This window comes from Streptomyces sp. NPDC001514 (assembly GCF_053597075.1).
Map to the genome: position 1 here is coordinate 56,432 of NZ_JBSFHO010000018.1, position 54,531 is coordinate 110,962.

General features: G+C 71.2%; 55 protein-coding genes, 2 pseudogenes and 1 riboswitch (2 of these 58 only partly in view). Of the genes and pseudogenes, 25 read left to right on the forward strand and 32 right to left on the reverse strand.

The genetic code is table 11. The features are described 5' to 3' along the window. The 7 genes from ACWCXB_RS20160 to ACWCXB_RS20190 form a co-directional block, all read right to left on the reverse strand. On the reverse strand, positions 1–2,516 hold the 5' portion of the coding sequence (locus ACWCXB_RS20160) for a hypothetical protein (RefSeq protein ID WP_450724681.1). The gene continues 547 nt to the left of window position 1, outside the view; 2,516 of the gene's 3,063 nt are visible here — the first part of the coding sequence; it begins with the start codon at positions 2,514–2,516; its stop codon lies off the left edge, out of view. Between the two features lie 47 nt (positions 2,517–2,563). After that, entirely contained in the window at positions 2,564–3,220 is a 657-nt protein-coding gene (locus ACWCXB_RS20165; protein WP_450724683.1) for a hypothetical protein, read from the reverse strand. Then, complete coding sequence (locus tag ACWCXB_RS20170) at positions 3,213–3,803, reverse strand: hypothetical protein (RefSeq protein WP_450724685.1); 591 nt, start codon at positions 3,801–3,803, stop codon at positions 3,213–3,215. The genes ACWCXB_RS20165 and ACWCXB_RS20170 overlap by 8 nt, the downstream gene beginning before the upstream one ends. Next, the gene (locus ACWCXB_RS20175) at positions 3,790–5,094 is read right to left on the reverse strand and encodes a hypothetical protein (protein ID WP_450724687.1); all 1,305 of its coding nucleotides are present in this window, start codon (positions 5,092–5,094) and stop codon (positions 3,790–3,792) included. The genes ACWCXB_RS20170 and ACWCXB_RS20175 overlap by 14 nt, the downstream gene beginning before the upstream one ends. A 415-nt stretch (positions 5,095–5,509) precedes the next feature. Further along, on the reverse strand, positions 5,510–5,929 hold the full coding sequence (locus tag ACWCXB_RS20180; protein ID WP_450724689.1) for a GNAT family N-acetyltransferase: 420 nt from the start codon (positions 5,927–5,929) through the stop codon (positions 5,510–5,512). Positions 5,930–6,194: 265 nt separating this feature from the next. Further along, positions 6,195–6,371 (reverse strand): hypothetical protein, encoded by a 177-nt coding sequence (locus ACWCXB_RS20185; RefSeq protein WP_450724691.1) that lies wholly within the window; start codon positions 6,369–6,371, stop codon positions 6,195–6,197. A 9-nt stretch (positions 6,372–6,380) separates the two neighbouring features. Then, positions 6,381–7,337, reverse strand: coding sequence for a hypothetical protein (locus ACWCXB_RS20190; RefSeq protein ID WP_450724693.1), 957 nt, complete (start codon positions 7,335–7,337; stop codon positions 6,381–6,383). Positions 7,338–7,530: 193 nt separating this feature from the next. Here ACWCXB_RS20190 and ACWCXB_RS20195 point away from each other — a divergent pair, with 193 nt between their 5' ends. From ACWCXB_RS20195 to ACWCXB_RS20215, 5 genes are all read left to right on the forward strand, one after another. Then, positions 7,531–7,815 carry a heavy-metal-associated domain-containing protein gene (locus tag ACWCXB_RS20195; RefSeq protein ID WP_450724695.1) on the forward strand — a complete coding sequence of 95 codons (285 nt, stop codon included), beginning with the start codon at positions 7,531–7,533 and terminating at the stop codon, positions 7,813–7,815. A gap of 72 nt (positions 7,816–7,887) precedes the next feature. After that, a complete protein-coding gene (locus ACWCXB_RS20200) occupies positions 7,888–10,146 on the forward strand; it encodes a heavy metal translocating P-type ATPase (RefSeq protein WP_450724696.1) in 2,259 nt (752 codons plus the stop codon). Positions 10,147–10,603: 457 nt separating this feature from the next. Then, positions 10,604–11,038: a hypothetical protein gene (locus tag ACWCXB_RS20205; RefSeq protein ID WP_450724698.1), complete on the forward strand. Its 435-nt coding sequence runs from the start codon at positions 10,604–10,606 to the stop codon at positions 11,036–11,038. A 166-nt stretch (positions 11,039–11,204) separates the two neighbouring features. Next, positions 11,205–11,708, forward strand: coding sequence for a hypothetical protein (locus ACWCXB_RS20210; protein WP_450724700.1), 504 nt, complete (start codon positions 11,205–11,207; stop codon positions 11,706–11,708). A gap of 350 nt (positions 11,709–12,058) precedes the next feature. Further along, on the forward strand, positions 12,059–12,958 hold the full coding sequence (locus ACWCXB_RS20215) for a F510_1955 family glycosylhydrolase (protein WP_450724702.1): 900 nt from the start codon (positions 12,059–12,061) through the stop codon (positions 12,956–12,958). Positions 12,959–13,142: 184 nt separating this feature from the next. On the opposite strand, the gene ACWCXB_RS20220 is transcribed toward ACWCXB_RS20215, so the two are convergent. Further along, the gene (locus ACWCXB_RS20220) at positions 13,143–13,676 is read right to left on the reverse strand and encodes a DUF418 domain-containing protein (protein ID WP_450724703.1); all 534 of its coding nucleotides are present in this window, start codon (positions 13,674–13,676) and stop codon (positions 13,143–13,145) included. Between the two features lie 141 nt (positions 13,677–13,817). On the opposite strand from ACWCXB_RS20220, the gene ACWCXB_RS20225 reads away from it, so the two are divergent. Beyond that, on the forward strand, positions 13,818–14,768 hold the full coding sequence (locus ACWCXB_RS20225) for an NAD-dependent epimerase/dehydratase family protein (protein WP_450724705.1): 951 nt from the start codon (positions 13,818–13,820) through the stop codon (positions 14,766–14,768). Positions 14,769–14,813: 45 nt separating this feature from the next. Here the strand turns inward: ACWCXB_RS20225 and ACWCXB_RS20230 are convergent, their stop codons facing one another. Genes ACWCXB_RS20230 through ACWCXB_RS20240 form a run of 3 tightly spaced genes read right to left on the reverse strand, consistent with a single transcriptional unit; the run spans position 14,814 to position 19,089 of the window. Continuing rightward, positions 14,814–15,698, reverse strand: a complete 885-nt coding sequence (locus ACWCXB_RS20230) for an LLM class F420-dependent oxidoreductase (protein WP_450724707.1) — start codon at positions 15,696–15,698, stop codon at positions 14,814–14,816. Positions 15,699–15,730: 32 nt separating this feature from the next. Then, positions 15,731–18,295: an ABC transporter permease gene (locus ACWCXB_RS20235; protein WP_450724709.1), complete on the reverse strand. Its 2,565-nt coding sequence runs from the start codon at positions 18,293–18,295 to the stop codon at positions 15,731–15,733. An 11-nt stretch (positions 18,296–18,306) separates the two neighbouring features. After that, positions 18,307–19,089, reverse strand: a complete 783-nt coding sequence (locus tag ACWCXB_RS20240; RefSeq protein ID WP_450724711.1) for an ABC transporter ATP-binding protein — start codon at positions 19,087–19,089, stop codon at positions 18,307–18,309. Between the two features lie 124 nt (positions 19,090–19,213). Between ACWCXB_RS20240 and ACWCXB_RS20245 the strand changes: the two genes are divergently transcribed. Continuing rightward, positions 19,214–19,453: a toxin-antitoxin system HicB family antitoxin gene (locus ACWCXB_RS20245; RefSeq protein WP_450724713.1), complete on the forward strand. Its 240-nt coding sequence runs from the start codon at positions 19,214–19,216 to the stop codon at positions 19,451–19,453. After that, positions 19,450–19,821, forward strand: a complete 372-nt coding sequence (locus ACWCXB_RS20250; RefSeq protein ID WP_450724715.1) for a fic family toxin-antitoxin system, toxin component — start codon at positions 19,450–19,452, stop codon at positions 19,819–19,821. The genes ACWCXB_RS20245 and ACWCXB_RS20250 overlap by 4 nt, the downstream gene beginning before the upstream one ends. Positions 19,822–19,884: 63 nt before the next feature. Here the strand turns inward: ACWCXB_RS20250 and ACWCXB_RS20255 are convergent, their stop codons facing one another. The 5 genes from ACWCXB_RS20255 to bioB all read right to left on the reverse strand — a co-directional run bounded on the left by ACWCXB_RS20255 (position 19,885) and on the right by bioB (position 24,712). Then, complete coding sequence (locus ACWCXB_RS20255) at positions 19,885–20,583, reverse strand: class I SAM-dependent methyltransferase (protein WP_450724717.1); 699 nt, start codon at positions 20,581–20,583, stop codon at positions 19,885–19,887. A gap of 60 nt (positions 20,584–20,643) precedes the next feature. Further along, on the reverse strand, positions 20,644–20,988 hold the full coding sequence (locus tag ACWCXB_RS20260) for a VOC family protein (protein ID WP_450724719.1): 345 nt from the start codon (positions 20,986–20,988) through the stop codon (positions 20,644–20,646). Between the two features lie 10 nt (positions 20,989–20,998). Next, positions 20,999–21,724 carry a dethiobiotin synthase gene (gene bioD, locus ACWCXB_RS20265; protein ID WP_450724721.1) on the reverse strand — a complete coding sequence of 242 codons (726 nt, stop codon included), beginning with the start codon at positions 21,722–21,724 and terminating at the stop codon, positions 20,999–21,001. A gap of 545 nt (positions 21,725–22,269) precedes the next feature. Then, positions 22,270–23,559, reverse strand: coding sequence for an adenosylmethionine--8-amino-7-oxononanoate transaminase (locus ACWCXB_RS20270; RefSeq protein ID WP_450724723.1), 1,290 nt, complete (start codon positions 23,557–23,559; stop codon positions 22,270–22,272). Further along, positions 23,552–24,712 carry a biotin synthase BioB gene (bioB, locus tag ACWCXB_RS20275; RefSeq protein WP_450724725.1) on the reverse strand — a complete coding sequence of 387 codons (1,161 nt, stop codon included), beginning with the start codon at positions 24,710–24,712 and terminating at the stop codon, positions 23,552–23,554. The genes ACWCXB_RS20270 and bioB overlap by 8 nt, the downstream gene beginning before the upstream one ends. A 145-nt stretch (positions 24,713–24,857) precedes the next feature. Here bioB and ACWCXB_RS20280 point away from each other — a divergent pair, with 145 nt between their 5' ends. Together ACWCXB_RS20280 and ACWCXB_RS20285 are read left to right on the forward strand one after the other, a co-directional pair. After that, positions 24,858–26,015 carry an 8-amino-7-oxononanoate synthase gene (locus ACWCXB_RS20280; RefSeq protein ID WP_450724727.1) on the forward strand — a complete coding sequence of 386 codons (1,158 nt, stop codon included), beginning with the start codon at positions 24,858–24,860 and terminating at the stop codon, positions 26,013–26,015. A gap of 296 nt (positions 26,016–26,311) precedes the next feature. Then, complete coding sequence (locus ACWCXB_RS20285) at positions 26,312–26,743, forward strand: ATP-binding protein (protein ID WP_450724729.1); 432 nt, start codon at positions 26,312–26,314, stop codon at positions 26,741–26,743. Between the two features lie 173 nt (positions 26,744–26,916). Here ACWCXB_RS20285 and ACWCXB_RS20290 read toward each other — a convergent pair whose 3' ends face one another. Then, complete coding sequence (locus ACWCXB_RS20290; RefSeq protein WP_450724731.1) at positions 26,917–27,846, reverse strand: LysR family transcriptional regulator; 930 nt, start codon at positions 27,844–27,846, stop codon at positions 26,917–26,919. A gap of 96 nt (positions 27,847–27,942) precedes the next feature. Here ACWCXB_RS20290 and ACWCXB_RS20295 point away from each other — a divergent pair, with 96 nt between their 5' ends. Continuing rightward, the gene (locus ACWCXB_RS20295; protein ID WP_450724733.1) at positions 27,943–28,575 is read left to right on the forward strand and encodes a LysE family translocator; all 633 of its coding nucleotides are present in this window, start codon (positions 27,943–27,945) and stop codon (positions 28,573–28,575) included. Here the strand turns inward: ACWCXB_RS20295 and ACWCXB_RS20300 are convergent. The 4 genes from ACWCXB_RS20300 to ACWCXB_RS20315 form a co-directional block, all read right to left on the reverse strand. Then, positions 28,529–29,095, reverse strand: coding sequence for a DUF6328 family protein (locus tag ACWCXB_RS20300; RefSeq protein WP_450724735.1), 567 nt, complete (start codon positions 29,093–29,095; stop codon positions 28,529–28,531). The two genes, ACWCXB_RS20295 and ACWCXB_RS20300, sit on opposite strands and share 47 nt — an antisense overlap. A gap of 66 nt (positions 29,096–29,161) precedes the next feature. Then, a complete protein-coding gene (locus tag ACWCXB_RS20305; protein WP_450724737.1) occupies positions 29,162–29,638 on the reverse strand; it encodes a C40 family peptidase in 477 nt (158 codons plus the stop codon). A 3-nt stretch (positions 29,639–29,641) separates the two neighbouring features. Further along, positions 29,642–29,796, reverse strand: a riboswitch (cyclic di-AMP (ydaO/yuaA leader). 364 nt (positions 29,797–30,160) lie between these two features. Then, positions 30,161–30,469 (reverse strand): hypothetical protein, encoded by a 309-nt coding sequence (locus ACWCXB_RS20310; protein ID WP_450724739.1) that lies wholly within the window; start codon positions 30,467–30,469, stop codon positions 30,161–30,163. 7 nt (positions 30,470–30,476) lie between these two features. Then, entirely contained in the window at positions 30,477–31,112 is a 636-nt protein-coding gene (locus tag ACWCXB_RS20315) for an ATP-dependent Clp protease proteolytic subunit (RefSeq protein WP_450724741.1), read from the reverse strand. A gap of 71 nt (positions 31,113–31,183) precedes the next feature. Here ACWCXB_RS20315 and ACWCXB_RS20320 point away from each other — a divergent pair, with 71 nt between their 5' ends. Further along, the gene (locus tag ACWCXB_RS20320; RefSeq protein WP_450724743.1) at positions 31,184–31,492 is read left to right on the forward strand and encodes a type II toxin-antitoxin system Phd/YefM family antitoxin; all 309 of its coding nucleotides are present in this window, start codon (positions 31,184–31,186) and stop codon (positions 31,490–31,492) included. A 183-nt stretch (positions 31,493–31,675) separates the two neighbouring features. Here the strand turns inward: ACWCXB_RS20320 and ACWCXB_RS20325 are convergent. Further along, positions 31,676–32,251 (reverse strand): annotated as a pseudogene (locus tag ACWCXB_RS20325) (hypothetical protein); the annotation flags it as partial. Here ACWCXB_RS20325 and ACWCXB_RS20330 point away from each other — a divergent pair. The 7 genes from ACWCXB_RS20330 (at position 32,214) to ACWCXB_RS20360 (ending at position 37,205) form a co-directional block, all read left to right on the forward strand. Continuing rightward, positions 32,214–32,531 carry a hypothetical protein gene (locus tag ACWCXB_RS20330; protein ID WP_450724868.1) on the forward strand — a complete coding sequence of 106 codons (318 nt, stop codon included), beginning with the start codon at positions 32,214–32,216 and terminating at the stop codon, positions 32,529–32,531. The pseudogene ACWCXB_RS20325 and the gene ACWCXB_RS20330 sit on opposite strands and share 38 nt — an antisense overlap. A gap of 137 nt (positions 32,532–32,668) precedes the next feature. Continuing rightward, positions 32,669–32,971: an urease subunit gamma gene (locus ACWCXB_RS20335; RefSeq protein WP_450724745.1), complete on the forward strand. Its 303-nt coding sequence runs from the start codon at positions 32,669–32,671 to the stop codon at positions 32,969–32,971. 14 nt (positions 32,972–32,985) lie between these two features. Then, positions 32,986–33,297 carry an urease subunit beta gene (locus ACWCXB_RS20340; protein ID WP_450724747.1) on the forward strand — a complete coding sequence of 104 codons (312 nt, stop codon included), beginning with the start codon at positions 32,986–32,988 and terminating at the stop codon, positions 33,295–33,297. Further along, the gene (locus tag ACWCXB_RS20345; protein WP_450724749.1) at positions 33,290–35,011 is read left to right on the forward strand and encodes an urease subunit alpha; all 1,722 of its coding nucleotides are present in this window, start codon (positions 33,290–33,292) and stop codon (positions 35,009–35,011) included. Before ACWCXB_RS20340 ends, ACWCXB_RS20345 begins: the two co-directional genes overlap by 8 nt. An 11-nt stretch (positions 35,012–35,022) precedes the next feature. After that, entirely contained in the window at positions 35,023–35,769 is a 747-nt protein-coding gene (locus ACWCXB_RS20350) for an urease accessory protein UreF (protein WP_450724751.1), read from the forward strand. 18 nt (positions 35,770–35,787) lie between these two features. Next, positions 35,788–36,471: an urease accessory protein UreG gene (gene ureG, locus ACWCXB_RS20355; protein ID WP_450724753.1), complete on the forward strand. Its 684-nt coding sequence runs from the start codon at positions 35,788–35,790 to the stop codon at positions 36,469–36,471. Beyond that, positions 36,468–37,205: an urease accessory protein UreD gene (locus ACWCXB_RS20360; RefSeq protein WP_450724755.1), complete on the forward strand. Its 738-nt coding sequence runs from the start codon at positions 36,468–36,470 to the stop codon at positions 37,203–37,205. Before ureG ends, ACWCXB_RS20360 begins: the two co-directional genes overlap by 4 nt. A 29-nt stretch (positions 37,206–37,234) precedes the next feature. Here ACWCXB_RS20360 and ACWCXB_RS20365 read toward each other — a convergent pair whose 3' ends face one another. The 5 genes from ACWCXB_RS20365 to ACWCXB_RS20385 form a co-directional block, all read right to left on the reverse strand. Continuing rightward, complete coding sequence (locus ACWCXB_RS20365; protein WP_450724757.1) at positions 37,235–37,957, reverse strand: lysophospholipid acyltransferase family protein; 723 nt, start codon at positions 37,955–37,957, stop codon at positions 37,235–37,237. A 434-nt stretch (positions 37,958–38,391) separates the two neighbouring features. After that, positions 38,392–39,927: an ABC transporter ATP-binding protein gene (locus tag ACWCXB_RS20370; RefSeq protein WP_450724759.1), complete on the reverse strand. Its 1,536-nt coding sequence runs from the start codon at positions 39,925–39,927 to the stop codon at positions 38,392–38,394. After that, positions 39,924–40,778, reverse strand: coding sequence for an ABC transporter permease subunit (locus ACWCXB_RS20375; RefSeq protein ID WP_450724761.1), 855 nt, complete (start codon positions 40,776–40,778; stop codon positions 39,924–39,926). The genes ACWCXB_RS20370 and ACWCXB_RS20375 overlap by 4 nt, the downstream gene beginning before the upstream one ends. Beyond that, positions 40,775–41,806: an ABC transporter permease gene (locus ACWCXB_RS20380; RefSeq protein ID WP_450724763.1), complete on the reverse strand. Its 1,032-nt coding sequence runs from the start codon at positions 41,804–41,806 to the stop codon at positions 40,775–40,777. Before ACWCXB_RS20380 ends, ACWCXB_RS20375 begins: the two co-directional genes overlap by 4 nt. Further along, on the reverse strand, positions 41,791–43,335 hold the full coding sequence (locus tag ACWCXB_RS20385; protein WP_450724765.1) for an ABC transporter substrate-binding protein: 1,545 nt from the start codon (positions 43,333–43,335) through the stop codon (positions 41,791–41,793). Before ACWCXB_RS20385 ends, ACWCXB_RS20380 begins: the two co-directional genes overlap by 16 nt. Positions 43,336–43,722: 387 nt before the next feature. On the opposite strand from ACWCXB_RS20385, the gene ACWCXB_RS20390 reads away from it, so the two are divergent. The 5 genes from ACWCXB_RS20390 to ACWCXB_RS20410 are packed head-to-tail and all read left to right on the forward strand — an operon-like array spanning position 43,723 to position 49,610. Next, complete coding sequence (locus ACWCXB_RS20390) at positions 43,723–44,718, forward strand: TauD/TfdA family dioxygenase (protein ID WP_450724767.1); 996 nt, start codon at positions 43,723–43,725, stop codon at positions 44,716–44,718. Between the two features lie 28 nt (positions 44,719–44,746). Further along, entirely contained in the window at positions 44,747–45,775 is a 1,029-nt protein-coding gene (locus ACWCXB_RS20395) for an ornithine cyclodeaminase family protein (RefSeq protein WP_450724769.1), read from the forward strand. Beyond that, positions 45,766–47,136, forward strand: a complete 1,371-nt coding sequence (locus ACWCXB_RS20400; RefSeq protein ID WP_450724771.1) for a Y4yA family PLP-dependent enzyme — start codon at positions 45,766–45,768, stop codon at positions 47,134–47,136. The genes ACWCXB_RS20395 and ACWCXB_RS20400 overlap by 10 nt, the downstream gene beginning before the upstream one ends. A gap of 39 nt (positions 47,137–47,175) precedes the next feature. Beyond that, complete coding sequence (locus ACWCXB_RS20405) at positions 47,176–48,204, forward strand: cysteine synthase family protein (RefSeq protein ID WP_450724773.1); 1,029 nt, start codon at positions 47,176–47,178, stop codon at positions 48,202–48,204. A 5-nt stretch (positions 48,205–48,209) separates the two neighbouring features. Then, complete coding sequence (locus ACWCXB_RS20410) at positions 48,210–49,610, forward strand: MATE family efflux transporter (protein WP_450724775.1); 1,401 nt, start codon at positions 48,210–48,212, stop codon at positions 49,608–49,610. 101 nt (positions 49,611–49,711) lie between these two features. Here the strand turns inward: ACWCXB_RS20410 and ACWCXB_RS20415 are convergent, their stop codons facing one another. Together ACWCXB_RS20415 and ACWCXB_RS20420 are read right to left on the reverse strand one after the other, a co-directional pair. Continuing rightward, the gene (locus ACWCXB_RS20415; RefSeq protein ID WP_450724777.1) at positions 49,712–50,644 is read right to left on the reverse strand and encodes a 3-hydroxybutyryl-CoA dehydrogenase; all 933 of its coding nucleotides are present in this window, start codon (positions 50,642–50,644) and stop codon (positions 49,712–49,714) included. Next, positions 50,641–50,889 (reverse strand): hypothetical protein, encoded by a 249-nt coding sequence (locus ACWCXB_RS20420; RefSeq protein ID WP_450724876.1) that lies wholly within the window; start codon positions 50,887–50,889, stop codon positions 50,641–50,643. The genes ACWCXB_RS20415 and ACWCXB_RS20420 overlap by 4 nt, the downstream gene beginning before the upstream one ends. On the opposite strand from ACWCXB_RS20420, the pseudogene ACWCXB_RS20425 reads away from it, so the two are divergent. Then, positions 50,866–51,468: pseudogene (locus ACWCXB_RS20425) on the forward strand (short-chain fatty acyl-CoA regulator family protein); the annotation flags it as partial. The gene ACWCXB_RS20420 and the pseudogene ACWCXB_RS20425 sit on opposite strands and share 24 nt — an antisense overlap. A 264-nt stretch (positions 51,469–51,732) precedes the next feature. On the opposite strand, the gene ACWCXB_RS20430 reads toward ACWCXB_RS20425, so the two are convergent. The 3 genes from ACWCXB_RS20430 to ACWCXB_RS20440 all read right to left on the reverse strand — a co-directional run. Next, positions 51,733–53,169 carry an MFS transporter gene (locus ACWCXB_RS20430; protein WP_450724779.1) on the reverse strand — a complete coding sequence of 479 codons (1,437 nt, stop codon included), beginning with the start codon at positions 53,167–53,169 and terminating at the stop codon, positions 51,733–51,735. A gap of 24 nt (positions 53,170–53,193) precedes the next feature. Then, entirely contained in the window at positions 53,194–54,000 is an 807-nt protein-coding gene (locus ACWCXB_RS20435) for an alpha/beta fold hydrolase (RefSeq protein ID WP_450724781.1), read from the reverse strand. 150 nt (positions 54,001–54,150) lie between these two features. Beyond that, on the reverse strand, positions 54,151–54,531 hold the 3' portion of the coding sequence (locus ACWCXB_RS20440; protein ID WP_450724783.1) for a cupin domain-containing protein. The gene runs 78 nt beyond the window's last position; 381 of the gene's 459 nt are visible here — the last part of the coding sequence; its start codon lies off the right edge, out of view — the gene reads right to left on this strand; the stop codon is at positions 54,151–54,153.

The window sequence follows — 54,531 nt, forward strand, 5'->3', positions numbered from 1 at the left end:
TGTTCGAGCCGCAGGGCGATGCTGCCTTGCATGGTGCGCAGGCTTTCGAGAAGGTCGGCGACCTTCTGCTCGCCGAAGGCGATGCGGTCGGCGCGCCCGGCGCGCTCGGCGGCGATGCGCTGGGCGGCCGAGGTGTCGGAGTCGGCGAAGCGGTCGAGCCAGTCCTGGAGAGCGCGGGCGGGCGCTTCGAATGCGGTGGCATCGGCGAATGGGCGGCCGGCACTGTCGTCGCTGAGATTGTTGCGGCGCCGGACAGCGTCCTGGAGTGCGGCGGTCGGCGCGCCGGCACCGGTGTCGGTGTCGATACCGACCGCTTCGAGGGCGTGGTCGAGGTGGCGGCCGGCCCGCTGGCGCAGGGTGCTCTCGCTGCGGCGTTCGGGTTGCGGGGTCTGCCCGTCCACGACCACGGGTGAGGTCGTGGGCCGGCGCAGGGCGCGGAGGGCGGCTTCCCGGCTGCCGCCGTGTTCTTGCCAGTGGGTGATGTCGAGAGCGGCGATCTGCTTCTTGAGGGCCGAGTGTTGTTCGGCGGCCTGCCGTTCGACCGACCGGGCCTTGTCGATCACGCTCTGGGCTTGAGCGTGCTGGAGAGCGCGGGTGGCGTGGGCCACGACCGCTTGCTGCAGCGCGCTCTCGGCAGCGTCACGTGCCTGCTTGCGTCCCGCGGTCCTGCATTGGAGAGCGGCGAGTTCACGTTCGAGCGCGGGGCGCTGGGACCGCAGGCGAGCGGCCGAAGCGGCGGCCTCCAGGCGGCGGACCAGTTCCTCGCACTGCGCTTCGGCTTCCTTGGCCCGGTCACACAGCCGGTGCGCAGCGGCGAGGCCCTGCTCCGCCCGTGCCGCCTCGGTGCGAAGGCGGTCGACGAGGGCGGCTCGGCCGGTGAACGGCTCGGTGAACCCGCCCAGCACGCACAGTCCGAGGGCGTCATCGACCGCGGTGTCCGGGCTGTGTTCCAGGCGCATGCGGGTGGCCAGGGCATCGAGGAAGCCCCGCACGGGCTCGCCTGCGTGTTCATTCGTATCGTCGGGTACGGCGATCAGGACGGCGCCCGGCTGATCGGCCAGGGCTCTGCGGGCGGCGGGGACGTCGGATGCCCGGATGCACACGGCGTCGCCGTACAGCGCCAGGCGCGGCTCCCAAGCTGTGCGCTCCTCGCGGGGCAGGCCGAGGCCGTCCAGCAGCCCTGTGGCGCTGATTCCCGCCGTGCTCAATGTGCTGATCGTCCGTCCGGCGGCACCGTAGTGTCCTTCTTCGGCCCGGGAGAGGTCGTCGCGGGCGCGCTGAAGCCGCGCGTCGGCTTCGGCCAGGCGGACCTCACAGGCGAAGGTGCGTCGATGGGCCCGCCCAGCCTCGCGGCGGGCGTCATCGAGATCCCCCCGGGCCCCGGCCGCGGCGTCCTCGGCTTCTTGGAGCGCCTGACTGTGCGAGGCGAGCCGGTGACGTGCGCTGCTCTCCTCGTCGTGGGCCTGATCCAGCAGCCGCTCGGCGGTCTGCTCGGCGCGTTCTGCCTCATCGCACTGGTGTTCCAGACGCGTGGGGTCCTCGAGCGCGTGCTGAACGGCTTCGGCCGATGCACGCTCGTCCCGGGCTCGTGCGAGCGTCTCGGCTTGATCGTCCAGCGCGGTCTGCAGCTGCTCGGCGCGCTCAAGAGCGTCGAGCAAGCCGCGTGCGTAGTGCAGGACCCACAGGTCCTGGGCGTGGGCGAGTTCCTCGCGCGCGCTGCTGCGCTGAGTGACGGCGCGCAGGGCTCGTTCCTCGATCGCGTGGCTGTCGAGGTCCTCGGACTGGCTGGTCCGCAGCTCGTGCTCCGCTTCGCTCAGGTCATGGCGCAGGGAGGCGTCGGTATCCAGCAGGGAGGCACGGCCGGTGAGCCCGATCAGTGCGGTGCCGATGCCGGCGGGGGTGAAAAGGCCGGTGTCGAGCTTGAGCAGGGAGGGTCCGCCGCGCCGTTTCCCCCGGGAGGTCAGGAAGGCGAGGCAGCGGGGGACGGGCCCGTACAGGGCGGTCGCGTACTGGGTTGCTCCCAGCGAGGACGCCGACGGCAGTCCGCGGTAGAGCTCGGCGGCCTGATGGTGGCGTTCGTCGTCGTCCTGGGCGGTGGCCAGGTGAATGCCGGGGGCGTGCCGGACCTCGACGTAGGTCGGAGTGGCGGACAGCTTCATCCATACGGTGTGGGCGGTGCCGGCGACGTCGTCCGGGGCGGCGAAGAGCCCGGCGATGTAGCCGGTGGTCGCGGGTGCGTAGCCCTGGGCGGCCACCCCGGCGGTCTGCGGCTCGAAGAGCATGTCCGCGACGGTGGCCGGACCGCTGCTGTGCATCCGCCATTCCGGATCGCCGAGGAGCAGGGCGACGGAGGCCAGCCAGCTGGTCTTCCCCGACTCGTTCGCGTCCCTGGGGCCCTTTCCCGAGACGGCGACGAAGCAGCCGGGGATGAGCCCGACCGCAGTGGAGGGGTGCCGGGCGATGTCGAAGGTCTGGACACACAGCAGCTGCCGGTCGCCGATGATCCCCAGGCTCAACGGGGCATCCTCCGGGGGCTGCGCTTCTCGCGGCGGGGTGAGGGTGATCATGGTGCTGTCTCGCGCGAGGGGCAGGGCCGGCGGCCGGGGTGCGGCTGCTCTTGGCGGCGTCGGCGGATGGCCTGTGCGTACATGGAGTCGGGCCGGGTGACCAGGACCAGGTCCTCCCACAGCCGGGTGGACTGGGCGTCGGTGAGGCGCAGCAGCGCGGGGCCGGGCAGCAGGGTGCGGTGGAAGCCTTCCCGTAGCAGGCGTCGTGCCTTGAGGCGGCGTACCGCCGGACGGAGTTGCTCGTAGGTGAAGTACGGGTTGGCGTACAGCTCCTCGACGCTGGTGCCCGGCCCGTCCGTGAGCCAGGTCGCCGAGCCCTGCACGCCGCGGGCTCTGGGGGCTGCCACGGTACGCAGCAGCACCAGGACCAGCACCGCCCGGTCCACAGGGGGCAGGACCCCGATGCCCTCGGCGGCCAGGCGCTCGGCCACGCTGTCTTCGTAGCCGCTGGTGAAGCCCTTGATCCCCTGGTGCTCTCGGAGCAGCAACACGCGGCCCAGCGCGGCCAGGCGACGGGTGACGACCGCCCGCAGCGCATCGCTCTGCAGCGCGGGAAACGCCTCGCGGGGCACGAGCCCGTCAGCGGTTTCCACCGCGGCGACGGCGGCCTGGACCAGTGCCTCGTCGTGGTCGGAGAGCGGAGACTCATTCATCCTCGGCCTCCCACATCGGCGGGACGTCGTCCGGGCCCGGGAGCAGGTCGTGGAAGCGCCGCATGGTTTCGGTGAAGGTGCCGGGCAGCGCGGCCACCGCCGGCCCCAGCCGTAGCCGGCGACCGTCGCGGACGATCAGCAACAGCCATTGCAGTTCTCCGTCGAGGGCCGCCTTGGCGAACTTCACGTCCAGTCCGATGTCACCGGCCGCGTCCAGGATCCCGGCCCGCTCGAAAGCGCGGCCCGGGTACGGGGGCAGGCGCGGGTCCGGCCACGCCTGAGCCAGGCACAGGGCGAAGGTGATCGTCTGGGTCGGGGTGAGCCGGGCGACCGGGTAGGTGCCCAGTTCCTCGGGAACCGGAGTCTCCGACCAGCCCAGCACGAGCGCGCGGCCGGGCGGGCTCGGGCGGCCGAGTGCATCGGCCGGTGCGGGCCACGGGCAGTCGCACTCCACCAGACTGCGCCCTGCGACGCGAGCGACCTCGTCGGCCTGCGCCACAAGGTTCCCCGGAAGACGTTCAGGGGGGAGTGCGCCGCCTGCCCGGACGGCGGCGAGGATCAGCGCCGCGTCAGGGTTCTTCATCACCTTGCTCGCTTGCCACCAGGTCCGGCGGCGGCAGGACCGCCGGGGTCCTTGTGCGGTGCACCGTGACCGGGTGCAGGTGGGTCACCCATGCCTCGCGGTCGATGATCAACTCGGTCCCCATCTCCAACCGGTACGGGGCGTGGCGATCGGCATCCAGCATGATCAGGTCGGTCAGGAGCCGGACGGCCCGCGGCCACCGCGAGCGACGCAACTCCTCCGTCATCTCGGCCCGGTCCTGCTCCAGGAGCATGCGGTCGGCGGCCCGCTCGCGCCGTACCCGTTCCCGTACCGCTCGCTCGGCCACCGCGCCGAACGGATCCCGGTCGGTGGATCCCTTGGGCACCGGGGGCCGGTAGCGCACCCGGTGACGAGGCACGAACGCCTCCAAGGCGTCCACGACAGCCCCGGCGTCGAGCCACACCTGCGGCGCATCCGTCACCAGCGCGACGCCGGCCTCCGCGAGCTGCTCCGGCGGGGCGTTCCGGGCGGCCTCCAGGTACTCCTCGGCCGACAGGACATCGAAGTCCAGCGTCGTCCCGGCGCGGTCCAGCACACGCAGCAGAGCCTGCGCGGCCCAGTGCGCGTACCGCTGCTCGGCCTCGACCATGACGACGGCCTTGTGGGCAAGGTCTACGTCCTTCGGGAAGTGGCGGTTCACCTCGTGATTCAGGCGCAGGACGCGCTGGTTCAGGCCCTGATGGTGGTACTGCCACTCGTCCTCCATCAGCTCCTTCAGCGTGCCGTCGAGGACCAGCGTTTCCAGCTGCACGGCGAATGTCTGGAACACCCACTGGCAGAAAACGATGTTGTGGGCGACCGCTTCACGGTCAGGGTGGTCGCGGTCGAGAAGTTGCTGCGTACGGTCCAGCAGGGCGATCAGCTCGTCGATGCCGCCGCGGCTTTCCAGCCGGTCGCAGATCATCAGGAAGACGGTGCCGAGCGGATGGAAGGAGTGTCGCTTCTGGTGCTTCTTGGACCGGTGGGGACGAATGAGCCGCTCGCTCTCGAAGACCTCCCACCGGGACTCGAACGCCTCCACCGAATAGGCGGGAGAGGCATGCTGCGTGATCCACTCCCACACCTGGGTCTTCGTCACCCCGCCCTGAGCACTGTGAGCCGCGAATCCTTCCGCGATGTCCCGGGTGATCCGCAGGTGCATACGGTCGGTAACGGTGCTCCCACCGTGCCGGGCAGCCGCCCCCACAAAGGTCCGCAGGTTGTCCGACTGCTGTGCGTCGCTCAGCCGCCGGTCTGCGTCAACGCTGGTGTCGTCGTGCACGGGACTCACGCCGGTGCCCCCTTCATGCAGGGCCCTCCGTGTCATCATCCCCGCACCAGGTCCGGCCTGCCAGCCATGACCGGATGTGCATGTGGCGCCCATGTGGGCCGGCCTGCCAGTTGTCGTCCCAGGGGCGGTGATCAAGAGCATGCGCGCCCGCAGAGGGCGTCAGGCGGCGGTCGCGCAGCCGCGTTGCCCAGAGCACGAGGGGGAGCAATCGGTGGAGGGAGGCTGCCATGGCGGTGACGAAGGCAGCTGCTGGAGGTCACCGCGCTCTACCGGCTCCGTGCCGGCCAGCGAGTCCTCGGCCCGCGGAAGAAGTACGGCGACCGCCGCCTGGAATCCGCCTGCAACAAGGCCATCGCGGTCGGCGACCCGTCGGATCTCCCCCAGCTCACAAACATCCGGGGGGTGCCGCCGGTGCTTATAGCGGCTTGACCCAGCGCCGCCAGTGGTCCTCGCGATGGAATCCGGCCGCGGCCCACGTGTGGTGTGCCCGTTCGTTGGCCTCCAGGACCATGGCGTCGACCCGTCGCCCGCCCAGGGTGGCGAAGCGTTGTTCTGCCGCTTCCAGCAGGGCGGTGGCGATGCCTTGCCGGCGGTGGTCCGGGTGCACGGCCAGTCGGTAGGCGGAGCATCGCCATCCGTCGAAGCCGGCTATCACGGTCCCGGTGAGGACGCCGTCGCGTTCTGCGAGGAGCAGGGCTTCGGGGTCTGTTGTGATGAGTCGGGCCACTCCGTCGTGGTCGTCGCTGATGCTCGTTCCTTCCGCGGCTTCGCGCCAGAACTGCAACACGGTGTCGACGTCCGAGAGGGTGGCGCAGCGGATGTGGAGATCGCTCATGGGGCGAGCCAAGCAGAGCGCCGGCCTGTCTGGCGAACGGTTTCCGTGCCGGGGAATCGAGAGGGCGGGCCTGCTCCCGGGTTCGTGCAAGCCGCGAGCAGGGTGCCGGGCCGCGATGTGAATGCGGTCTTCGGTGATGATCGGGCCGCAGGCTCGGCGGTCTAGGGGACGGTCAGGAACCGTTTGACGTCGCCGCGATGCGGGCCCCTTACGGGAACGGCGAAGGGCCGTCGTTGGAGCCGAGTGCACTGCCGTCGGTGGCGAGCTACAGGTTGCCGTGGGGGTCGAAGGCGATGTTGTCCGGCCAGGAGATCGGGCTGACCTGGGACTTCTCGAAGCCGGCGAAGTACGCACCGGTGGCGGGAACCCACGCTCCGTTGACCGCATTGCGGTTGTTCGGCGGCTGGTTCGTCGCAGTCCACTGGCACAGGCATTCAGTCACACCGCAGGATCAGTGGTCTTCGGCGTTGTCGTTTCCATGCTTCTCGGCTTCGGCACCGGGCGTCGCGGTGTGCACGGTGAACGCGGCGGTGCGGACGGTGCCTTCGTGCTTGAAGTCGAGGAAGAGCCGGTAGGTGCCGTTGCTGGGGGCGGTGGCCATGAAGGAGATGTCGGGCCCGGGCTTTGTGGTGCCGTCGCCAGGCTCGCCCTCTGGGTGGACGTGGAGGTAGGCGAGGTCTCCGGAGCGCAGTGCGACGAGGTGGCCGTAGGCGCCGAGGTAGGGCTCGAGGTCGGTGACGGGTTTGCCGTTGCGGGACGCGCTCAGCTTCAGGTCGGACGTCGTTCCGGCGGTGAGTTCACCGTCCAGGGTGACGGTGTAGCCGTCGACTTCGGCCGTGGCCTTTTGCGCGGGCAGCTCCTGGGGCTGGTAGGGGCCGGCGACCGCGAGGTCGGAGCCGAGGGTCAGAGCTTTGGCGCCGTTCCTGGCCGGGGTGAAGTCGGCGAAGACGCGGTAGTCGCCTGCCGCGGGCAGGTCGACGGGTGTGCTCCAGGTGCCGTCGGGCCCGAGGGTGGGGTGCAGGTGGCGGAAGGTGTTCAGGTCACGTGAGGCGAGGATGAGGTGCAGGTCCTTGCCGTGGGCCTTGGCGTAGCCGGTGACGGCCTTTCCGGTGTTGTCCTTGATGGCGAAGCGCAGCGGGGTCTCCGCGCCGGCAGTGATGCGGGGGGTCTTCAGGTCGAGGGTGTAGCCGTCCTGGGAGACCTGCAGTCCTTTTGGTAGGGCGGCGGCGTGTTCGGTGTGCTCGCCACCGCCGCTGTGGCTCGTCCCTTCGTCCCGCTGGTGCGTGCCGTGCTGTGAGGTGCCGGGGTCTCCGGTGAGAGGGTCGGCTGCCGTGCCGATTCCGTAGGCGGTTCCGAACGTGGCCGCGAGCGCGGCGCCGTAGAGGCCGATCTTGACTGCCGTGTTCATGTTCTCTCCTTCAGGGTCAGTGTGGCGAGATGCCTGGGGACGTCAGCGCAGCCCACCATACCCCCTAGGGGTATGAAGGCAAGTGGTGTCAGTGGTTGCCTTCCATACGGGTGGGGGGTATACCTGGGACTGCTCTCGAGCTAACCCCCCGGGGGTATGCTCGATCGTCACACACTCTTGCTGGAGGAATCCCATGTCTTCGTCCTGCTGCACCCCGGACCACAGCTGCTCCACCAGCACGGAGCAGTCGGCCGCCGTTGAGGGCGTCCGCACCGTCTACGCCGTGTCGGGTATGACCTGCGAGCACTGCAAGGACACGCTCACCAAGGCGATCGGCGCCATCGACGGCGTCAGCCGCGTCGAGGTCGACCTCGCCTCCGGTCAGGTGGCCGTGATCAGCACCGCTGACCCGGACGACAAGGCGGTCGCCGAGGTCGTGGACGACGCCGGCTACGAGGTCACCGGCCGCGCCGCCTGACCGCCTTCCGTCCCTTTACCGCCGCCGGGGCCTCGCGGGGCCTCGGTCGTCCGTTCAGTACGAGGAGCACGCATGACCACCACCACACCCGGCGCCGCAGAGGTCGAGCTCGCCATCGGCGGCATGACCTGCGCCTCGTGCGCCGCCCGGATCGAGAAGAAGCTCAACCGCATGGACGGTGTGTCCGCGACGGTCAACTACGCCACCGAGAAGGCGAAGGTCACCTTCGAGGACGGCATATCGGTCGCGGACCTGATCGGTACGGTCGAGGCCACCGGTTACACCGCCCGCGAGCCCGAGCCACCGCTCCAGGCTCCCGGGGGTGAAGAGCGCGCGGTGGAGGCGGGCGAGGCCGATGAGCTGCGGCCGCTGCGTCAGCGGCTGACCACAGCGGTGGTCCTGGCGGTGCCGGTCATCGCGATGGCGATGATCCCGGCCCTGCAGTTCGACTACTGGCAGTGGCTCTCCCTGGCCCTGGCCGGCCCGGTCGTCACCTACGCCGCCTGGCCCTTCCACAAGGCCGCTTTCACCAACGCCCGGCACGGCGCCGCCACGATGGACACCCTTATCTCGGTCGGCACGTCGGCGGCGTTCCTGTGGTCGGTGTGGGCGCTGTTCTTCGGCACCGCGGGCATGCCCGGCATGACCCATCCCTTCGAGCTGACCATCGCCCGCAGCGACGGAGCGGGGAACGTCTATCTGGAGGCCGCGGCCGGTGTGACCGCGTTCATCCTGGCGGGCCGTTACTTCGAGGCGCGCTCCAAGCGCAAGGCCGGTGCGGCGCTGAGGGCGCTGATGGAGCTTGGCGCGAAGGAGGTCACCGTCCTGCGCGAGGGCCGTGAGGAGCGCATCGCGACGAGCGCCCTGCAGGTGGGTGACCGGTTCGTGGTGCGCCCGGGCGAGAAGATCGCCACCGACGGCACCGTCGTCGAGGGCGCCTCCGCCGTGGACGCCTCGATGCTGACCGGCGAGTCGGTGCCCGTCGAGGTCGTCGTCGGCGACTCGGTCACCGGTGCGACTCTCAACGCCGGCGGCCGTCTGGTCGTCGAGGCCACCCGGATCGGCCCAGATACGCAGCTGGCCCGGATGGCGAAGCTGGTCGAGGACGCGCAGAACGGCAAGGCCGCCGCCCAGCGCCTGGCCGACAAGATCTCCGCCGTGTTCGTACCCGTCGTCATCGCCCTGGCGCTCGGCACGCTCGGGTTCTGGCTGGGAAACGGCGCCGGATGGACGGCCGCGTTCACTGCTGCCGTCGCCGTCCTGATCATCGCCTGCCCCTGCGCCCTGGGCCTGGCCACCCCGACCGCGCTCATGGTCGGCACCGGACGCGGCGCTCAGCTCGGCATCCTCATCAAGGGTCCGGAGGTCCTGGAGACCACCCGCAGGGTCGACACGATCGTGCTGGACAAGACCGGCACCGTCACCACCGGCAAGATGACGCTCCTGAAGGTCCACACCGCCGTCGGTACGCACCAGACCGAGGTGCTGCGGCTGGCGGGCGCACTGGAGCACGCCTCCGAGCACCCCATCGCCCAGGCCGTCGCCGTCGGCGCCACCGAGCACCTCGGTTCCCTGCCGGTGCCGGAGGAGTTCGCGAACGTGCCCGGTCTCGGCGTCCAGGGCATCGTCGACGGCCACGCGGTCCTCGTCGGCCGCGAGAAGCTGCTGAAGGAATGGGCCATCGCCCTCCCCGCAGAGCTTCAGCGCGTAAAGACCGCGGCCGAGGACGCGGGCCGTACCGTCATCGCAGTGGCATGGGATGGTGAGGCCCGCGCGGTCCTCGAGGTCGCCGACGCGGTCAAGAGCACCAGCGCCGAGGCCATCACCCGCCTGCGGGCCCTGGGGCTGACCCCGATTCTGCTGACCGGCGACAACAAGGCCGTCGCCGAAGCGGTCGCGGCCGAGGTCGGTATCGACGAGATCATCGCCGAGGTCATGCCTGAGGACAAGGTCGATGTCGTCAAGCGGCTCCAGGCCGAGGGTCGTTCGGTTGCCATGGTCGGGGACGGCGTCAACGATGCTGCCGCCCTTGCCCAGGCGGACCTCGGGCTGGCGATGGGCACCGGCACCGACGCCGCCATCGAAGCCGCGGATCTGACCCTGGTCCGCGGTGATCTGCGGGCCGCCGCGGACGCCATTCGCCTGTCCCGCAAGACGCTGGGCACCATCAGGTCCAACCTGTTCTGGGCCTTCGCCTACAACGTCGCGGCAATCCCGCTCGCAGCGGCCGGACTGCTCAACCCGATGATCGCCGGCGCCGCCATGGCATTCTCCTCCGTCTTCGTGGTCGGCAACTCTCTGCGCCTGCGCTCCTTCCGGGCCGCCGGCTGACCCGGGCGCACACGTGCCCAGTGTGATCAGCGTGTTCATCTCGGCGCTGCGGGTCCGCAGCGCGAGCCACCCGGTCCGGTGGATCGGCCGGCCGGTGTAGAACATCACCGGCGTGATCAGCGCGAGTTGGAACCACCGGTTGAGCAGTAGGTCCGGCACGTCGGCGCCGAGGAACTCGTGCAGCATCACCGCCAGCACGACCGGTGCGGACAGAACAGCACCGACGAGCACCCGCCGGGACATCTTGCATAGAACCTGTCCGCGCCGACACCCGTCCGGGGACGGGTGTCGGCGAGCTCCCCGACCGTCCTAGTACTGCAACTGCCAGGGTGTGGGCGGGCGAGCTGAGTGCCGACCCTCCCGGCGCGGGCGGTGAAGACAGCAGGCCCAGAGGCGAACCGGCTCCTTCTCGGGAGGGGGTCGCGAGACCGCCGCGGCCTACCGTTAGGCTCGTGGCATGGTCACGGCCTGGTCCTCATGCAACAAGCCCCGGGCCCGCTTGTCGGCGGGGGCCTGGCGCATGCTGTGGATGGCTGCCCTGCTGTTCGGCTTCCTGTACACGCATGGCGTAAGCGCCGAGACAGCTGCAAGTCACCTGACCTCCGTCGCCGCCGCGCCCGCAGCGCATTCCATGCCTGGCCACGCGGCCGAAGAGCCCGACCGGCACACACCGCCCGGCCATCACGACGAGGAACACGATTCCCACCCGGCCGGCGAGTGCGTGTCCGGGCAGCCCCAGCAGGGCCCCGGCTTGTCGGCACCGGCCCTGACACCTCTCGACGGCACGTCGAGCTGTCGGCTGTTCGTGGAAGGGAAGTCCGGGGCGATCCTGAGCGAGTCCGCCCTTCCCCAGCCCCGCAGCTCAGCGGGTTCAGTCATCCAGCGGATCTAGAGCCACCGGCCCTGTCCGCTGCCGGGGTGCGCCGCTTCGGCCATCCCCGGCGTCGGACGTTCCGTGCCGCCGCGCTGCCCTGCTGCAGCCGGACCCGTGCACATCAGCGAGCTTCGCAGCCTTCGTCATGCCATGGCACTGCCATGCCGCCCACCGTCAAGGAGCCATGTCCTTGTCCTCGCACCAACTCATCGACAGGCCCATCCCCGCGCCGCCGACCGCAGCCCCCGAGGGCGGGCGGGCGGCGCTGCGCAAAGCACGGGCCCGCCGTGCCCGGCAGACGTCCCTGCCGGCCCGCTACCTGGGATACGTCGGCTACTTCGTCGGCGCCGGCCTGATCAGCGGGGCGATTGTGCACCACCCGCTCGACCCCGCCCGCTACACCCGGATCGCCCTCTACGGGACCCTGGTCTTCCTGGCCGCCACGGTCCTCAACGAGTTCGTCCTCACCCGCGACCGGCCAGGTCTGACGCGCGTGCTTGTCGTGATCGGCGCTTCGCTTGCGCTCTCGTTCGGCATCGGCATGCTCAGCGGCGGTCTGCAGCACTTCGCCGACTTCCCGGCCCGCGAGCCGTGCTGGTCCCCCTGGGGCTGGTCGTGTCGTTCATCGCGTACAGCATCAAGGATCCCGACACCCCGTGGCGGCGCCTGTTCAGCCTGGTGGGGCTGACGGTTCTCCTCACCGCGGTAGTCGCTTTCTTCGGCCTGCGGCAGGTTGCGGCCTCCATGGGCGAGCCCGCGGAGGGTGGGGGACACAGCCATGGCAGTGCGGAGGAGCCGGAACAGCACAAACCGGAGCCGCAGACCACGCCCGCCGCGACAAGTGCCCCGGTGCCGGTTGGCTCACCGGAGGGCGGCGGTGAAACCGAAGAGACAGCCGGCCACGGCGGCGATGGCCACAGCCACTGACGGATCCCGCTCATCCGCGCGGCATGCACTCCGCGCCCCTCACCTTCAGGGCCTTCCACGCCAGGGCCCGGAACGACAATCTGTATCCCCCTCGGCAGGACAAGGAAAAAAATGAACAAGACACGCACATTCCTTATCGCAGCCGCCGCAGTGATCACGCTGGCGCTGGCCGGCTGCTCCACGGACTCCGACACGGGCACCCACGCCGACGCCCCGGGGACGTCCCACGACGCCCAGGAAACCTCGCACACTCCGATCCGGCATGTGCACGGCCTCGGCATCGACCCGGCCGACCAGCAGCTGTACGTCGCCACCCACGACGGGATCTTCACCAGGGGCAAGGACGGCACGGCCGTGCGGGTCGGTACCAGCAAGGACGACTTCATGGGCTTCACCGTGGCCAATGCCAAGACGTTCCTGGCCAGCGGCCACCCCGCCCCCAGCGCCAGTGGCCCTGCCAACCGCGGGCTGATCGAGAGCACCGACGGAGGCAAGACCTGGAAGACCCGCTCGCTGGCCGGCGAGGTGGACTTCCATGCCCTCGACTACGCCCGCGGCACGATTTACGGCTACGACAGCACCAACGCCCTGCTGCGCGTCAGCAAGGACGGAGCCGCCTGGGACGACCGAGCCCAACTCCAGGCACTGGACATCGCGATCAGCCCCGAGGACGCGGACACCGTACTGGCCACCACCGCCGACGGGATAGCGAAGAGCACCGACGGCGGCAGAACCTTCGCCACGGGCAAGCAGCCGGTGATGGCCTTCCTCTCGTGGGCCACACCTGAGGCCCTGTACGGAATCGACGACGCAGGCCGCCTCAGCCGGAGCGACGACGGCGGCACCACCTGGCAGAAGACGGGAACAGTCCCCGGCGGACAAGCTCAGGCGCTCACAGCAGTCGACGCTCAGCACGTGCTGGCCGCCACCCAGAACGGCGTCTACGAGTCCCAGGACGGAGGCAAGAATTTCACCAAGCGGCTCGACGTCGCCGCCGGAGACGGCCACTGATCCACGCTGCGGGCCGAGGCCGGCGACCTGCGGGGCGATGTCCCACCCGCCCGAACTCGCACCCGACCTCCCAGCCGAAGCCGCGCTGCTCGAAAGGCGCGCAGACGAAGGGCGGCCACGGCCGGCATCGAGGCTCGGGTGTCGCCGCGGCAGCCCTGGCCGACGACTGGTCGTACGCCGCCGGTCATGCAGTTGGGCGGGTCGGCAGGGTGATGGCATGCAGGAGGGATTCCAGCGGCCCACGGCAATTGACCCGGCGCCAGGCCAAGGCCAGGAGCATGGCGGCTGCGATCAAACCGACCAGGGCCGGCAGCAGGGCCGAGTCCGGCAGGTCGCCGACGCTCAGCGCCTTTATGGCGACGATGTGGCCGACGTACGCGGTCAAGGACATGGAGCCGACGGCGATGACAGGCGCGGCAACCCACCGCAGGGGCACCGACCGGTCCATCGCAAAGAGGCAGACGGCCACGACCACGAGGGCGACGCCGGTGTTGCCCAGGATCGACCACGTCGTCTGGCTGTGCGGCGCATCCACCAGCAGCCAGGCAGAAACGCCTGGGGCGGGCTCTGCTCCTACGGCGTCGGACCACCAGGCCGATGCCGCCGACGTGGTGTCCGTGGCGGCGTTCACGGCGGCCTGCGCGTCGGGAACCAGATGAAGGGCCAGCCATGAGCCTCCGTGGCCGATCACGGCATCGGCCCAGCTTCCGCCCTCCACACGGGCAAGTGCCTCACGCCTTGCACGACGAGGGCAGCGAACGGTCGAGAGGCGGGCTCGATATGTGTGTCGAGGCGGGTCCGCCGGATGCGCGCCGACCGGTTGCCCACGTCACACGAACACTCGCGCTAGTGTGCGCGCGTGAGTCTTTCTGTCGTTATAGGTTTAGGGCCCGCCGGGGCCGCCACCGCGCGGCTGCTGGCCGAAAAGGGTCATTCCGTACGGGTCATCACCAAGTCGGGCCGAAGCCGGGAGCCCGGCATCGAGCATGTGGCGTTGGACGCGACGGACAGCAAGCGACTGATCGAGGCCGCGCAGGGCGCGACCGCGATCTACAGCTGTGCCGCACCGCCCTACCATCGCTGGGCGAGTGAATGGCCGCAGCTGGCCTTGTCGGTCTGCGCGGCGGCGGAGGCGACCGGGGCTGTCCTGGTCATGCTGGGCAACCTCTACGGCTACGGTCCGGTGGATGGTCCCATGACCGAGGAGCTGCCTCTCGCGGCGACCGGCCCCAAGGGGCGGGTGCGCGCCGCCGTTTGGGAGCAGGCGCAGAAGCTGCATGAGCAAGGTCGTATCAAGGCGGTCGAGGTGCGGGCCTCGGACTTCTTCGGGCCCGGCGTGACCGACGGCGGGCACCTGGCCGCGCGGGTCGTGCCACGACTGCTGCGCGGCAAGCCGGTCTCCACGCTCGGGGATCCGGACGCCCCGCACAGCTGGAGCTATCTCCCCGATGTGGCCAGGGCCCTGGTCGAGGTCGCGGGCGAGGAACGGGCGTGGGGACGGGCCTGGCACGTCCCGACGGAGCCCGCGCTGTCCACCCGGGAGATGGTGGACCGCCTTGCCGCTCAGTGTGAAATGGGACCGGTCGCGGTGCGCAGGCTGTCGCCGGCCGTGCTGGGTGTGGTGTCGGTTGTCTCCCCGCTGATTCGCGAACTGAAGGAGATCCGCTATCAGTTCGACCATCCGTTTGTCGTCGATTCGAGCGCGTACGAAGCCGAATTCGCGGTGCGCGCCACCCCCATCGCTGAGCAGGTCAAGGTGACGGTGGACTGGTGGCGTGAGCGACTGGCGGCCGCCGGGCGACATCTGTGACAGCGAAAGATCCACGATGCGGTACGGGCCCGGCCCGGGGCACCGTCAGTCGCCCCGCAGCTCCTCGATCACCTGGCCGAACGTCTCCATCCAGGGATCGAGCACGGTGAGGTACGAGAAGCCGTAGCGCTCACGCTGCGCCCTCATCTGGTCCGCGATCTGCTTCACGGTGCCGATGGCGAGCAGCGGCAGCTCCAGCACCTGCTCCGCGGTGAGATGGAGATGCGGGACCAGCGGCAGCAACTCCCGGGCCGCGGCCCGGCGGTCGTCGGTGATTGTCGGGGCCTGTACGAGCAGGTTGAGCTCGGCGGGCGTCTCACGGCCGGCCGCGAACGAGTGGTACGCAGCCACCCGCTCGTCCAGTTCCTCGGCGGTGAGCGCCACCATCGCGCCGTTCGACTCGCGCGCCCCGGTGAACGCGACGATGTCCGCGTGCTCGGCAGCCAGCCGCAGCACCCGGTCGCCTTTCGCGCCGATCAGCAGCGGAGGCCGGGGACGCTGCACCGCCCGCGGCACGTGCCCCTCGTCCGCGAGCAGCCGGCCGACCTCCTCGACCGTGCGGGCCAGGTGGCCGACCCTGCGGCCCGGCGGGAGGAACTCCAGGCCCGCGCGGTCGTGTTCCGCCTTCACGTAGCCAGTGCCCAGCCCGATCTCCAGACGTCCGCCGGTCAGAGCGTCGGCGGTCGCGATCTCCCGGGCGAGCAGATGGGGGTTCCAGAACGCCGCGTTGAGGACGAACGTGCCCAGCCGCGGCCGCTCGGTCGCCTCGGCGGCGGCGATCAGGGCCGGAAACGGCGCCACCATGCCCAGATGATCGGGCACCAGGATGACGTCGTAGCCGAGCTCCTCCGCCCGTCTGCACCGCTGGCGCCACTCCTTGCCCTCTGCGGGCGTCACCATGTTCACCCCGAACCGGAACGGCCTGACCATCAGGCTCCTCCTCAGAAGCTCGGCAAGCTCGGCTACTCGTGCGCGATAGCGGCCAGCACGTTCATCCGCGACGCCCGCAGCGCCGGAAGCACCGCCGCCGCCAGACCCACGACGACCGATCCGAGCACGACCGCCACGACCGTCCCCCACGGCACGGCGAACTCGGTCATGCCCTCCAGCTCCAGCACCTGCTGGACCGCCACTCCCCACACCATGCCCAGCGCGAGGCCCAGTACGGCCCCGAAGACCGCGATCACGACCGATTCCAGCCGGATCATGCGGCGCAGCTGCACCCGCGAGAGACCGATCGCCCGCAGCAGTCCGATCTCCCGGGTGCGCTCCACCACCGAGAGCGCCAGCGTGTTCACGACACCCAGCACCGCGATGACGATCGCGAGCCCCAGCAGCGCGTACACCAGATAGAGCAGTACGGAGATCTGCTGTCGCACCAGCTCCTTGTAGTCGGCCTGATCCCTCACCTGCACCTGCGGATACGGGTCCAGAGCTTTCTCCAGCGCCATGCGCAGGCCGCCCGGATCGACGCCGTCCGCCGCGTTCACGTACACCGCGCTCTCCTGACCGCCCGGCACATGGCGGTCCAGGGTGGCAAGACCCATGAACAGCCCGCCCCGCATCCCGGGACCCGTGGCCTGGTCCATGTCCGTCAGCGCGCCGACCGTCAGCCGGGCCTGCCGTCCGCCGGGGAACTCCACCTGCAGCACCGACCCGGTGCGCACCCCGTGCTCCTCGGCGAAGCCCCTGTCCATGCCCATCGCGTCGGGCGCCAGCGCGGCCCGCGTGCTGCCGCTCGCATACGTGACGTTGGCGGCCTCGTCGAGCCCGGGGTCGTACCCCGCGGCCGTGGACTCCACCCGACCGCCGTCCGGAAGCGTCAGCGCCAGTGGCGTGAACCGCTGCCGTACGACCGTGCCCGCACCCTGCACGTCCCGCACCTTCTCGGTGATCTCCCGTGGGAACGGCTGGAAGTTGGTGTTCTGCACGACGAAGTCGGCGCCCAGCGTGCGGTCGATCTGGCGGTCGAAGGACCTGGTCATCGAGGCGCTCGCCACGGAGAGACCCGTCACCAGGGCCAGGCCGATCATCAGCGCCGCGGCCGTCGCTCCCGTACGCCGCGGATTGCGCAGTGCGTTGCGCCGGCTCATCCGGCCGACCGCGCCGAACAGCCGGGGGAACGACCCGCCCAGCACCCTGATCACCGGCCGCACCAACAGGGGACCGGCCACCACGGCGGCGATCAGCGTCAGCACCACGCCAAGACCGAGGAGCGGGGACGCCGTCGCCGTCCGTCCGCTCGCCGCACACCCCGCGAGCGCGGCGAAGCCCGCCGCCCCGACGACCGCACCCGCGATCGCCCGGATCCTCAGCGGTCGTCCCACCCCCGCGACTTCGGCATCCGCGAGAGCCGCCATCGGCGACACCCGGGACGCGCGGCGGGCCGGGAGATACGCGGCGACGAAGGTGACGCCGAGCCCGACGACGTACGCCGCGACGGGCGTCGCCGGCCCGATCACCATCTCGGCCGCCTTCAGGTTCATCCCGAACAGGCCCATCAGCTCGATCAGCCCCGCCGCCAGACCGATCCCGGCGGCCAGCCCCAGCGTCGCGCCGACGAGCCCCAGCAGCAGCGCCTCGGTGAGCACCGAGCGGCGCACCTGTCGCCGGTCCGCTCCCAGGGCCCGCAGCAGCCCCAACTCGCGCGTCCGCCGGGCGATCAGCATCGTGAAGGTGTTGACGATCAGGAAGATCCCGACGAGGACCGCCACGCCCGCGAAGCCGAGCATCACGTACTTGATCACATCGAGGAATCCGCCCAACTGCTCGGCGGCCGACTCGGCCTGCTCGTCCGCCGTCCTCAGCTCGTACGTGTCGCCGAGCGCGGCGCCGATCCGCTGCTCGAGCTCGGCGTCGGACACCCCGTCGGCCGCGTCCACGGAGATCGACGTGGCCGCGTCCGGCCTGCCCAGCAGCTTCCGCTGGGCCGTCGCCGTGTCCAGGTAGGCCAGTGCCGCACCCGGGTTCGTGGTGGTGAAGGTGGCGATGCCGACGATCTCGACATCGAACGAGCCGGGCCGGGCCACGACGGTGAGGGTGTCCCCGATGCGTACGTCCTTCTTGTCGGCGGTGTCCTTGTCGACGACCGCCTCGCCGGGACCCTCCGGTGCGTGCCCTGCGGTGAGCCTCACCGGACTGCGGTCGGTGACGTACCAGTTGGCGGCGATGGTGGGGGCACCGGTGGTCGGGCCGACGGGCTCCTTGCGGTCGTCGACGACCGTGACGTTCTCGACGGCCGCGTCGACATGCGCGTCGGCGACACCGTCGATGGCGCGGACCCGCTGGGCGAGCGACGCCGGCACCGTACGGACCACACCGGAGGGTACGTACTCGTCGAGTCCCTCCTTCGGAGAGACCGTCACATCCGCCGAGGTCGAGGCGAACAGCCGGTCGAAGGTACGGGCCACGGTGTCCGAGAAGATCAGCGAGCCGCTGACGAACGCGACGGAAAGGATCACCGCGAGGGCCGACAGCAGCAGCCTGCCCTTGTGGGCGAGGAAGCTCCGCAGCGTCGCTCTCAGCACGGCGCCCGCCCTCAGCTCTTGCGCAGGGTGTCGAAACGCTTGAGGCGATCCAGCACCGCCTCGGCCGTGGGCTCGTGCATCACGTCCACGATGCGCCCGTCGGCGAGGAACAGCACCAGATCCGCGTGGGCGGCCGCGCCCGGATCATGGGTCACCATCACCACCGTCTGTTCCAGCCGGTCCACGGCCTCCCGCAGGAAGCCGAGTACCTCGGCACCGGACCGCGAGTCGAGATTGCCGGTCGGCTCGTCCGCGAAGATCAGCTCGGGGCGGGAGGCCAGCGCCCGGGCGCAGGCGACTCGCTGCTGCTGGCCGCCGGACAGCTGGGCGGGCCGGTGCCGCAGCCGGTCGCGGAGACCCAGGGTGTCGATGACTTGGTCGACCCACTCCCGGTCGGGTTTCCGTCCTGCGATGTCCATCGGCAGCGTGATGTTCTCGGCAGCGGTGAGCGTCGGGAGCAGGTTGAAGGCCTGGAACATGAAGCCGATACGGTCCCGTCGCAGCCGGGTCAGTTCACGCTCCCTGAGACCGGTGATCTCGGTGTCGCCGAGCCAGACTCGTCCGGCGGACACGGTGTCCAGGCCGGCGAGACAGTGCATGAGCGTGGACTTCCCCGAGCCGGAAGGGCCCATCACGGCCGTGAACCGACCGCGGGCGATGTCCACGTCCACCGAGTCGAGGGCGAGGACGGCCGTCTCGCCGGTGCCGTAGGCCTTGGTGAGGCCGCGGGCCCGCGCCGCCGGCGGCACATCCGTGGCCGGTTCATGGGCGGGTGCTGTGGCAGGAGTGGACAATGCTGCCTCCCGGATCGTGGGCGTCTGCGGCTCCCGAACTCCGTGCTCCGTGCTGCGTACCCCCGAGCGTACGGGCAGCCCCCAGAGGTTGTCGGTGCTAGCGCCACCGCGCTAGCTTGAAGGGGTGGCAAAGACTCAGCTGAACGTACGGGTGGACGAGAGCACCGCCGAGACCGCGCGCCGGCGGGCACAACAGCGGGGGGTGAGCGTGAACCGCTACATCGAGGAGCTCGTCCAGCAGGACGCGGGCGAGGCGGGGCGCACGTTCGTCGATGCCGCGGCGGACTTCATGAAGCAGTACGAGTCGGTGTTCGCGGAGGAGTTCGGCACGGCGGGCACGGAGCCGAGCAAGGGCGGGCGGTGAACCTCTCGATCGACCTTGCCTGGCTCCTCATGGTCGCCGAGCACAAGACGCCGGGCGATCCGCAGGTCACCGACTGGGGTGCGCTCGTCGCCGCCGTCAGCCGCCACGAGGCGGAGATATTCGGCACGCCCGTCTACAGCGATCCGCACACCCGCGCCGCGTCGCTACTGCAGCTGCTGCTGCACGTCCCCGCGCTGGAGCACTCCAACGCGATGTTCGCGTCGGCCGTCGCGTACGGCTATCTCGTCGCCTCGGGCCTGAAGGTCGTGACCTCGCCCGAGCAGGTCAGGGACCTCGCGCGGCTCGTCAAGGAGGGCAAGGCGGATGTCCGCGCAATCGCGGATGAACTCCGACACTGGAGCATCTGACCCGGGCCGATCGACAAGACACTCCCTCCCTGAGGACTCCCCCTGAGGCACGACCCGTGCTCCCTAAGGCACGACCCGTGCCGGTGCGTCGGTCGCAAACGGCCGGCGCGCCACCCCCAGCACCGCGAAGGACGAGGGCAGTTGAGGCCCCTTCTCCGGAATGCGCAGCGTGCGGTACGCGCCGATGTCGAAGCCGGCCCGCTCCATCGCGGCGACCGGGTCACGGGACGTGTGGCAGCCGCCGAACAGCCACGGCCACACCGTACGGTCCAGGGCCCGCTGGGTCCTGGCCATCGCCCGGCCCGGCGCCAGTCCGTGCTCGAAGAAGCGCAACTCGCCGCCCGGGCGCAGCACCCGCTTGATCTCGGACAACGCCCGCGGCAGGTCCCGTACCGTGCACAGCACAAGGGACACGACGGCCCCGTCGAACGCCTCGCTCTTGACCGGCAGCGCCTCGGCCGCACCCGGCACCACATCGACGGGGACGTCGGCATGGAGCGCCGCCGTCGCCGCCAACCGGCGCAGGGTGCGCTCCGGTTCGATCGCGACCACCTCGGAGACGGCGGCGGGGTAGTGGGCGAAGTTCAGCCCGTTGCCCGCGCCGATCTCGATCACCCGGCCCGACAGACCGGACAGCAGCTCCTCGCGGTACGCGGCGATCCCGCCCTTCGCGTCGGCGGTCACGCTGATGCGTGCGTAGAAGCGGGCGAAGACAGGGTGATGGACGGCGTCCCGGGGGACACTCGAACGGCGCAACGGCATCGTGGGCCTCCTCCGACGAGCGATACGGAGATTGTCCCCCCGGACGGCCCGGGTCAGGCGTCAGCCACTCACAAAACAGAACTCGTTGCCCTCCGGGTCCCGCATCACCTGGAAACGGCCCTGGTCGTCGCGGACGATCCCGCCGACCGGTGTCGCGCCGAGCGCTACGGCCTCGGCGGCCGCGGTGTCGATGTCGCCCGCGTCCAGGTCCAGATGGAGCCGGTTCTTGACGGCCTTGCCCTCCGGTACGCGCTGGAAGGCGACGCGTACGAACCCGGGCGGATCGACGTACGCCCAGCCGGCGTCCCGCACCCACGCCTCGCCGCCGAGCAGACCGGACCAGAAGCGGGCCAGAGCAGCGGGCTCGGCGCAGTCGAAGACGATCTCGTCGACTCGTGCTCGCATGGAGGTCAGCCTACGGCCGCGGTGCGAAGGCCTGCGCGAAGGCATCGGCGTTCCATAGCCCGCCGAGCGCGGGGGCGAGCCAGTGCGGCGCCGCCGTGCGGAACGCGGCGGGCGGAAGCGAGCCCGACCCCTCCGGCACGATGCCCAGCAGGGGCGCGCCCGCCGCCTCCGGCAGATCGGCGAGATTGCAGCGCGCCGCGAGATCGGGCACGGCGGGCCAGCTGCCCACGACCACGCCCAGTGGCTCCAGCGACCGGGCGCGCAGGGCCTCGGCGGTGAGGGCGGTCATGTTCAACGTCCCGAGCCCGGGCGGGGCCACGACCAGTACGGGGGCGCCGAGCAGGCGGGCGGACTCGGCGAGGGTGCCGCCCGCGTCGTCGAACCGGACGAGGAGGCCGCCGGCGCCCTCGACCAGGACGAGGTCGTTCTCGGCGGCGAGCTTCTCGGCGGCCTCGGCCACGGCGTGCGGCCCCACGGGCTTCATCCCCGCCCTGCGTGCTGCCGTCGCCGGCGCCAACGGCTCGGGGAACCGGGCGAGTTCCACCCCGCTCACCCCGTCCCCGGCGAGCCGCGCGGCCTCCTGGGCATCGCCGGCCTCCCCGGCCGCGAGCCCGGTCTGCGCGGGCTTCAGCACGGCCACCGTCCGCCCCTGCGCGGCGGCCACGGCGGCGACGGCCGCGGTGACCACGGTCTTCCCGATCTCGGTACCTGTGCCGGTGACGACGACGATGGTCATGCTGCGCTGCTCCTTGCGGTTGTGTTCTCGGCTGTGCTGTGGCGGGGGCGTGGGCCGCTGCGCGGGGCCTTTTCCCCACCCCGCCCCTTCCCGAACCGGGGCTCCGCCCCGGACCCCGTTTCGGGGGCTCTGCCCCCGAACCCCCGCTCCTCGGGGCTCCGCCCCGGACCCCCTACGCCCTGGCGGGCGTGGAGCGCTGGGCTCCTTCGGAGCCCGTCCGGCGCCTGAGAACGGACACCCGGGCCACCCGGGCGGTTCCGGCGCGTTCCCAGCCTGTCCGGCGTTTGGGGACGGACACGCGGGCCGCCCCGCCGGTACCGGCGCGTTCCCGGCCTGTCCGGCGTTTGGGGACGGACACCCGGGCTGCCCCGCCGGTACCGGCGCGTTCCCGGCCCGTCCGGCGTTTGGGGACGGACACGCGCGCCCACCCGCCGGTTCCGGCCCATTCCCAGCCCGTCCGGCGATTGGGGACGGACACGCGGGCCGCCCGGGCGGTACCGGGCGCGTCCCGGGGGCCGGGGGGCCCGGGGCAGAAGCCCCGGACCTCACCCCGCCGCCGCGGCCGCGCATACCGCGCGGGTGATGCGGACGAGGTCCTCGTCGCCGGTCACGTACGGCGGCATCGTGTACACCAGGTCGCGGAACGGGCGGAGCCAGACGCCCTCGCGGACCGCCGCCTCCGTGGCCGCGGCCATGTCGACGGCGTGGTCCAGCTGGACGACGCCGATGCCGCCGAGGACGCGGACCTCCCGCACCCCGCCCAGCGACGCGGCCTCCGCGAGGCCGTCCCGCAGGCCCGTCTCCAGGCGTTTGACCTCCTGCGCCCAGTCCTGCCCGAGGAGCAGGTCGATCGAGGCGCACGCCACCGCCGCCGCCAGCGGGTTTCCCATGAACGTCGGCCCGTGGGCCAGGACCGGTACCTCGCCCTGCGAGATCCCGTCCGCGACCGGGCCCGTGCACAGCGTCGCCGCCATCGTCAGGTAGCCGCCGGTCAACGCCTTGCCGAGGCACATGACATCGGGCGACACGCCCGCATGCTCCGCCGCGAAGAGCGTGCCCGTGCGGCCGAAGCCGGTGGCGATCTCGTCGAAGACGAGCAGCACACCGTGCGCGTCGCACGCCTCCCGGAGCACCCGCAGATACTCGGGGGAGTGGAAGCGCATCCCGCCCGCTCCCTGCACCACCGGCTCCACGATCACCGCGGCCAGCTCGTCCGCGTGCCGCGCGACGAGCGTGCGCAGATGGTCCGCGTACGTCTCCTCGTACGCCACCGGCGGCGCGTCCGCGAAGATCTGCCGCGGCAGCACGCCCGACCACAGCTCGTGCATGCCGCCCTCGGGGTCGCAGACCGACATCGGCTGCCAGGTGTCCCCGTGGTAGCCGCCGCGCCAGGTCAGCAGGCGCTGCTTCGCCGGACGCCCCACCGAACGCCAGTACTGCAGGCACATCTTCACCGCGACCTCGACGGACACCGAGCCCGAGTCGCAGAGGAAGACGTGCTGCAACGGCTCCGGGGTGATCTCGACCAGCCGGGTGGCGAGCCGGACGGCCGGCTCATGGGTGAGGCCGCCGAACATCACATGGCTCATACGGTCCAGCTGTCCGCGCGCCGCCTCGTTGAGCACGGGGTGGTTGTAGCCGTGGACCGCCGACCACCACGACGACATACCGTCGACCAACTCGCGCTGCCCGTACGCCGGGTCGGCGAGCCGGAGCCGTACCCCGGACGCGGACTCCACGACGAGCGGGTCCGTACGGCCCGGCATCGGGCCGTACGGGTGCCAGACGTGGGCCCGGTCCAGGGCCACGAGCTCGCGCGCGGTGGAGCTACGCATTGGGCGCGAGGTCCGTCCCGGCGCCGCGGCGGCGTACCGCCACCAGGTCGGGTCGCGCCGCCGAGGGGTTCGCGGTTTCCGGCGCGGTGTCACCGCACGGCTCGCAGCCGCCGCCCCCGTGCGAACCGCAGCCGCCCGCGGCCACGTCCACCCGGTGCTCCGGCAGCGTCGTCGTGTCCGTGCCCTCGACCTCGAAGCCCGCGTCCGCGATCATGTCGAGGTCCGCCTTGCCGGCCTGGCCCTCGCTGGTCAGATAGTCGCCGAGGAAGATCGAGTTGGCGAGGTGCAGCGCCAGCGGCTGGAGCGTGCGCAGGTGCACCTCGCGGCCGCCCGCCAGCCGTACCTCCACGTCCGGGCAGACGAACCGCACCATGGCGAGGATCCGCAGCGCCCGCTGCGGTGTCAGGTTCCACTCCTTGGCGAGCGGCGTGCCCTCGAACGGGATCAGGAAGTTCACCGGCACCGAGTCGGGGTCCAGTTCGCGCAGTGCGAAGACCACGTCGACCAGGTCCTCGTCGCTCTCGCCCATGCCCGCGATCAGGCCCGAGCACGCCGACAGACCGGCCGCGTGCGCCTTCTGGACGGTGTCCACCCGGTCGGCGTACGTGTGCGTGGTCGTGATGTCCCCGTACGTCCCCTCGGACGTGTTGAGGTTGTGGTTGTACGCGTCGGCGCCCGCGGCCCGCAGTCGCTCCGCCTGCCCGTCGGAGAGCAGACCGAGGCAGGCGCACACCTCGACGCCCTCGTTCTGCTCCTTGATCGCCTCGATGGTCTGCGACACCCGGTCGACGTCCCGGTCCGTCGGTCCACGTCCGCTCGCGACGAGGCAGACCCGCTTCGCGCCGCCCGCGACCCCCGCGGCCGCCGCCTGCGAGGCCTCGTCCGGCTTCAGCCAGGTGTACTTGAGGATTTCCGCCTTGGAGCCCAGTCGCTGGGAACAGTAGGAGCAGTCCTCCGGGCACAGACCCGACTTGAGATTGACCAGATAGTTGAGTTTCACCCGCCGTCCGAACCACTGACGGCGTACCTTTCCGGCCGCGGCCACCACTTCGAGCAGATCGTCGTCGGAGGTCGCCAGGACGGCGAGCGCTTCTTCGCGGGTCGGCAGCTCGCGCCGCAGGCCCTTGTCCACCAGCGTGTTCAGGAGGTCCATGGCGCAGATCCTTGCCTACCGGACACCCTCGGGCCAAGGAGGAACTCGACAACACGCGCGGAATGAGGTGTGTGCATGGCCACACTCTGACCTCTGCTGTCCCGGGCTAGGGTCTGTTCGCTGCCTACAAAAGGACCGGACCGTCATGTCGCAGTCCCCGCCCCAGGATCCGTTCGAGTGGACCGTCGACGCGGCGCGCCTGCGGGCGGACGCCGGTCTCGTACGGACACTCCGGCCGCGCCCCGCCGATGCCGCGGTGCTCGATCTCGCGAGCAACGACTATCTCGGCCTCACGCGCCGCCCGGAGATCACCGAGGCGGCGGCCGACGCCGCCCGGCGCTGGGGCGCCGGTGCGACCGGCTCGCGGCTGGTCACCGGCAGCACCGAGTTGCACGCGGAACTGGAGCGTGAACTGGCCGAGTTCTGCGGGTTCGAGGCCGCCCTGGTGTTCTCCTCCGGGTACGCCGCGAACCTCGCCGCGCTCACCGCGCTCAGTGCGCACGGCTCCCTGATCCTCTCGGACGCGGGCAACCATGCCTCGATCGTCGACGGCTGCCGGCTCGCACGGGCCGAGACCGCGGTGGTGCCGCACGCCGACCCAGAGGCCGTACGCAAGACGCTCGATGCGCACCCCGGGCGGCGCGCTCTCGTCGTCACCGACTCGGTCTTCTCGGTGGACGGCGACGCGGCCCCGCTGACCGGTCTCGTCGAGGCCTGCCGCACGCACGGCGCCGCCCTGGTCGTCGACGACGCGCACGGCTTCGGGGTGCTCGGCGAGGGGGGCCGGGGAGCACTGCACGCCGCCGGGCTCGCGGGTGCCACGGGCGTCGTCGCCACGCTGACGCTCTCCAAGTCCCTCGGCAGCCAGGGCGGTGCCGTCCTCGGCCCGGTGCGGGTCATCGACCATCTGGTCAACGCCGCGCGGACGTTCATCTTCGACACCGGTCTCGCCCCGGCCGCCGCGGGCGCGGCCCTGGCGAGCCTGCGGCTGCTGCGCCGTGAGCCGGGACTCGCCGACCGGGCCCGTACCGTCGCGACCACGCTGTACGAGCGGCTGACCGCGGCCGGACTGACCGCGGCGCGTCCGGACGCGGCGGTCGTCTCCGTACAGGCGCCGTCGCCGGAGTCGGCCTTGCGGTGGGCGGCGGACTGCAGGGCCGAGGGGCTGGCCGTGGGCTGCTTCAGGCCGCCGTCCGTGCCGGACGGGATCTCGAGGATCCGGCTCACCGCGCGCGCCGATCTCACGGAACGGCAGATCGAGACGGCGGTCGGCGTGATCCTGCGGACCGCACCGCCCCGCTGAGCTCCGCGGCGTACACGCTGCGCGGGACCGTGCCGCATGCCCGCCGCTTCCGTCCGGTACAGCCGACCGCGGCCACGAAACGGCAGCCACCAAGTGTGCGCCCAAATACGTTCTCGCGTCGCAGAGTTCACCGCTTCGAGCGACAGATACCTGCATCTCTTGGTGGATCGCCACCAACAGCGACATCAGCGGTGGCACTCTGGCGCGAAGCGCAGTCCGAGGCCGTTCCGGCACACCATCCGCTACGTGTCGCCACGTGCCGGCAGCCGGCCCCGGTGGGAAAGGGACAGCCCGCCATGGCAGACCACCAGGAAGCCTCCGTCACTCTGCCGAGCGATCCCGCCTCGGTCTCCGCCGCGCGGAGATACGTCACCGGCGTCCTCACCGAATGGGGCCTCCCCAGTGAGGCGGAAACGGCCGACACCGTCCGGCTGATCGTCTCCGAACTCGCCACCAACGCCGTGCAGCACACCTTCGGACAGTCGCCCACCTTCACCGTCGACGTCCGGCTGGAGCGCGACGAGCAGTTGCGCATCGGGGTCACCGACAGCCATCCGCGCTGGCCGCAGCGGCTGCCCGCCGCCGTCCAGCAGGACAACGGGCGCGGGATGGTGATCATCCGCTGGCTCATCACCGAGTGCGGTGGGCAGCTCTCCGTGACCCCGACCCCGGAGGGCGGCAAGACCGTCTGGATCGCGCTGCCCTGGACCGCCGCGACCGTCCAGTGACCGAGGGCCTCCCCCGGACCGTCGTACGCCCTCCGGGCAGGCTCCGAAGTGGCCGGTACCGCACCGGCGGGCCGGGGCGTCCGGCCTCCATCGCCGGACGGACCGGAAGATCCGGGCCGCGCGCAACCGCTGCCCGGAACCGTCAGGTTCGGCCGGCGTGTCCGTGTCCGTCCTCACACGCTGGACGGGCCGGAAACGCCGGCCCGCGCGAACCCCGTCCGCAGCAGCGCCCGCAGTGAGCGGGCAGCGGGACCGGACTCGTCGCCACGGTGCGCGACCGAGATCGTCCGGCGGAAAGCGGCGGGCTCCAGCTGCCGCACGCCGAGCGGCGTCGTCGCCGTCGCGGCCACCATCTCCGGTACGACGGCGACCCCGAGGCCCGCACTGACCAGAGCGCACACCAGGGCGTAGCCCGGCGACTCGCACACCACGGCAGGGGTCGCCCCGGCCCGCGCCAGCGCGCTCTCGACACCCTTGCGCGACGGATGCGAGGGTGCGCCGCTGATCAACGGCTGCCCCGCGAGCTCGCTGACCGGGAGCCGCCCGGAGCCGCCCGCCAGCAGCTGCCCCGGCGCCGTCACCAGCACCAACTCCTCGACCAGCAGAGGCTCCAGAACGACCCCGGCGGGCAACGGGGACGGCTCGGCCGGTTCGTACGCATGCGTGAGCGCCAGGTCCACCTCGCCCGCGGCGACGGCCGCGACCCCGGCCGGCGGCTCGTACTCGGCGACCGTCAGTTCCACATCCGGATGGGCCCGGCGGAAGGAGCTGAGCACCGGCGGCAGCAGATGGACGCCGGCCGTGGTGAAGGTGCCGACGCGCAGCCGGCCGCCGGACAGGCCGGACAGCCGGGCCAGCTCATGGCGGGCCCGGTCCATCTCGTCCAGCACCCGCCGGGCGTGCGCCGCGAGCACCTCTCCGGCCGGGGTCAGCCGTGCCCCGCGGTGATGGCGCACCAGCAACGCCGCCCCCGCCTCCCGCTCCAGCTTCGCCAGCTGCTGGGAGAGCGCGGGCGGGGTGTACCCGAGCCGCTCCGCGGCCCGGGTGATCGAACCGGCCTCGGCGACCGCCACGAGCGCCGCCAGCCGCGTCGGGTCGTACATGTCTCCACCCTAGGTGCGAGCCTTAAGCATCTCTTCAGGCCCACCCAGAGAAGTCCACATACCTGCTGAAGGCTCTCGTGCTCCAGTCTGGAACGCATGGACGCACAGCTGATCGCCTTCATCGGGGTCGCCGCCGCAATGGTCGCCATGCCGGGCGCGGACTTCACCGTCGTCGTACGCAGTGCGCTGGCCTCGCGCCGGGACGGTGTCGCGGCCGCGCTCGGGGTTGCCGGAGGGCTGGTCGTGCACACCGGGCTGGCCGTGGCCGGGCTGGCGGCGCTGCTGGTGGCGGTCCCGGTGCTCTACCGGACGCTGCAGTTCATGGGCGGTGCGTATGTCCTGTACCTCGGCGTGCAGGCCCTGCGCAGCGCGCTGCGGCCCGTGCGGGCCGCCGGGGACGAGAGCGAGTGGCCGGTGCCGGCCGGAACGGTGCGCAGTCTGCGTCAGGGCTTTCTGACCAATGTGCTCAACCCCAAGGCACCGGTGCTCTTCCTCAGCCTGCTGCCGCAGTTCGTCCCGGACGGCGCGGCCGTGCTGCCGCGCACCCTGCTGCTGGCCACGATCGTCGTCGTGCTCGCACTGGTCTGGTTCCCGCTGGTGGCGCTGCTCGTGGACCGGCTGGGGCGGTGGCTGCGCCGTCCGCGTACCGCACGCACCGTGGAGGGGGTCAGCGGCGGTGCCCTCACCGCCCTCGGCCTGACCCTGGTGACCGCTCCTCTCGCCCACTGAGCCTCCGGCGCATGACCCAGGGGAGGACGGCCCAGAGCCCGGTACAGATGATCAGCGTCACCGCGGCGGCCATGATCCCCTCCGGCGTGCCGTGCACGACGTCGACGACCAGCAGCATCGCCGAGCTCAGCGCCAGCGCGAGCACCGCCAGGCCGACAGCCGCCAGCCGGGAGGAGACCTGCACGATCTCCTCCTTGGCGCCCCTGCGGAAGAGGCCGCGATGCACCGCGGCGGGCGCGGTGAACAGCGCCGCGGCCGCCACGGCGAAGAGCAGCGTCGTCACGTACGTGCCGCGCTGGAACGAGTCGAGCGTGGGAAACCGTGCCGTGAAGGCGAGGGTGAGCAGAAAGGCGAACAGGATCTGCACGCCCGTCTGGATGACCCGCAGCTCCTGCAGCAGCTCGGCGAAGTTGCGATCGGCGCGCTCCAGCTCCGTCTCGCGCCGCGCCTTCTCGCGTCGCGTGTCGCCGGCTCGTGCGTCGTCGTTCCCCGGGGTCCCGGGCCTCTGGTCGTCGGGCATACCGTACGAGTAGCCCGTGCCCCGCGAAACATGCCGGCAGCAGGGCCGACCGGCTGACCCGGCCGGTCAGCGTACGCGCCCGTACCGGACGCTCTTGGCCCAGATCCTCTCCAGCTTCACGACGGAGCCGGTCTTGGGGGAGTGCCAGATCTTTCCGTGACCGGCGTAGATGCCGACGTGGTACACGTATCCGCCGGCGTGGAAGAACACCAGGTCGCCGATCTGCCGGCGGGACGCCGAGATGTGGCGGGTCCGGTTGTACTGGGCCTGCGCCGTGCGCGGCAGCCTCTTTCCCGCCTTCTTGTACGAGTAGAGCGTGAGCCCCGAGCAGTCGAACCGGTACGGGCCCGTGGCTCCCCACCGGTACGGGGAGCCCCTCTTGGACGCGGCCACCTCGAGGGCCTTCCACGCGTGAGCCGACGCGGCGTGGGCCTCCGAAGCGCCGCCCGGGACCAACAGGGAGCCGCCGACGGCGGCGAGAGTGAGAGCCGAGACGGCACCCGTCCGGGAGAGCAGGGACGGACAATGTGTCTGCGCAGTCATGCGCAACCCTTCGTCAGCCGCCTGTGAAGGATGACCTGTCGGGTTCGGACCTGCGAAGATGCCCGGCCGCCGCAGCGGCTTCACCCCGAGGACCGGCCATGTGGGCGGCCGGCCCGTACTGCTCGGGTCCTCCACTCCTGCCGAAGCACTCCTGTCGACCAGGCATCCGGTGCGGCGGCAGGACTCGGCGTCCGCCCGGACCGCCCCGCCGCGGTGGCGGGGGCTTGTCGTCCCAGGGATCTTGACGCACGAACTGCCGGATTTCCGAGTCGAAACGACGGTATGTGAGGCTCATCACGACTGATCCAATCGAGTGGACCAAGCCGTTCGGCCCACTTCGAGTGGCCGCGTAACGAGCCCTGTACCAGCAACGGAACGCTCCATTCCGCCACATGGCCCAGCCTGCCGCGCAACTTGCCGGGCCCAAAAGTTGAAGCCGCGACTACTCCGGATGGGCGACACCCACTCGTACGCCTGTGGCCCTCCCGGAGTGCGTTTCGCGTCGGCGCGCGGTCGTCCCGGTCAACTCGCCGACTCCGGCGGGACGGTGATGCGCGCGGTCCGCCGCTCCCCGTCCAACACTCGCAGCGCGCGGGCCAAGGTGGGTGCGTGCAACTCGTTCTCGCCGCGGGCGTGCATCAGTGCGAGCGCGTCCCGCAGGGCGATCGCGTGTGCGGTCAGGGCCTGGGCGGCGCGGAGTGCACCGTAGGTGTGGGCGCCTCTGGCCGGATTGATCCGTCCCAGCTGGTCGACGACTTCGAGATAGCGGTCGATGAACTCGCTTTCGGCGCGGGTCAGTGCGGGCAGCGGGGGCAGTTCCGGGGGCAGCACGGCCGGTTCACCGCGCCGAGGGCGAAGCGGCGGACGTCTTGCGGTTCTTGATGATGTGGTCGACCAGGCCGTACTCCTTCGCGGCTGCAGCGTCGAACACGGTGTCGCGTTCGATGTCGGCGGCGATGCGCTCGGCGCTACGACCGGTGTGACGCACCAGCATGGCGGAGATCTGGTCACGTAGCCGCAGCAATTCCTGTGCCTGGATGTCGAGATCGGTCGGCCGGCCCTGGACGGGTTCCGGGAGGGCGGGCTGCTGGACGACGACCCGGGCGCCGGGCAGGGCCATCCGCTTTCCGGGCGTGCCGGCCGCGAGCAGGACCGCGGCGGTGGAGGCGGCCTGCCCCAGGCAGGTCGTCGCGACGTCGCAGGTCACCACCTGCATCGTGTCGTAGATCGAGGTCATCGCGCTGATCGGGCCGCCGGGGGAGTTGATGTAGAGGTTGATGTCCTGGTCGGGGGCGGCGTACTCGAGATACAGGAACTGGGCGATGACATCGTTGGCCGAAGTGTCGTCGACGGTCGTGCCGAGGAAGATGATCCGCTCCTCCAGCAGCTTCGAGTACGGGTCGACCGTGCGGAGGCCGGCGCTGGTGCGCTCGGTGAGCTCCGGCAGAACGTAGCGGGCGGAAGGTCGGTGCATCGGCGTACCTCTCCTCGTGCGCAAGTCTCTGTAAAAAATGTACAGGACGTACAGCTCGTTATGATGGGAGCATGGCTTATGAGATTCCGGTGACGCAAGCACGGGCAGAGCTCGCCGAGCTGATCAACCGCGTGGTGTACGGCGGCGAGCGGGTGGTCGTCACTCGCCATGGAAAGCCGCTCGTGGCCCTGGTCTCCGCCGCTGACCTGGAACGACTCGAGGGTCTTGCGGGCCTTGAGGGCGCCGAGCACCCGGCCGACGAGCCGGTGGCCACCACTGTGTCGAGGCTGCGCACGCCGTCGTCGCCGTCCGCTCCGGGCGAACGGGGCCGCTTCGGCATCGCGGCGGAGCACCGGCCGCCGGGCGGCGCCGACGCATGAAAAGACCGCGCGCCCCGGTCCGCTACAGCGGGGACGCGCGGCCGTTGAGGGTGTGCCGGCGAAACCGCGCCGGTCAGCCGACGCTGGTCGAAGTCGAAGTCGAAGTCGAAGTCGAAGTCGAAGCCGGTGCCGGTGCCTGGGCCGGCCGGCGCGGCCCGGAGCGTCCCCGGCCCTATGACGGCCGCCGATCAGCACCGCGGTCACGCTCAGCACCGCCCACAGGGACAGGGTGAGCGCGGGCACCAGCGCCCCGGCCGCCACCCCCGCCTGGCTCAGCGGCAGGATGCTCGAAGCCGGCGCGCCGCCCCTTGGGGTCGGTCCCCCGACGGGGCTGGAACGACGTCCTCGGCCTGCGGCGCCGCGCCTGCAGGCGCGGCTGCCGCGACGGATTCCTTGAGCAGCTGGACCACGACCGGGCTCGCGGCGGAGGCCGCCGGCACCTTCGGCCCCTGGGGCCACGACCGCGCCGTATACGACGCGATCCTCGATCGCGTCCCGGGCGGCGGCCTCGTCGGCGTAGCGGTGTACATCGAAGGCCCCTCCCGCTGCCGAAGTGCTGTGCCGACTGTGCTGTCGCGGCAGCTGGAGCCGCCACGCCGACCGGCAGGTCCAGCGGGGCGATGCGCGCGGCGGGCAGGCGAACGCCCAGAGCGCGAGGGCGACGGCGGCGACCCCCGACGTCCTGCTGGGCCGGGTGCTGCGCACGTTCCTGGAGGAGGAGGTGCCCGGAGGCGACCGGCAGGCCTTCGCCCGCCTCATCGTCCAGGTCTGGACCGAGACGCTCCGCAACGAGCGGCTCGCCGCCGTCCTCCATGACGGCTACGCCGGGATGCGACGCGCCTGTGCCGACGTCGTCGGACGCCTACCGGGCCGGTGGAATCCTGGGCGCCGACGTGCCGGCCGACCATGCCGCCGGGACGATGATCGCCACTGCGATGGGCTTCACCGCGCAGCAGACCCTGTTCGGCGATGTGCGGGTGGAGGTCCTCGAGGACGTCTGGGTGCGCCGATGTCCATGGAGGTGCCGAAGATCAGTTAACGCGCCGGAAAAACTTCCGCCCTAACGTTCAAACGTCGGTCACGCGGTGCCCGCATCGCGGTCAACAGAATGTTGACGTGGGGTGGCGTCGCGCTGACCCGAACTGGCCCTCGCCGGACGACTTGTGAGGTGGAAGCGTGCAACTGACTCCGCACGAGCAGGAACGACTGCTCATCCATGTCGCCGCGGACGTGGCCGACAAGCGCAGAGCCCGCGGGGTGAAACTCAACCATCCCGAGGCGATCGCCCTCATCACCTCGCACATCCTGGAGGGCGCCCGCGACGGGCGTACGGTCGCCGAGCTCATGGCCTCCGGACGCAAGGTGCTCACCCGCGACGACGTCATGGCCGGCATCCCCGAGATGATCCACGACGTGCAGGTCGAGGCCACGTTCCCGGACGGCACCAAGCTCGTCACCGTCCACGACCCGATCGTCTGACGGGGGACGCCGCCATGATTCCCGGAGAGTTCCTCTACGCCGATGAGCCCGTCACGCTGAACGAGGGCCGCGAGGTCACGCGCCTGACCGTGCTCAACGCCGCGGACCGGCCCGTCCAGGTGGGCTCCCACTACCACTTCGCCGAGGCCAACCCCGGCCTCGACTTCGACCGCGCCCTCGCACGCGGGCAGCGGCTGAACATCGCGGCCGGCACCGCCGTGCGCTTCGAGCCCGGCATCCCCGTCGAGGTCGAACTCGTACCCCTGGCAGGTCTCCGTGTCGTACCGGGGCTGCGCGGAGAGACCGGAGGTCCGCTCGATGGCTGAACTGACACGTGCCGTGTACGCGGACCTGTTCGGGCCCACGACCGGCGACCGGATCCGGCTCGCCGACACCGGGCTGTTCGTCGAGATCGAGGAGGACCGCTCCGGCGGGCCCGGGCGCGCGGGCGACGAGGCCGTGTTCGGCGGCGGCAAGGTGATCCGCGAGTCGATGGGCCAGTCCCGTACGACCCGGGCCGAGGGCGCCCCCGACACCGTCATCACCGGCGCGGTGATCCTGGACCACTGGGGCATCGTCAAGGCCGACATCGGCATTCGCGACGGCCGGATCACCGGCATCGGCAAGGCGGGCAACCCCGACACCATGGACGGGGTCCACCCGCAGCTGGTGATCGGTCCCGAGACGGAGGTCGTCGCGGGCAACGGGAAGATCGTCACCGCGGGCGCCATCGACGCCCATGTCCACTTCATCTCGCCGACCGTCGTCGACCAGGCGCTGTCGTCCGGCATCACCACGCTCGTCGGCGGCGGCACCGGTCCCGCCGAGGGCACCAAGGCCACCACGATCACACCGGGTTCCTGGCACCTTGCCCGGATGTTCGAGGCGCTGGAGCACTACCCGGTCAACATCGGGCTGCTCGGCAAGGGAAACACCGTCTCCCGCGAGGCGATGCACGCCCAGCTGCGGGGCGGTGCCATCGGGTTCAAGATCCATGAGGACTGGGGGGCCACGCCGGCCGCCATCGACGCGTGCCTCGGTGTCTGCGAGGAGACCGGCGCGCAGCTCGCCGTCCACACCGACACCCTGAACGAAGCCGGGTTCGTCGGCGACACACTCGCCGCTATCGCCGGGCGCACGATCCACGCGTACCACACGGAGGGTGCGGGAGGCGGGCACGCGCCCGACATCATCACCGTCGTCTCGGAGCCGTACGTCCTGCCGAGCTCCACCAATCCCACCCGGCCGCACACCGTCAACACCATCGACGAACACCTCGACATGCTGATGGTCTGCCATCACCTCAACCCGGCAGTCCCCGAGGACCTGGCCTTCGCCGAGTCGAGAATCCGGCCGTCGACCATCGCCGCGGAGGACGTGCTGCACGACCTCGGAGCGATCTCGATCATCTCCTCGGACTCCCAGGCCATGGGTCGCGTGGGGGAGGTGATCCTGCGGACCTGGCAGACCGCCCATGTCATGAAGCAGCGACGGGGCGCGCTTCCGGGGGACGGACGCGCCGACAATCTGCGGGCCCGTCGCTATGTCGCCAAATACACGATCAACCCGGCCGTCGCCCAGGGCATGGACCACGAGATCGGCTCCGTCGAGCCGGGCAAGCTCGCCGACCTGGTGCTCTGGGAACCGGCGTTCTTCGGCGTCAAGCCGCAGCTCGTCATCAAGGGCGGCCAGATCGCCTACGCGCAGATGGGCGACGCCAACGCCTCCATCCCCACGCCCCAGCCGGTCATGCCCCGCCCGATGTTCGGCGCCATCGGCCGGGCCCCCGCCTCGAACTCGGTCAACTTCGCCACGGCGCAGGCGATCGACGCCGGTCTGTCCGACCGCCTCGCCCTCGGCAAGCGTTTCGAACCGATCCGCAGCACCCGCGGCGTGACGAAGTCGGACATGCGGGAGAACGACGCCCTGCCGCGCGTCGAGGTCGACGCGGACACCTTCACGGTGACGATCGACGGCGAAGCCGTCGAGCCGGCTCCGGCGGAGGAACTGCCGATGGCCCAGCGCTACTTCCTCTTCTGATGACGATGGCCATGACCAGGCACACGAAGCGGCACGAACCGGCACCGGCAGCCGGGCCCGAGGCGCCCGCCGACGGCGGGCCGGGCGTGCGGGCCGCGTTGCTGGTGCTGGCCGACGGGCGGTTTCCCGCCGGGGGGCATGCGCACTCCGGCGGGGCCGAAGCGGCCGTGAAGGCGGGGCGGATCCGGGATGCCGGGGGGCTTGCCGGGTTCTGCCGGGGGCGGCTGCACACCGCGGGGCTGACCGCCGCGGCGCTGGCCGCGGCGGCGGCGTTGGGGGTCGACCCCGTCGAGCTGGACGCGGCCGCCGACGCCCGCACACCCTCACCCGCGCTGCGCGCCACGGCCCGCAAGCTCGGCAGGCAGCTGATGCGGGCAGCCCGGGCCGCCTGGCCTTCGGGCGAACTCGACGCGCTGGCAAGGGCGTTCCCCAAGGGTGCCCATCAGCCCGTCGTGCTCGGGCTCGCCGCACGGGCCGCGGGACTCGGCCCCGAGGACGCCGCGCACTGTGTCGCGTACGAGACCGTCGGCGGGCCCGCCACCGCCGTGGTGCGCCTGCTCGGTCTCGACCCCTTCGAGGCCACCGCCGTCCTCGCCCGCCTCGCCCCCGAGATGGACCAGGTCGCCCGGCGCGCCGCCGACGCGGCACGCCGGGCAGCCGAGGTCGGCATCGACGTCCTGCCCGCCGCATCGGCGCCGCTGCTCGACATCACCGCCGAGCAGCACGCCGCCTGGCCCGTACGCCTCTTCGCCTCGTAAGCCCCCAGGAGCCGCACCATGCATCTCGACCACAGCCACGACACCGGCACGGCCGTCAGCGCCGACGCCGTACGACCCGACGGCACCCGTCGCGCGCTGCGCATCGGCCTCGGCGGCCCCGTCGGGTCCGGGAAGACCGCGACCGTCGCCGCGCTCTGCCGCGCCCTGCGCGACCAGCTGTCCATCGCCGTCGTCACCAACGACATCTACACCCGCGAGGACGCCGAGTTCCTGCTCCGCAACGCGGTCCTGCCGCCCGAACGCATCCAGGCCGTCGAGACCGGCGCCTGCCCGCACACCGCGATCCGCGACGACATCTCCGCCAATCTCGAAGCCGTCGAGGACCTGGAGGACACGGTCGGCCCGCTCGATCTGATCCTCGTCGAGTCGGGCGGCGACAATCTCACCGCCACGTTCTCCAAAGGCCTCGTCGACGCCCAGATCTTTGTCATCGACGTGGCGGGCGGTGACGACATCCCCCGCAAGGGCGGCCCCGGCGTCACCACCGCCGACCTGCTCGTCGTCAACAAGACCGACCTCGCTCCCTACGTCGGCTCCGACCTGCAGCGCATGGCCCGCGACGCCAAGGAGCAACGCGGCGAACTCCCCGTCGCCTTCACGTCCCTCACCGCCGAGAACGGTGTCGTGCCCGTCGCCGACTGGGTACGCGCACAGCTCGCCGCCTGGACCGCCGCCGCGTGAGCGTCCAGGCCACGGCTCGTGTCGTCGCCACGCGCGACGGCGGCCTGCCCGTGCTGGAGAGCGCCGGGCCCCTGGCGCTGCGCCGGACCAGGGCCGCCGGACCGTACACCCGCGTCACCGTCGTCGGTGCCATGAGCGCACCCCTCGGCGGTGACCGGCTCGCCATCGAGGCGGACGTCCGCGACGGCGCCCGGCTGCACATCGACTCCGCCGCCGCGACCGTCGCCCTGCCCGGGCGCACCCCGGGGCCGGCGACGTACGACATCGCCCTGACCGTGGGGGAGGGAGCCGAGCTGCGCTGGCTGCCCGAGCAGCTCATCACGGCCCGCGGCAGCGAGCTGCGCATGCGCACCCGCATCGAAATCGCCGCCACGGCACGGCTGGTGCTGCGCGAGGAGCAGATCCTCGGCCGGTACGGGGAGGACACCGGCAGCCTCACCACGCGCCTCACCGTCCACCGCGCCGGCCGCCCCCTGCTCGACCAGGAACTGGCCTACGGCCCGTGCGCGCCCGGCGGCTGGGACGGCGCGGCCGTACTCGCCGGACACCGTGCGGTGGGGCAACTCCTCGTCGTCGACCCGGAGTTCGAGGCGAAGCCCGCGAAGCCGCGGCAACTGGGCGAGACGGCGGTCCTCACCCCGCTCGCCGGCCCCGCCGTGCTGATCACCGCGGTCGCACCGGACGCGCTCGCCCTGCGCCGGCTGCTGGACCTCGATGCGGCACTGTCCGGCTGACCGTCCGACCGTCCGGCCGGCTCCCGCGGTCAGCGGCGGCGCAGCCGCGGGAACTTCCTGGGCTGCGGCTGCGAAGCGGCCTGAGCCGCCTTCACCTGGGCCGCGTACTCGTCCACGTACTCCTGCCCCGACAGGGCGAGGATCTCGTACATGATCTCGTCGGTCACCGCCCGCAGCACAGCCTTCTCGTTCTCCATCCCCGCATAGCGCGAGAAGTCCAGCGGCTCCCCGAAGCGGATCGTCACCCGTTTGATCTTCGGTACGACCTGCCCCGGCGGCTGGATCTCGAACGTCCCGACCATGGCACACGGCACCACCGGCACCTGCGCCCTGATGGCCATCACCGCGACGCCGACCTTCCCCTTGTAGAGCCGTCCGTCGTGCGAGCGCGTGCCCTCGGGGTAGATCCCGAGCAGCTCGCCCTTCTCGAGCACCCCGAGCCCCTCGCGGATGGCCGCCTGCCCGGCGTCCTTCCCCGACCGGTCGACCGGGATCTGCCCGGCACTGCGGAAGAACGCGGCGGTCAGACGGCCCTTGATCCCGGGGCCCGTGAAGTACTCCGCCTTGGCGAGGAAGGTGATCCGGCGCTTGATGATCGCCGGCATGAGGAAGTGGTCGGAGAACGACAGATGGTTCCCCGCGACGATCGCCGCCCCGTCCGCCGGAATGTGCTCGAGCCCCTCGATCCGGGGCCGGAACAGCAGCCGCAGCAGCGGCCCCAGAACGACGTATTTGAGCACGTAGTAGAACACGGTGTCTCTCCCAACTCTACGGGATCGGCTCTGGAGCTGCGTTCTGCCAGGTCACACTGCGAATCTGCCAAGTCAGCGGATATGCGTGTCTGTTCGACTGTCCTCGGGTCTGATCAGACACATGCTGACTCCTTGCTGACTTATGTGACAGTCTTTCAGCTGCTGACTGTGTGGTGTGGCGCACACCGTGTGCCGTGGTGATCGATCGTAGCCCGAGCAGTTGTGTCACTGCGGTTCCAGGGCCTGGCAGGACGGTCGGCAGGGGCGCGGGTCCAGCCCCGCTGCAGGGTGGTCCGGTCGAGGTGCCACTCGGCATACGTGAAGCAGCACTGCTGCTCGGTGAGCGTGAACGATGTGTACCGCGAATCGGCATCGCACGCAGGCCGACCACGGTCACCAGTTGCGCGGTGCCGCTATTTCGGGTTCGGCGGGTCTCAGGCGGGCTGGGCGGCTCCTGCCACCAGGGCCGAGGTCACCGGGTGGGCCGGGGACGCGAAGATCTGTGGGGTGGGGCCCGATTCGACGGTCCGGCCTGCGGACAGGACGAGGAGCGTGTCGGTCCGGCTCGCGACGAGTCGCAGGTCGTGGCTTATGAGGACGAGAGCGAGTCCGCGCCGGTCTCGTAGGTCTTCGAGAAGGTCCATGACGGCGGTGGCGGTGCCGTCGTCGAGGGCGGAGGTCACCTCGTCGCAGACCAGCACATCGGGGTCGGCTGCCAGTGCGCGGGCTATGGAGGCGCGTTGGCGCTGGCCGCCGGAGAGTTCGTGGGGGTACCGGTCCGCGAAATCGGCAGGGAGGCCGACCTGGTCCAGAAGTTCCAGGACGCGGGCGGGCGCCTGGGCCGGGCCGGTCCGGCGGTGCAGGCGCAGGGGGCGGCCGATCGTCGCGCCGACGGTGCGGCTGGGGTTGAGGGTGCCCAGCGGGTCCTGGGGCACGAGTTGGAGGCGTCGACGCTGTTCGCGGGTGCGGCGCTGAGCGGAGGGGCTGACGGGGAGGCCGTCGAGGGCGACGGTGCCGCTGGTCGGGCGGTGGAGCCCGACGATGGCGCGGACCAGGGTGGTTTTGCCCGAGCCGGAGGCTCCCACGATGCCGGCCGTGGATCCGGTGGCTACAGCGAGGTCGACGCCGTGCAACACCGGGACGCGGTTGCCGCGGTGCCCGAAGACGGCGTGCAGGCCGGTCGCGGTGAGCACTGGTGAGCCGGCGGTTCGGGACTGCTCGGTGGGCCGGGGGAGCGCGGCACGCGGTGGTGGTGTGCCGGCACCTCTGCTCAGTTCTACGACATCGTCGGCCAGTCGGGAGACCAGGTCGGCGTCGTGGCAGGACAGTGCGACGGCGATCCGGTGGTTGACCGCCAGGTGGCGCAGGAGTTCGGCTATCTCGTCGCGCAGCTCCGGGTCGAGCCCGGCGGTGGGCTCGTCGAGGAGCAGTACGGCAGGGCGGCGGGCCAGTGCTCGGGCCAGGGCCACGCGGCGCTGCTGACCGCCGGAGAGTTCTCCGCTGCGACGTCCCATGAAGCCGTCGTCCGTGGGTAGTTGGACCTCGGCGAGGAGGGCGCGCAGTGCCTTGGGGTTGCGGTCCGCGGCGACTTCGGCGAGGAGGCGGCGCACCTTCATCCGGGGGTTGAGGCCCGAGCCGGGGTCCTGGCCGAGGTAGGCGAGTCGGTGGCGGCGCAGGGTGCGCAGGTCGGATGCGCCCAGCGTCAGTACGTCCTGGCCGAGGACCTCGACACTGCCGGCCCTGCGGCGGGCTCCCGGCGCCAGCACGCCGGCCACGGCCCGGAGCAGCGTGGTCTTGCCGCAGCCGGAGGGGCCGGTGAGCGCGGTGACGCGGCCCGGGCGGACCTCCAGGTTGCCACCGTCCAGGAGCAGGCGGTCGTCCGGGGCGGCGATGGTCAGGTCTGTGACGCTCACCGCCACGTCGGAGGCGGGGACTTGGGCCTCGGGGTACCAATCGGGCATGTGGTTCACAGTGCGGTCACCGCTTTCCGGCCGGTCTGTGGGACGAGTGCCGAGGCCGCCAGGTTGACGCTCATGGCGAGGAGGCCGATGGCGATGCTGGGAGCCAGCACGGCCCAGGGATTGAGGACGATTCCGCCTGCGTTCTCACGGATCATCAACGCCCAGTCAGCAGCGGGTGGTTGGGGGCCGACCTGAAGGAAGCCTGCGGTGGCGACGACATAGACGGCGGCGACGAAGCGCAGCCCGAAGAGCGCCAGGAGGGTGGCTCGCAGATTGGGCAGTACTTCACGTACGACGAGATGCCACAGCCGCTCGCCGCCGACCGCCGCCGCCTCGATGTAGCCGGCGGCCGCGACAGGCGCCGCAGCGCCGGCGACGAGCCGCACCGCGTAGGGCACGCCCATCACGGCGGCGGCGGCGATCACGGCGAACCGGCCGCCGCCCGGCCAGGACAGAGCGACGAGGAGGATGCCGAGGACGGCGGGCAGCAGCATGAGCACGTCGGCGGACCGCTCGACGATCCGGCCGACCGCCGGGCGCAGGGCGCCGACCGCGCCGAGCAGCGCTGCCGCCGCCGTGACCACGACAGCCACGAGCAGGGAGGTGACGATGAGTTCGCGCCCTCCGGCGAGGAGGCGGGTGAGTACGTCCCGGCCGAGCTGGTCGCCGCCGAGCGTGGCCTCGCCGCCCGGTTCGGCGTACGGAGCGGTGACCGGAGTGTCGATGGCGTGCGGGGCGAGCCACGGCCCGACGACCGCAAGGGCGACCAGCAGCAGCGCGGGAAGGGTGCGCAGGACGACGCCTCGCCGGGGTCGGCGGCGTGCGGCCCGCTTCACGGCGGTCGATTCCGGCGCGGTCATATGCGGCCTCCCGAAGCCGAGGCCCGTACGAGATCGGCGAGCAGGAGTACGCCGGTGATGACGGCTCCGGTGACGGCGACGACACCGGCGATGACGGGGCTGTCCCGGTCGGTGACGGCTCCGGCCAGCACCGAGCCGATGCCAGGGTAGTTGAAGATGGTCTCCACCACGACGGCGCCGCCGAGCAGCATGCCGGTCGAGGTGGCGATGCCTGCCGCGATGGTGGGCATGGCCCCGGGCAGCAGGTGGTGGGTGAGGATGCGGTGGCGCGGCAGACCGTCGATCACGGCGGTCTCCACGTGCGGGGCCTTGGCCTCGTCGGCGAGGGCGGCGCGCACGATACGGGTGTTCCAGCCGATCTGCGGGATCGACAGGGCCAGTACGGGCAGGACGAGCATCCGCCAAGAGGCGGGCGAGCCGTCGGCATCGGGGAGGGTGACGGCGGGCAGCCAGTCGGTCCACAGGGCGAAGACAAGAACGAGGGCGACCGCGACGACGAACTCGGGCAGCGCGAGGACACCGGTGGCCGTGGACGAAACGGCCCGGTCGGCCATGCCGCCGGGCTTGAGCGCCGCCCAGCAGCCCAGGGCGAGCGAGACGACGAGCGTGGCGAGCAGCGCCAGGCCGCCGAGGAGCAGGGTGTTGGGGAAGGGGCGGGCCAGCAGGTCGGCGACGGATTCGCCGTGGGCGGAGGTGCCGAGGTCGCCGGTGGGCAGGCCGGTCATCCAGTCGGTGAAGCGGTCCAGGACGGGGCGGTCGAGGCCGAGGAGTTGGCGCCGCTGAGCGAGGTCGGCGGCGCTCTCGCCGCGTTCCGAGGTGGCGGTGGCAGCGTCGCCCGGCAGCAGTTCGACGCCGGCGAAGACGGTGGCGAGCAGCACGGCAAGCAGCAGCGCCCGGCGGGCGAGCAGGGCGAACAGACCGCCCAGCCGCAGGACCCGGGACAGCACGGGCCGGGCCGGCCTGAGGGGTGCCCCTCCGGCCGGCCCGGTCGCGGGCTGCGTCGCCGTACCGCTCAGCGGGCCAGCCATGCCCGCTCGAGCTGCACGCGTCCGTAGCCGGGCAGGGTGGGCAGGCCGCGCACCGGGGCGGCGGCCAGGTCGATGCCGTCGGCCATGCCCCACAGCAGGTAGCCGGACGTGTCGTGCTCGATCTGCTGCAGCTCGCGCAGCACCTTGGCGCGCTCGGTCGCGTCCTTCGTGCCGATGGCCTTGCGGTATGCCGCGTCGAAGGCAGGGCTCTTCCAACCGGTCTCGTTCTGGCCGGAGTCGGAGAGCATGGTCTTGCTGGCGAAGAAGACGACGGAGTCGTTGGTGCCCCAGTACGTGGTGTAGAGGTCGCCCTTGAGCCAGGTCTTGTCCCAGAAGGTGGCGGACTCCTGCTTGACCACCTCGATCTTCACTCCGGCCTCGCGGACCTGGGTGGCGAACAGGGTCGCGGACTCGGCCAGCCCGGAGATGTCCTCGGTGGTCAGCAGCTTGTACGTCTTGGAGGTGTCGAAGCCCGCCTCCTTCAGCAGCGACTTGGCCTTGGCCAGGTCGCGGGCGCGCTGTGCGATGTCCTTGGCGTAGGCGGGGTCGCCGGTGCCGAGGATGTCGTTGGCGACCGTCCCGTAGCCGGACAGGACCTGCTTGACCATGGCCTCGCGGTCCACGGCCAGTCGCAGCGCCTCACGCACCTTGGCGTCCGCGAACGGGCCGCCGGCGGTGCGCATGACGATGGGCATCGCCATGTCGTTGGGGCGACGGACGATCTGGATGTCCTTGCGCTTCTCGGCCGTACGCGCAGCGATGGCACCGACGTTGGAGGCGACGTCGATCTGCCCGGCGAGCAGGGCGTTGGACATCGCCTGCGGGGATTCGAAGATCTTGACCTCGATGGCGTCGAGGAGGATCTCGCCGCCGTGCCAGTCCTCGTTGCGCACGAGACGGGCGTTGCCGGAGCGGAACCAGTCCAGCTTGAACGGGCCGGTGCCGGGCGCCTTGTCGAGCTCCTTGTCCTTGGTGTCCTTCTTGAGCACGAAGGTCGTGAGGCGGGTGAGCAGCGGCAGTTCGGCGTTGGCGTAGTCGGAGACCAGCACGACGGTGCCGGCGCCCTCGGCCTTGATGTTCTCGGCCTTGATGCCGGGCAGGCGGGAGGCGCCGGAGGGGGTGTTGCGCAGCCGGCGCAGCGACCAGACGACGTCCTCGGCGGTGACCGGGGTGCCGTCATGGAACTTCGCGCCCTTGGCGATCGTGAAGCGCCAGGTCTTCAGATCGTCCGACGCCTGCCAACCGGAAGCCAGGCGAGGGACGGTGTTGGTCTTCGCGCCGGGCGCGGTGAGGGTGTCGTGGACGAGCGCGATGATGAGGTAGTCGCTCTCGTTGGCCTGGGTGCCGTGCGGGTCCCTGGTGATGGCAGAAGCGCGGCCGAGCGCGCCGACCCGGAGCGTGCCGCCCTTCTTGGGCTTGGCGCCCGCGGCGGCGGGCTCGGCCGAGGTGTCACCGCCCCCGGAGCAAGCGGCAAGCAGTGCCGTCGCGCCTATCGCTCCGCCGGCCCAAAGCACTTGGCGCCTGTTCATGTTCACGTACGTCCTCGATCCGCTTCAGGGCGACTGGGGTTGCTTAGGTTTGCCTACCCTAATGGGAACCGTTGCCGCAAGACTCCGCACCCCCGGTGAACATCAGAGCGAATAGCGAGTGATGCATCAGCACTGACGAAGTGCGCGCCGTACGCGCCCCCCTGATGCGCCGTCAGGCGCTTGCGTTGACTAGCTCGTAAGGTTTGCCTTACCTAAGTTCGATGCTAGCGTACGGGTCGTTCGCCGAGACCACAGGCCCGCAGCCGCCATGCATGCGGCTGCTCAGGCCTGCCCGTTACGATCCGCGGCCCCGTTCGCGGATGACGGCCCGGCGTTCCCAGCAGACCCGATTCCCCCTGCCGCCCCACGGAAACGGACTACTTCGCCATGAGCACGGCAGCCGCACCTGTCCGCCAGCTCGATGCCCACACGGTGGGCGAACTGCGCCAAGCCGCCGAGAAGATACTCGACGAATTCGGCACTTCAGCCACATCTCCCCAGCTCCTGAGGCGGGTTGCTCAGACGGCCGGAGAGTTCAGCGACGCCCTGCGCCACCACTGCCGGCCCGTCGACACGGACGACGGCCTGTTCGTCCTGCGCGGCCTCGACGTCGACGACGACACCGTCGGCCCGACACCTGCCGGTTGGGCCACCGCCGGGAACAGCGGGGCCGTCTACGACATCGCGCTGCTGCTGCTTGCCGGCGTGATGGGCAACCCCATCGCCTGGGAGGGGCAGCAGGACGGCCGCTTCGTCCACAACATCGTTCCCTCGCCCGGACACGAGACCGCACAGACCGGCGCCAGCAGCACGGTGCTCCTCAGCCCGCACACCGAGGACGCCTTCCACCCCGGCCGCGCGCACCTGCTGATGCTCGGCTGCATGCGCAATCACGACAACATCGCCACCACCGCAGCCAGCATCCGCAAGGTCCGACTCGCGGACGAGGACATCGACATCCTTACGCGGCCCGTTCTGCCGATCCTCCCCGACGACGCCTACGCCGAAGCCCAGGGATACGCCGACGAAGCGCCTCCGGCCGTACCCACGCTGTTCGCAACTCAGGACGGCATGACGCTGCGCTTCGACCCGGCGTACACGCCCGTGGAGGAAGCGGACGAGACCTACCGGGCCGCCTACCGGCGCCTGGAGGCCGAACTCGCCCGCGTCTCCGTCGCGGTCAGCCTCAGCCCCGGCGAGGTCCTCGTCGTCGACAACGACCTCGTCGTCCACGGCCGGGTGCCCTTCCAGGCCCGCTACGACGGCACCGACCGCTGGCTCAAGCGTGCCTCCGTCCGCGTGCCCGGGCGGCGCACCCGCCCTGTGGCCGAAGCCGGCGAGCACGGCTACGGCCAGGCCGCTCTCGAAGCGCACGCCGGCTGAACACCCGCCCACGGACCGGAGGAACACCATGACCGACACCCCGACCGCTCGCGCCGGCTCCCTGACCCACGGCGGCGGCGACAAGCATCTGCGCATACTCTCCACCAGCGATCTGGCCGGGATCGACATATCCTTGTCCGACGTGGTCGCCACCGTGGAAGGCGCCTACCGCACCCTCCACGACGGCCGGTCGGACAACCCCCGCAAGCTGACCGTCAAGCCGCAGGACGGGCACTCGGTCTCCTACGCGATGCTGGGACGGGACGGCTCCCGCAACGTCGTTGCGATCAAGACCTCCTACAAGCACGGCCTGGACAAGGGCCGGGAGGAGCAGCACTACTACACCGCGCTCACCATCTACGACGATGTCACCGGCCTTCCGGTGGCGATGATGGACTGCTCCCGCATCGGCTCGCTGCGTACCCCGGCCGTCTCCGCGCTACTGGCCCGCGAATGCGCGGCGCCCGACGCCCGCAGCGCCCTGGTCATCGGCACCGGAACCCAGGGCCGTCTCGCCCTGCCGTTCCTGCTCACCACCCTCCCGGACCTCGACCGGCTGATGCTCTTCGGCACCCACCCCGAAGGCATCGCCGCCGTACGCGAGCGGCTGCGCGCCCACTTCCCCGACCGGGACCTCGAGATCGTCACCGACCTGCGGGAAGCCGCCTCGGACGCCGACGTCATCGTCGCCACCGCCGGCGGACACACACCCGCCGCTGTCGAAGCGGGCTGGCTCAAGCCCGGTGCGCTGTCCATCCTCGTCGGCCACGGTCTGGCCCCCTCAACCCTGCACGAGGCCGACCGCGTCATCGCCACGAGCGAGGCGCAGATGAACGTCACCGGCACCGACATGGCTGACTCCGACGGTGAACTCCCGTCCGTCGACGCCGAGTTCCCGCCCGTGATCGCGGGCGCAGCCGCCGGCCGCCGCTCGGCCGAGGAGCGGATCTTCGCCTACAACAGCGGCCTCGTCGTCACCGACATCGCTCTCGGCCACCGCTTCGCGCAACTCGCCCTCGCCCAGGGCCTGGGCACCGAGGTGCCGCTGTGGCAGTGAGCGGACCCACGTGGCCGACCCTGCCCGTCCTGCCCGACCCCGCGACCGACGCGGTCCTGGCCAGCGGACTGATCGAGGAACTCTCCTACGCCCTGGGCGGCCCCTTCCACTTCCTGCTGCCCGACGCCTTCGACACCAACATCCAAGGGATGCGGGCGGCCCTCACGGACGCGGGTGTGGACGGTTTCGTGTACTTCGCGAAGAAGGCCAACAAGGCCGCCGTATGGATCGAACGCTGTGCTGCGAACGGCGCGGGCGTCGACGTCGCCTCCGCCGGTGAGCTGCGTGAGGCGCTCGGGCACGGCGTTCGCGGGGAGAGCATCGTGGTCACCGGCCCGGCCAAGGGTCCGGATCTGCTGCGACTTGCGGTGCAGCACGGCGCGCTGATCGCCGTCGACGCGCTCGACGAACTCGATGCGCTGATCACGACGGTACTGACCGGCACGGTGCGCCCCGCCCGACTGCTTCTGCGCTGCCTGGCGCCGACACAGCCGAACAGCCGCTTCGGCATGAACGACGCCGAGTTGACCATCGCCATGGACCGCTGCGTGCAGGCAGGCGACGCGGTACGCATGGAGGGATTCAGCTTCCACCTGTCCGGCTACGCCATCCAGCCGCGTGCGGACCTCGCCGCCCACCTCGTCGACCTGTGCCTCAAGGCCCGAATCCTGGGTCTGGAGGCCGGCCGGATCAGCATCGGCGGCGGCCTGGCAGTCAGCTACACCGACGCCGACAGCTGGCACAACTTCCTCAGCGGGCAGAGAAGCAGCCACTACCACGCAGGCAAATCGTTCAACACCGGCGACTTCTACCCGTATCACTCCCCGGCCGCGGGAGCCGAGGCACTACGGACCCTGCTCGCAGCCCACCCCGAGGGCCACAGCCAGAGTCTCGCCGAGTTGTTGAAGGACTCCGGGGTCGTCCTGCTGATGGAGCCCGGGCGCACGCTGCTCGACCGGGCCGGCGCGACCGTGTTCCGGATCCAGGGAGTCAAGGACCGTGAGGGCTACCAGCTCCTGACCGTCGACGGCACCAGCCTGAGCCTGTCCGAGCAGTGGTTCAACAGCGAGTACCTGCCCGACCCGTACCTGCTCTCCCGGAGTGCGGACGCCCCACTCGGTACGTGGCCCGCCAGCATCGGCGCGGCGACCTGCCTGGAGTCGGACATGCTCACCTGGCGGAAGATCCCCTTCCCTCGTCGGCCCCGCAGCGGTGATCTGCTGGTCTACCCCAACACGGCCGGCTACCAGATGGACTCCAACGAGTCGCCCTTCCACGACCTGGCCCTGCCGCCGAAGGTCGTCATCGACCACACCGAACGCCCGCGCCCCCGCTGGCGCCTGGACCGCCACTTCACCTGAGCCGCCGCCCCCGTACCGTCCCCCTCACAGGAGCATTCGATGCCCGGAGCACGTCAGCGCCCCGCCGTGGTCTCCCGCGTATCCGACCTCATCGGCTACACCCCCCTGCTCGAACTCGCCACTACCGAAACCGGCAGCCGCCTGCTGCTGAAGCTGGAGATGTTCAACCCCACCGGCACCGCGAAGATCCGCATGGCTCGCCAGATGGTCACCGACGCCGAAGCGCGCGGAGAGCTGCGGCCCGGCGGCCGGATCATCGAGTCCACCTCCGGCAATACCGGCCTCGGCCTCGCCGTCATCGCCGCCGAACGGGGCTACACCTTCACCGCCGTCGTCGACCACCACGCCTGCGCCGACAAGCTGCGCGGCATGAAGGCTCTGGGCACGGAACTCGTCTACGTCGTCGAGGACGGCACCGAAGAACTCGCCACCGCCGCCCGTGAAGAGCTCGCCGAAGACATGGCCCGCGGCCAGGACAACACCATCTTCACCGAGCAGCACAACAACCCGAGCAACGGCGTGGGCTACTTCCCCGTCGCCCACGAACTGTACGAAGCCCTCGACGGCGACATCGACGTCCTCATCGGGGCGGTCGGCACCGGCGGATGCCTCTGCGGCACCACCCGCGAACTGCGGGGACTCATACCCCGCTTCACCACCATCGGCGTCGAGCCCAAGGGCTCCATCGCTTTCGGCGGCCCCGCCCACGACTACTACCAGTCCGGCACCGGCACCCCCGAGGGAGCCGAGATCGGCGCCCTCGTCGACTTCGACCTCATCGACGAAGGCGTCAAGGTCGGCGACGTCGAAGCATTCGCCACCTGCCGCGCCGTCGCCCGCACCGGATTGCTCATCGGCGGCTCGGCAGGCGGCGTCGTCCACGAGGCCCTGACCCGACTGTCGTCCCTGCCCCCCGGCACGACTATGGTCGCGCTCGTCAATGACGGCGGAGAGAAGTACATGGACACCGTCTTCAACGACGACTGGATGCGAGCCCGCGGCCTCCTCGACCCCGAAGCGGAACGCGAAGTCGACGAGCTCCTCACCAAACTCCGCAGGAACCGATAACCCCCATGCTGACCACTCTCCTCCGCGACAGCCGCGCGCTGGCCACCCTCGCCGTCCCGCTCATCCTCACCCAGCTCGCCCAGGTGGCCCTGACCACGACCGACACCGTGATGATGGGCTTGCTCGGCACCCAGGAGCTGGCGGCCGGCGGCCTGGCCATCGTCATCTTCAACCAGCTGCGCACCATGGGCGTCGGCCTGATCACCTCCGTCGGCAACCAGATAGCCGCGGCTGCCGCCCGCGCCGAGCAGGCCGCAGCCACCGCCGGCAAGGACGAAGAAGAAGGAGGGGAGCACGAGGAGGCCCGTGCGATCGTCCGCGCGAGCCTGGCCGTGGCCACGTCGGCCGGTATCGCCGGAGCCGTCCTCATGATCCTCATCGGTCAGGCCCTGACCTGGCTCGGCCAGGACGCCGCCGTCGTCGAACGCACCCAGGCCATGCTGCTTGCCCTGGCCCCTGGACTGCTGCCCTGCCTGTGGTTCCAGGCCATCCGCCAGTTCACCGTCGGCATGCGACGGCCCCAGGCGCTGCTGCAGATCACCATCGCGTCCATCGCCGTCAACGCCGGCCTGAACTGGGTGCTCATCCATGGCACCTTGGGGCTGCCCCCACTGGGCCTGACCGGTATCGGCGTCGCCACCTCCGCCGTCTACCTCCTCTCCTTCCTCGCCCTGTACCTCTCGGCGAAGAAGGACAGCGAACTGGCCCCCCTGCTCACCCTGAACGCCGCCAAGGCCGACCCGGCCACCGTCAAGCGGCTCATCGGCCTCGGCGTGCCGATAGCGGCGACATACGGCTCGGAGGCCGGTTTCTTCTCCCTCACCGCGCTGATGGCCGGATCCTTCGGACCCGCCGCGCTCGCCGCCCACACCGCCGTCAACCAGCTCGTCTACATCGTCTTCCAGGTCGCCGTCGGCCTCTCCCACGCCGCGTCCATCAACGTCAGCCGCGAACTCGCCCTCGGCCGCACCGACGACGCACGCCGCATCAAGAACACCGCACTCGCCTGCGCGGCAGCCGTCATGACCGCCGTCGGCATCGTCTACCTCGCCCTGCCCCATCTCGTCCTGGCCCCGTTCCTCGACTCCGGCTCCGACCAGGCCCTCACCATCGCCACCCACCTGCTCATCGTCACCGCCTTCCTCCAGTTCTTCGACTGCGCCCAGAACATCGGCGTCGGACTCCTGCGCGGCCTCGACGACACCAAGAGCGGCTTCCGCATCACCCTCATCGGCTACTGGGCCGTCGGCCTCCCCGCCGCATGGCTCCTCGCCTACCCACTGGGTCTCGACACCCTGGGCATCTGGCTCGGCCTGCTCACCGGCCTGGCCACCACCGCCGTGCTCCTCCTGCGCCGATACAACCAAGGACTCACCAACCGAACAGGCGAGCCCGTCCCGGCCTGAGGCCGGGGCAGCCGCCGGCAGCAGGCTGCTCCCTGTGCCGTCCCTCCGGCACCTGGACGTGCCCTCTGGGGGTCGTCGCACGTGGACACCCCTGCTTTTGCTCAACCGGTTTTCAGTGGACGAGTTGAGTGCGACGCATGGCGGAGCGCGGAGCGACCCTCAGTCGTTGCTCCGCGCCCCCCTCCACAGCAGCCCGGGCCCCTCAGCCCCAGGCCCGCCTCGACCATGCGCTGCAGCAGCGGCGGCGGGGCGTACAGCGGCTCTTTGAATTCCTCGTACAGCGACTGGGCGATGGCGGCGACCGTGTCGAGGCCTATGAGGTCGGCGAGCTTGAGCGGGCCCATGGGGTGGGCGCAGCCCAGTTCCATGCCGGCATCGACATCGGCGGCGGTGGCGAAGCCGGACTCGGCCATTCGGATCGCCGAGAGCAGATAGGGGATCAGGAGGGCGTTGACGACGAAGCCGGCCCGGTCCTGGGAGCGGATCGGGGTCTTGCCGAGGGTGTCGCGGGCGAACTCCTCCACGGCCGTGATGGTTTCCGGGGCGGTGTGGAGGGACGCCACGACCTCCATCAGGGGCAGGACGGGCACCGGGTTGAAGAAGTGCAGCCCCAGGACGCGGTCGGCGCGGCGGGTGGCCATGCCCAGGCGCATGATCGGGAGGGAGGAGGTGTTGGTGGCGAGGATCGCCTCCGGGTCTTCGACGATCTTGTCGAGGGCGGCGAAGATCTTGGTCTTGGCGTCTTGGTTCTCGATGACGGCCTCGATGACGAGCTGACGGTCGGTCAGGTCGTCGAGGCTGCTGGTGAAGACGAGCCGGGTCAGAGAGTCCTCGGCGGAGATGCGGTCGAGCTTGCCGCGCTGCACGGCACGTTCGAGGGAGACCGCCACACGCTCCCGGGCTCTGCGGGCCGCGGTGGCGTCCGCTTCGCAGACGACCGTGTCGAGACCGGCGCGGGCGCAGACCTCGGCGATCCCGGCCCCCATCTGGCCGCCACCGACGATGCCCACGCGCTGGATACCGGTGGTGGTCATGCCTGCTCCCTTCCGCGCCGCACGAGGTGGCGGGTGTGGACGGGTGAGGTGGCGCGCGGGAAGTCCAGTGGCGTGCCTGAGACCAGGTGGGCCGTCCGGCGCCGCCGCTCCTTGAGGCGCTCCAGGCGTCTGTCCGCGAGGGCCGCGGCCGGACGTCCGATGAAGTCCAGGGCCTCGGGGGTGAGGATCTCCTCGTAGCGGTCACCCGGCGCCCCGAGGACCTCCTCCCGTACACCGCCTTCCATGGCGCGGCCGAGGAGATGCGCTACGACATCGAGCGCCTCACCGACCGCTTCGGCCTCGGCTACGAGACCGTCTGCCACCGCCTCAGCACCCTCCAGCGGCCGCGGCTGCGCCGGGTGCCGTTCTCCTTCGTCCGCGTGGACCGCGCGGGCAACATGTCCAAGCGGCAGTCCGCCACCGGCTTCCACTTCTCCCGCGCCGGCGGCACCTGCCCCCTCTGGAACGTCTACGAAGCCTTCGCCGCGCCCGGCCGCATCCACGTCCAGATCGCCGCCATGCCCGACGGGCAGCGGTACCTGTGGACCGCCCGCGCAGTCACCCGCAGCCGCGGCGGCTGGGGCGAGCCGGGCAAGAGGTTCGCGATCGGCCTGGGCTGCGAGATCCGCCACGCCTCGCGGCTCGTCCACTCCGACGGCCTCGACCTGCAAAACGCCTCGGCCGCCACGCCGATCGGCATGGGCTGCCGGGTCTGCGAACGCCTCGACTGCCCGCAGCGGGCCGTGCCCCCGCTGGGGCAGCGGCTCGCCGTCGACGAGAACAGCAGCACCTTCGTCCCCTACCCGATCGCGCCCTCACCCTGAACCGGCAACAGCTGGACGACGAGACCAGCCATCCGGCAGTACTTCGGCCCGCCGGACAGAACCGGCGGGCCGAAGCGGCCGAGCCCGAATTCGCCAACGACATCGCGCGACGGCCGGGCCTTCGGGTCTGCGGAGGGTGCGGGCTTCGACGACCTCGGGGGTCGTCCTGGTGCGGGCCCCCGGTCATGGCCTTCCTCACCATCGAACTCCCCACCCGCCACGCATTGCGTACGCCACCCGCTGACGCCATCCGCGCCCAGTGAGTCAGCTCGTGTCCGCCGCGAGGTGCGACTGCTCGGTGGTGAGGCCCGCGACGCCTCCGGCCGTGCCGGGGGTGTCGGGGGTGTCGGGGACGGCCCGGCGGCCGGCGGTCACGGCACTCAGGGCGAGGACGGCCAGCCCGCACCCGGCGATGATCCACCAGGCCGTCGCTCTCGACCCGGCGGCGACCGCGGCGCCGATCACCGCGACGCCGATCGAGGAGCCGACCTGTCGGCTGGTCGCGGCGACCGCGGCGGCCACTCCCGCCCGATCGCGCGGCAGACCGGCGACCGCCGTGTCGGTGATCGGCGCGTTGACGAAGCCGAAGCCAAGGCCGAACAGCGCATACGTCAGGACCAGCAGGGCGTACGAAGGGTGCGGCGAGCGGGTGACGAGCACGGCCAGCACACCGCTGGCGGTGATGCCCGTCCCCGCGAGCAGCAGCGGGACGCGGGGGCCGCGGCTGCCCACGATCCGCCCGGACAGCGGCGGGCACACCAGCGACAGCACCGCCATCGGCAGCAGCCGCAGCCCGGCCTCCAGCGGACTCAGCCCCAACTCTCCTTGCAAGTAAAGGGCGTTGGCGAACAAGAAGCCGCCGAGCGCGGCGAACGCGAAGACCGCCGTCAGGGTGGCTCCGCTGAAGGACGCGCTGCGGAAGAGCCGCGGGTCGATCAGCGGTTCGGCGCGCCGGTTCTCGTACGGCACGAGCCCGACCAGTGCGGCCGCCGCGGCGATCAGGCAGGCCACGATCAGCGGTGAGGTCCAGCCCTCGCCGGGGGCCTCGATGAGGGCGTACGTCAACGCGCCGAGCAGGACCGTCACCAGCAGCTGCCCCACCGGGTCCGGTCGGCGGGCCCGTGCCGCGCGGGACTCCGGGACGTACAGCGCGGTCAGGAGCAGTGCGGCAGCCCCGATCGGCACGTTCAGCCAGAAAACCGACCGCCACCCGGCCGACTGCACCAGCAGACCACCGAGGACCGGCCCGGCCGCCATGCTGATGCCGACCACCCCGCCCCACATCCCGATCGCCCGCGCCCGCTCTCGGGGCTCCGGGAAGGTGTTGGTGAGGATGGCCATGGCGACCGGGGTGAGCATGGAACCCCCCACCGCCTGCACAGTGCGGAAGGCCACCAGCCACCCCGTGGTCGGTGCCAGACTGCACAGTGCCGACCCCGCGGTGAACACCACGAGCCCGAGCTGGAAGATCCTTCGCCGTCCGACGCGGTCGGCCGTGGAGCCGGCCAGGGTCAGCAGCGAGGCCAGCACGATGGTGTAGGCGTCGAGCGTCCACTGCAGGTCGGAGACCGAGGAGTTCAGGTCCTGCCGCATCGACGGCAGGGCGACGTTGAGGATGGTGGTGTCGAGGCCGACCAGCAGGACGCTCAGGCAGCAGACGGCCAGCACCAGCGGCCGTCGGCCGTGGTCGGGTCCGGGCACGGGAGACTCCCCTTCGGACAGGGCCTAGTGGTCCGGCCGGTTGGTGGCGTGGGTGTCGGCGAAGTCCCATACCACGGGGAGGAGTTGCTCGGGGGTCTCGATCTGGGGCATGTGCCCGGTGCGGTGGAGGACCTCGAACCGGGCCTCCGGGATGGCTGCCGCGAAGGCGCGTCCGTACTCGGCGTCCACGACCTGGTCGCTCTCGCCCCACACGACGAGGGCCGGGTGCGTGACCTTGGCCAGGCGCTCGCGGAGGGTGGGGTCCTCCATGACGTACGGCCCCGAGTAGACCTGGAGGGCGGCGCGGTTGGCGGCCATCACCGCTCGGGCGGCCTCCGGGAGGGTGGCGGGGTCGACGGCGAACTTCGCGGGGTCGTGGAAGGCGAGCCTCGACAGCTCGGCGGGAGTGAGGGAGAAGGTGTCGGCGATGGGGTGGCCGGGGACCTTGATGCCGGCGGCGTTGACGAGGACGACGCTGCTGATCCGGTCGCTGCCGAGCAGGGCCAGTTCGGCAGCGATCCAGCCGCCTATGGAGTTGCCGACGACGGCGACGTCCTCCAGCCCGAGTTCGTCGAGCAGCCGCGCATAGGCCCGGGCGAGGGTGGGGACGTCGGTCAGCCAGTCCGGCCGGGCGGTGCCGCCGAAGCCGGGATGGACGGGCGTGATGACCCTGGCCCGCCGCTGGTCGGCGAGCATCCCGGCGAACGGCGCGACCGTCTGCGGACCGCCGCCGCCGTGCAGCAGCAGGAAGGGGTGACCCCGGCCCTGGTCGTCGACGGTGACGTCGAGGTCGCCGGAGGGGAGGGAGAGGGTGTGGACGGTGCTGGTCATGGGTGTCCTTGAGTGGCTTGTCTTGAGTGGCTTGTGAGGTCAGGGACTTGGGTGATCGGAAAGCTGGGCGATCGCAGAGCCGGCGATCGGACAGCTCGGCGATCGCAAGGCTGGGCGATCGGAAGGCCGGGCGAATCGGTAGGCCGGCGGTCAGGCGAAGTCGGTGGCGGGAACGGTGGCGTAGCGGCTCATGACTCTGACGGTCGACTCGGCGTTCATCTCCTGACCGTCGGCGATCATGTCCCGCAGGTCGCGGAAGTACTGCACGTACAGGTCGGGCGTGAAGGTGTTGAGCATCACCGCCGGCTCGTCGCCGAGGTTGGCGAAGGTGTGCGGGGCGCCGGGCGGGATCATCGCGAGCGTTCCGGCCGGGGCGACGTGGGTGGTCTCCCCGATGGTGAAGTGCACGGTGCCGGAGACGACGTAGAAGCCCTCGTCGTGCTGGGCGTGACGGTGCTGTGGCGGGCCTTCGGTGTGCGGGGCGAGCGTGATCTCACCGATCCCGATCCGGTGTCCGGTGGTGCTCCCGTC

What these genes read in the sequence shown, in the direction of transcription:
- ACWCXB_RS20190 (WP_450724693.1), bottom strand. Translation starts at nt 7,337, where the DNA reads ATGAACACGGCAGTCAAGATCGGCCTCTACGGCGCCGCGCTCGCGGCC.
- ACWCXB_RS20295 (WP_450724733.1), top strand. Translation starts at nt 27,943, where the DNA reads ATGGACGCACAGCTGATCGCCTTCATCGGGGTCGCCGCCGCAATGGTC.
- ACWCXB_RS20200 (WP_450724696.1), top strand. Translation starts at nt 7,888, where the DNA reads ATGACCACCACCACACCCGGCGCCGCAGAGGTCGAGCTCGCCATCGGC.
- ACWCXB_RS20165 (WP_450724683.1), bottom strand. Translation starts at nt 3,220, where the DNA reads ATGAATGAGTCTCCGCTCTCCGACCACGACGAGGCACTGGTCCAGGCC.
- ACWCXB_RS20180 (WP_450724689.1), bottom strand. Translation starts at nt 5,929, where the DNA reads ATGAGCGATCTCCACATCCGCTGCGCCACCCTCTCGGACGTCGACACC.
- ACWCXB_RS20390 (WP_450724767.1), top strand. Translation starts at nt 43,723, where the DNA reads ATGAGCACGGCAGCCGCACCTGTCCGCCAGCTCGATGCCCACACGGTG.
- ACWCXB_RS20435 (WP_450724781.1), bottom strand. Translation starts at nt 54,000, where the DNA reads ATGACCAGCACCGTCCACACCCTCTCCCTCCCCTCCGGCGACCTCGAC.
- ACWCXB_RS20305 (WP_450724737.1), bottom strand. Translation starts at nt 29,638, where the DNA reads ATGACTGCGCAGACACATTGTCCGTCCCTGCTCTCCCGGACGGGTGCC.
- ACWCXB_RS20195 (WP_450724695.1), top strand. Translation starts at nt 7,531, where the DNA reads ATGTCTTCGTCCTGCTGCACCCCGGACCACAGCTGCTCCACCAGCACG.
- ACWCXB_RS20215 (WP_450724702.1), top strand. Translation starts at nt 12,059, where the DNA reads ATGAACAAGACACGCACATTCCTTATCGCAGCCGCCGCAGTGATCACG.
- ACWCXB_RS20285 (WP_450724729.1), top strand. Translation starts at nt 26,312, where the DNA reads ATGGCAGACCACCAGGAAGCCTCCGTCACTCTGCCGAGCGATCCCGCC.
- ACWCXB_RS20405 (WP_450724773.1), top strand. Translation starts at nt 47,176, where the DNA reads ATGCCCGGAGCACGTCAGCGCCCCGCCGTGGTCTCCCGCGTATCCGAC.
- ACWCXB_RS20320 (WP_450724743.1), top strand. Translation starts at nt 31,184, where the DNA reads ATGGCTTATGAGATTCCGGTGACGCAAGCACGGGCAGAGCTCGCCGAG.
- ACWCXB_RS20380 (WP_450724763.1), bottom strand. Translation starts at nt 41,806, where the DNA reads ATGGCTGGCCCGCTGAGCGGTACGGCGACGCAGCCCGCGACCGGGCCG.
- ACWCXB_RS20415 (WP_450724777.1), bottom strand. Translation starts at nt 50,644, where the DNA reads ATGACCACCACCGGTATCCAGCGCGTGGGCATCGTCGGTGGCGGCCAG.
- ACWCXB_RS20280 (WP_450724727.1), top strand. Translation starts at nt 24,858, where the DNA reads ATGTCGCAGTCCCCGCCCCAGGATCCGTTCGAGTGGACCGTCGACGCG.
- ACWCXB_RS20260 (WP_450724719.1), bottom strand. Translation starts at nt 20,988, where the DNA reads ATGCGAGCACGAGTCGACGAGATCGTCTTCGACTGCGCCGAGCCCGCT.
- ACWCXB_RS20395 (WP_450724769.1), top strand. Translation starts at nt 44,747, where the DNA reads ATGACCGACACCCCGACCGCTCGCGCCGGCTCCCTGACCCACGGCGGC.
- ACWCXB_RS20420 (WP_450724876.1), bottom strand. Translation starts at nt 50,889, where the DNA reads ATGGAAGGCGGTGTACGGGAGGAGGTCCTCGGGGCGCCGGGTGACCGC.
- ACWCXB_RS20350 (WP_450724751.1), top strand. Translation starts at nt 35,023, where the DNA reads ATGACCAGGCACACGAAGCGGCACGAACCGGCACCGGCAGCCGGGCCC.
- ACWCXB_RS20410 (WP_450724775.1), top strand. Translation starts at nt 48,210, where the DNA reads ATGCTGACCACTCTCCTCCGCGACAGCCGCGCGCTGGCCACCCTCGCC.
- ACWCXB_RS20315 (WP_450724741.1), bottom strand. Translation starts at nt 31,112, where the DNA reads ATGCACCGACCTTCCGCCCGCTACGTTCTGCCGGAGCTCACCGAGCGC.
- ACWCXB_RS20345 (WP_450724749.1), top strand. Translation starts at nt 33,290, where the DNA reads ATGGCTGAACTGACACGTGCCGTGTACGCGGACCTGTTCGGGCCCACG.
- ACWCXB_RS20300 (WP_450724735.1), bottom strand. Translation starts at nt 29,095, where the DNA reads ATGCCCGACGACCAGAGGCCCGGGACCCCGGGGAACGACGACGCACGA.
- ureG (WP_450724753.1), top strand. Translation starts at nt 35,788, where the DNA reads ATGCATCTCGACCACAGCCACGACACCGGCACGGCCGTCAGCGCCGAC.
- ACWCXB_RS20210 (WP_450724700.1), top strand. Translation starts at nt 11,205, where the DNA reads ATGTCCTTGTCCTCGCACCAACTCATCGACAGGCCCATCCCCGCGCCG.
- ACWCXB_RS20170 (WP_450724685.1), bottom strand. Translation starts at nt 3,803, where the DNA reads ATGAAGAACCCTGACGCGGCGCTGATCCTCGCCGCCGTCCGGGCAGGC.
- ACWCXB_RS20230 (WP_450724707.1), bottom strand. Translation starts at nt 15,698, where the DNA reads ATGGTCAGGCCGTTCCGGTTCGGGGTGAACATGGTGACGCCCGCAGAG.
- ACWCXB_RS20385 (WP_450724765.1), bottom strand. Translation starts at nt 43,335, where the DNA reads ATGAACAGGCGCCAAGTGCTTTGGGCCGGCGGAGCGATAGGCGCGACG.
- ACWCXB_RS20340 (WP_450724747.1), top strand. Translation starts at nt 32,986, where the DNA reads ATGATTCCCGGAGAGTTCCTCTACGCCGATGAGCCCGTCACGCTGAAC.
- ACWCXB_RS20270 (WP_450724723.1), bottom strand. Translation starts at nt 23,559, where the DNA reads ATGCGTAGCTCCACCGCGCGCGAGCTCGTGGCCCTGGACCGGGCCCAC.
- ACWCXB_RS20205 (WP_450724698.1), top strand. Translation starts at nt 10,604, where the DNA reads ATGGTCACGGCCTGGTCCTCATGCAACAAGCCCCGGGCCCGCTTGTCG.
- ACWCXB_RS20255 (WP_450724717.1), bottom strand. Translation starts at nt 20,583, where the DNA reads ATGCCGTTGCGCCGTTCGAGTGTCCCCCGGGACGCCGTCCATCACCCT.
- ACWCXB_RS20290 (WP_450724731.1), bottom strand. Translation starts at nt 27,846, where the DNA reads ATGTACGACCCGACGCGGCTGGCGGCGCTCGTGGCGGTCGCCGAGGCC.
- bioB (WP_450724725.1), bottom strand. Translation starts at nt 24,712, where the DNA reads ATGGACCTCCTGAACACGCTGGTGGACAAGGGCCTGCGGCGCGAGCTG.
- ACWCXB_RS20375 (WP_450724761.1), bottom strand. Translation starts at nt 40,778, where the DNA reads ATGACCGCGCCGGAATCGACCGCCGTGAAGCGGGCCGCACGCCGCCGA.
- bioD (WP_450724721.1), bottom strand. Translation starts at nt 21,724, where the DNA reads ATGACCATCGTCGTCGTCACCGGCACAGGTACCGAGATCGGGAAGACC.